This is a genomic window from Streptomyces sp. NPDC049627, from assembly GCF_044465645.1.
Classification (GTDB): Bacteria; Actinomycetota; Actinomycetes; order Streptomycetales; family Streptomycetaceae; genus Streptomyces.
In genome coordinates this window covers 200441-256308 of sequence record NZ_JBITLW010000012.1, presented here as the reverse complement: position 1 = coordinate 256308, position 55868 = coordinate 200441, and the positions used below count along the sequence as shown (strand labels likewise).

52 protein-coding genes and 1 pseudogene (1 of these 53 cut by a window edge) are annotated in these 55868 nt (G+C 71.1%); 39 read left to right on the top strand and 14 right to left on the bottom strand.

Translation table 11 applies throughout. The features are described from left to right. The 4 genes and pseudogenes from ACIBU0_RS31075 to ACIBU0_RS31060 form a co-directional block, all read left to right on the top strand. A protein-coding gene (locus ACIBU0_RS31075; RefSeq protein ID WP_398825035.1) for a DUF742 domain-containing protein crosses the window boundary here: on the top strand, positions 1-269 show its 3' portion. The gene continues 91 nt to the left of window position 1, outside the view; only the last 269 of its 360 coding nucleotides appear in the window; the start codon falls outside the window, past its left edge; it ends in the stop codon at positions 267-269. Continuing rightward, a complete protein-coding gene (locus tag ACIBU0_RS31070; protein WP_398825033.1) occupies positions 247-885 on the top strand; it encodes a GTP-binding protein in 639 nt (212 codons plus the stop codon). The genes ACIBU0_RS31075 and ACIBU0_RS31070 overlap by 23 nt, the downstream gene beginning before the upstream one ends. After that, entirely contained in the window at positions 882-2243 is a 1362-nt protein-coding gene (locus ACIBU0_RS31065) for a cytochrome P450 (protein ID WP_398825031.1), read from the top strand. The genes ACIBU0_RS31070 and ACIBU0_RS31065 overlap by 4 nt, the downstream gene beginning before the upstream one ends. A gap of 251 nt (positions 2244-2494) precedes the next feature. After that, a pseudogene (locus ACIBU0_RS31060) lies at positions 2495-2740 on the top strand (hypothetical protein); the annotation flags it as partial. Here ACIBU0_RS31060 and ACIBU0_RS31055 read toward each other — a convergent pair. Beyond that, on the bottom strand, positions 2697-3938 hold the full coding sequence (locus ACIBU0_RS31055; protein ID WP_398825029.1) for a cytochrome P450: 1242 nt from the start codon (positions 3936-3938) through the stop codon (positions 2697-2699). The pseudogene ACIBU0_RS31060 and the gene ACIBU0_RS31055 overlap by 44 nt on opposite strands. Positions 3939-4146: 208 nt before the next feature. Between ACIBU0_RS31055 and ACIBU0_RS31050 the strand changes: the two genes are divergently transcribed. Beyond that, entirely contained in the window at positions 4147-4518 is a 372-nt protein-coding gene (locus ACIBU0_RS31050; RefSeq protein ID WP_398825027.1) for a hypothetical protein, read from the top strand. A gap of 121 nt (positions 4519-4639) precedes the next feature. On the opposite strand, the gene ACIBU0_RS31045 is transcribed toward ACIBU0_RS31050, so the two are convergent. After that, positions 4640-4918 carry an AAA family ATPase gene (locus ACIBU0_RS31045; RefSeq protein ID WP_398825025.1) on the bottom strand — a complete coding sequence of 93 codons (279 nt, stop codon included), beginning with the start codon at positions 4916-4918 and terminating at the stop codon, positions 4640-4642. Between the two features lie 796 nt (positions 4919-5714). Here ACIBU0_RS31045 and ACIBU0_RS31040 point away from each other — a divergent pair. The 5 genes from ACIBU0_RS31040 to ACIBU0_RS31020 are packed head-to-tail and all read left to right on the top strand — an operon-like array spanning position 5715 to position 10658. Next, positions 5715-6611 (top strand): TauD/TfdA dioxygenase family protein, encoded by an 897-nt coding sequence (locus ACIBU0_RS31040; protein WP_398825023.1) that lies wholly within the window; start codon positions 5715-5717, stop codon positions 6609-6611. Beyond that, positions 6608-7501, top strand: coding sequence for an ABC transporter permease (locus ACIBU0_RS31035; protein WP_398825021.1), 894 nt, complete (start codon positions 6608-6610; stop codon positions 7499-7501). The genes ACIBU0_RS31040 and ACIBU0_RS31035 overlap by 4 nt, the downstream gene beginning before the upstream one ends. Next, on the top strand, positions 7498-8229 hold the full coding sequence (locus ACIBU0_RS31030; protein ID WP_398825019.1) for an ABC transporter ATP-binding protein: 732 nt from the start codon (positions 7498-7500) through the stop codon (positions 8227-8229). Before ACIBU0_RS31035 ends, ACIBU0_RS31030 begins: the two co-directional genes overlap by 4 nt. 45 nt (positions 8230-8274) lie before the next feature. Continuing rightward, positions 8275-9333: an aliphatic sulfonate ABC transporter substrate-binding protein gene (locus tag ACIBU0_RS31025; RefSeq protein WP_398825017.1), complete on the top strand. Its 1059-nt coding sequence runs from the start codon at positions 8275-8277 to the stop codon at positions 9331-9333. Next, positions 9330-10658: an LLM class flavin-dependent oxidoreductase gene (locus ACIBU0_RS31020; RefSeq protein WP_398825015.1), complete on the top strand. Its 1329-nt coding sequence runs from the start codon at positions 9330-9332 to the stop codon at positions 10656-10658. Before ACIBU0_RS31025 ends, ACIBU0_RS31020 begins: the two co-directional genes overlap by 4 nt. Before the next feature lie 104 nt (positions 10659-10762). Here ACIBU0_RS31020 and ACIBU0_RS31015 read toward each other — a convergent pair whose 3' ends face one another. Continuing rightward, entirely contained in the window at positions 10763-12343 is a 1581-nt protein-coding gene (locus ACIBU0_RS31015; protein ID WP_398825013.1) for a PucR family transcriptional regulator, read from the bottom strand. A gap of 183 nt (positions 12344-12526) precedes the next feature. Here ACIBU0_RS31015 and ACIBU0_RS31010 point away from each other — a divergent pair, with 183 nt between their 5' ends. The 4 genes from ACIBU0_RS31010 (at position 12527) to ACIBU0_RS30995 (ending at position 17066) form a co-directional block, all read left to right on the top strand. Beyond that, positions 12527-13405, top strand: coding sequence for a chorismate synthase (locus ACIBU0_RS31010; protein WP_398825011.1), 879 nt, complete (start codon positions 12527-12529; stop codon positions 13403-13405). Continuing rightward, positions 13402-14508 carry an o-succinylbenzoate synthase gene (gene menC / locus ACIBU0_RS31005; protein WP_398825009.1) on the top strand — a complete coding sequence of 369 codons (1107 nt, stop codon included), beginning with the start codon at positions 13402-13404 and terminating at the stop codon, positions 14506-14508. Before ACIBU0_RS31010 ends, menC begins: the two co-directional genes overlap by 4 nt. A gap of 102 nt (positions 14509-14610) precedes the next feature. Beyond that, entirely contained in the window at positions 14611-16359 is a 1749-nt protein-coding gene (locus tag ACIBU0_RS31000) for a sensor histidine kinase (RefSeq protein WP_398825007.1), read from the top strand. Then, positions 16356-17066, top strand: a complete 711-nt coding sequence (locus tag ACIBU0_RS30995) for a response regulator transcription factor (RefSeq protein ID WP_398825005.1) — start codon at positions 16356-16358, stop codon at positions 17064-17066. The genes ACIBU0_RS31000 and ACIBU0_RS30995 overlap by 4 nt, the downstream gene beginning before the upstream one ends. An 8-nt stretch (positions 17067-17074) precedes the next feature. Here the strand turns inward: ACIBU0_RS30995 and ACIBU0_RS30990 are convergent, their stop codons facing one another. Then, entirely contained in the window at positions 17075-17452 is a 378-nt protein-coding gene (locus ACIBU0_RS30990) for a response regulator (protein WP_398825003.1), read from the bottom strand. Positions 17453-17616: 164 nt separating this feature from the next. On the opposite strand from ACIBU0_RS30990, the gene ACIBU0_RS30985 reads away from it, so the two are divergent. The 11 genes from ACIBU0_RS30985 (at position 17617) to ACIBU0_RS30935 (ending at position 32141) form a co-directional block, all read left to right on the top strand. Next, the gene (locus tag ACIBU0_RS30985; protein WP_398825000.1) at positions 17617-18813 is read left to right on the top strand and encodes a DUF6777 domain-containing protein; all 1197 of its coding nucleotides are present in this window, start codon (positions 17617-17619) and stop codon (positions 18811-18813) included. A 207-nt stretch (positions 18814-19020) separates the two neighbouring features. Further along, entirely contained in the window at positions 19021-19320 is a 300-nt protein-coding gene (locus tag ACIBU0_RS30980; RefSeq protein ID WP_398824999.1) for a hypothetical protein, read from the top strand. Between the two features lie 349 nt (positions 19321-19669). Then, a complete protein-coding gene (locus tag ACIBU0_RS30975; protein ID WP_398824997.1) occupies positions 19670-22120 on the top strand; it encodes a hypothetical protein in 2451 nt (816 codons plus the stop codon). Positions 22121-22252: 132 nt separating this feature from the next. Further along, positions 22253-22606 (top strand): hypothetical protein, encoded by a 354-nt coding sequence (locus ACIBU0_RS30970; protein WP_398824995.1) that lies wholly within the window; start codon positions 22253-22255, stop codon positions 22604-22606. 74 nt (positions 22607-22680) lie between these two features. Next, positions 22681-23412 carry an HAD family hydrolase gene (locus ACIBU0_RS30965; RefSeq protein WP_398824993.1) on the top strand — a complete coding sequence of 244 codons (732 nt, stop codon included), beginning with the start codon at positions 22681-22683 and terminating at the stop codon, positions 23410-23412. Positions 23413-23485: 73 nt separating this feature from the next. Continuing rightward, on the top strand, positions 23486-23854 hold the full coding sequence (locus ACIBU0_RS30960; RefSeq protein ID WP_398824991.1) for a bleomycin resistance protein: 369 nt from the start codon (positions 23486-23488) through the stop codon (positions 23852-23854). Positions 23855-24263: 409 nt separating this feature from the next. Beyond that, on the top strand, positions 24264-25271 hold the full coding sequence (locus ACIBU0_RS30955) for an NADP-dependent oxidoreductase (RefSeq protein WP_398824989.1): 1008 nt from the start codon (positions 24264-24266) through the stop codon (positions 25269-25271). Further along, the gene (locus ACIBU0_RS30950; protein ID WP_398824987.1) at positions 25268-26062 is read left to right on the top strand and encodes an SDR family NAD(P)-dependent oxidoreductase; all 795 of its coding nucleotides are present in this window, start codon (positions 25268-25270) and stop codon (positions 26060-26062) included. The genes ACIBU0_RS30955 and ACIBU0_RS30950 overlap by 4 nt, the downstream gene beginning before the upstream one ends. 133 nt (positions 26063-26195) lie before the next feature. After that, positions 26196-27188: a hypothetical protein gene (locus ACIBU0_RS30945; protein WP_398824985.1), complete on the top strand. Its 993-nt coding sequence runs from the start codon at positions 26196-26198 to the stop codon at positions 27186-27188. A gap of 88 nt (positions 27189-27276) precedes the next feature. Continuing rightward, complete coding sequence (locus ACIBU0_RS30940; RefSeq protein WP_398824983.1) at positions 27277-29142, top strand: HSP90 family protein; 1866 nt, start codon at positions 27277-27279, stop codon at positions 29140-29142. A gap of 2 nt (positions 29143-29144) precedes the next feature. Beyond that, positions 29145-32141 (top strand): hypothetical protein, encoded by a 2997-nt coding sequence (locus tag ACIBU0_RS30935; RefSeq protein ID WP_398824981.1) that lies wholly within the window; start codon positions 29145-29147, stop codon positions 32139-32141. Positions 32142-32185: 44 nt separating this feature from the next. Here the strand turns inward: ACIBU0_RS30935 and ACIBU0_RS30930 are convergent, their stop codons facing one another. Both ACIBU0_RS30930 and ACIBU0_RS30925 read right to left on the bottom strand, forming a co-directional pair. Next, on the bottom strand, positions 32186-32332 hold the full coding sequence (locus ACIBU0_RS30930; protein WP_398824979.1) for a hypothetical protein: 147 nt from the start codon (positions 32330-32332) through the stop codon (positions 32186-32188). A 101-nt stretch (positions 32333-32433) separates the two neighbouring features. Further along, positions 32434-34605: an RICIN domain-containing protein gene (locus tag ACIBU0_RS30925; RefSeq protein WP_398825245.1), complete on the bottom strand. Its 2172-nt coding sequence runs from the start codon at positions 34603-34605 to the stop codon at positions 32434-32436. Between the two features lie 462 nt (positions 34606-35067). On the opposite strand from ACIBU0_RS30925, the gene ACIBU0_RS30920 reads away from it, so the two are divergent. Continuing rightward, on the top strand, positions 35068-35460 hold the full coding sequence (locus ACIBU0_RS30920; protein ID WP_398824977.1) for a VOC family protein: 393 nt from the start codon (positions 35068-35070) through the stop codon (positions 35458-35460). 145 nt (positions 35461-35605) lie between these two features. Here the strand turns inward: ACIBU0_RS30920 and katG are convergent, their stop codons facing one another. Further along, positions 35606-37795 carry a catalase/peroxidase HPI gene (gene katG, locus ACIBU0_RS30915; RefSeq protein ID WP_398824975.1) on the bottom strand — a complete coding sequence of 730 codons (2190 nt, stop codon included), beginning with the start codon at positions 37793-37795 and terminating at the stop codon, positions 35606-35608. 271 nt (positions 37796-38066) lie between these two features. Between katG and ACIBU0_RS30910 the strand changes: the two genes are divergently transcribed. Continuing rightward, entirely contained in the window at positions 38067-38636 is a 570-nt protein-coding gene (locus tag ACIBU0_RS30910; protein WP_398824973.1) for a DUF488 family protein, read from the top strand. Positions 38637-38935: 299 nt separating this feature from the next. Here the strand turns inward: ACIBU0_RS30910 and ACIBU0_RS30905 are convergent, their stop codons facing one another. Then, on the bottom strand, positions 38936-39361 hold the full coding sequence (locus tag ACIBU0_RS30905; RefSeq protein WP_398824971.1) for a DUF4267 domain-containing protein: 426 nt from the start codon (positions 39359-39361) through the stop codon (positions 38936-38938). A gap of 191 nt (positions 39362-39552) precedes the next feature. Beyond that, entirely contained in the window at positions 39553-39999 is a 447-nt protein-coding gene (locus ACIBU0_RS30900; protein WP_398824969.1) for an anthrone oxygenase family protein, read from the bottom strand. Positions 40000-40089: 90 nt separating this feature from the next. On the opposite strand from ACIBU0_RS30900, the gene ACIBU0_RS30895 reads away from it, so the two are divergent. After that, the gene (locus tag ACIBU0_RS30895) at positions 40090-40668 is read left to right on the top strand and encodes a TetR/AcrR family transcriptional regulator (protein ID WP_398824967.1); all 579 of its coding nucleotides are present in this window, start codon (positions 40090-40092) and stop codon (positions 40666-40668) included. Positions 40669-40947: 279 nt separating this feature from the next. On the opposite strand, the gene ACIBU0_RS30890 is transcribed toward ACIBU0_RS30895, so the two are convergent. Beyond that, positions 40948-41769 (bottom strand): hypothetical protein, encoded by an 822-nt coding sequence (locus tag ACIBU0_RS30890; RefSeq protein ID WP_398824965.1) that lies wholly within the window; start codon positions 41767-41769, stop codon positions 40948-40950. 48 nt (positions 41770-41817) lie between these two features. After that, positions 41818-42657 (bottom strand): alpha/beta fold hydrolase, encoded by an 840-nt coding sequence (locus ACIBU0_RS30885; RefSeq protein WP_398824963.1) that lies wholly within the window; start codon positions 42655-42657, stop codon positions 41818-41820. Between the two features lie 193 nt (positions 42658-42850). Between ACIBU0_RS30885 and ACIBU0_RS30880 the strand changes: the two genes are divergently transcribed. The 6 genes from ACIBU0_RS30880 to ACIBU0_RS30855 all read left to right on the top strand — a co-directional run bounded on the left by ACIBU0_RS30880 (position 42851) and on the right by ACIBU0_RS30855 (position 48557). Then, positions 42851-44050, top strand: a complete 1200-nt coding sequence (locus ACIBU0_RS30880; protein ID WP_398824961.1) for an acetyl-CoA C-acyltransferase — start codon at positions 42851-42853, stop codon at positions 44048-44050. Then, on the top strand, positions 44050-44724 hold the full coding sequence (locus tag ACIBU0_RS30875; RefSeq protein ID WP_398824959.1) for an HAD family hydrolase: 675 nt from the start codon (positions 44050-44052) through the stop codon (positions 44722-44724). The genes ACIBU0_RS30880 and ACIBU0_RS30875 overlap by 1 nt, the downstream gene beginning before the upstream one ends. Positions 44725-44793: 69 nt before the next feature. Further along, positions 44794-45486 (top strand): TetR/AcrR family transcriptional regulator, encoded by a 693-nt coding sequence (locus ACIBU0_RS30870; protein ID WP_398824957.1) that lies wholly within the window; start codon positions 44794-44796, stop codon positions 45484-45486. Between the two features lie 175 nt (positions 45487-45661). Beyond that, on the top strand, positions 45662-46480 hold the full coding sequence (locus ACIBU0_RS30865; RefSeq protein ID WP_398824955.1) for an SDR family oxidoreductase: 819 nt from the start codon (positions 45662-45664) through the stop codon (positions 46478-46480). A 63-nt stretch (positions 46481-46543) separates the two neighbouring features. Next, entirely contained in the window at positions 46544-47773 is a 1230-nt protein-coding gene (locus tag ACIBU0_RS30860; protein ID WP_398824953.1) for an acyl-CoA dehydrogenase family protein, read from the top strand. 1 nt (position 47774) lies between these two features. Then, complete coding sequence (locus ACIBU0_RS30855) at positions 47775-48557, top strand: SDR family oxidoreductase (RefSeq protein ID WP_398824951.1); 783 nt, start codon at positions 47775-47777, stop codon at positions 48555-48557. Here ACIBU0_RS30855 and ACIBU0_RS30850 read toward each other — a convergent pair. After that, positions 48503-49798, bottom strand: a complete 1296-nt coding sequence (locus tag ACIBU0_RS30850) for an MFS transporter (protein WP_398824949.1) — start codon at positions 49796-49798, stop codon at positions 48503-48505. The genes ACIBU0_RS30855 and ACIBU0_RS30850 overlap by 55 nt on opposite strands. 55 nt (positions 49799-49853) lie before the next feature. On the opposite strand from ACIBU0_RS30850, the gene ACIBU0_RS30845 reads away from it, so the two are divergent. Beyond that, on the top strand, positions 49854-50216 hold the full coding sequence (locus ACIBU0_RS30845) for a winged helix-turn-helix transcriptional regulator (protein ID WP_398824947.1): 363 nt from the start codon (positions 49854-49856) through the stop codon (positions 50214-50216). Between the two features lie 31 nt (positions 50217-50247). On the opposite strand, the gene ACIBU0_RS30840 is transcribed toward ACIBU0_RS30845, so the two are convergent. Next, positions 50248-50913 carry a TetR/AcrR family transcriptional regulator gene (locus ACIBU0_RS30840; protein WP_398824945.1) on the bottom strand — a complete coding sequence of 222 codons (666 nt, stop codon included), beginning with the start codon at positions 50911-50913 and terminating at the stop codon, positions 50248-50250. Then, positions 50910-52205 (bottom strand): PucR family transcriptional regulator, encoded by a 1296-nt coding sequence (locus ACIBU0_RS30835; protein ID WP_398824943.1) that lies wholly within the window; start codon positions 52203-52205, stop codon positions 50910-50912. Before ACIBU0_RS30835 ends, ACIBU0_RS30840 begins: the two co-directional genes overlap by 4 nt. Positions 52206-52393: 188 nt before the next feature. On the opposite strand from ACIBU0_RS30835, the gene ACIBU0_RS30830 reads away from it, so the two are divergent. The 4 genes from ACIBU0_RS30830 to ACIBU0_RS30815 form a co-directional block, all read left to right on the top strand. After that, positions 52394-53152 carry an ABC transporter ATP-binding protein gene (locus ACIBU0_RS30830; RefSeq protein WP_398824941.1) on the top strand — a complete coding sequence of 253 codons (759 nt, stop codon included), beginning with the start codon at positions 52394-52396 and terminating at the stop codon, positions 53150-53152. After that, positions 53149-53943, top strand: coding sequence for an ABC transporter ATP-binding protein (locus ACIBU0_RS30825; protein ID WP_398824939.1), 795 nt, complete (start codon positions 53149-53151; stop codon positions 53941-53943). Before ACIBU0_RS30830 ends, ACIBU0_RS30825 begins: the two co-directional genes overlap by 4 nt. Positions 53944-53948: 5 nt before the next feature. Further along, entirely contained in the window at positions 53949-54830 is an 882-nt protein-coding gene (locus ACIBU0_RS30820) for a branched-chain amino acid ABC transporter permease (RefSeq protein WP_398824937.1), read from the top strand. Beyond that, positions 54827-55868 (top strand): branched-chain amino acid ABC transporter permease (locus tag ACIBU0_RS30815; protein ID WP_398824935.1); only part of this gene is annotated, 1042 nt, incomplete at its 3' end. The genes ACIBU0_RS30820 and ACIBU0_RS30815, both read left to right, overlap by 4 nt.

Sequence of the window (55868 nt, the reverse complement as noted above, 5' to 3'; positions counted from 1 at the left end):
TGGTCACCCTGCTGATCGCGGCCGGCGATCTGCCGCTGACCGGTCTCAACCCGGAAAAGCGCAGGCTCATGGAGCTGTGCCGGCCCGGAGCCCTGTCCGTCGCCGAGGTGGCCGGACATCTGTCGCTGCCGGTGGGCGTGGCCAAAGTGCTGATCGCCGACCTCATGGACAGCGGCCACATCGTCACCCGCGCGCCGATCCCCGCCGCCGGGCCCACCGACCCGCGCATCCTCCAGGAGGTGCTCGATGGACTCCGCGCCCGCCTCTGACGACGTCTACCTGCGGCCCAGTGTGCAGACGGCGGTCAAGCTGCTCATCGTGGGCCACTTCGCGGTCGGCAAGACCACGTTCGTCGGCACGCTCTCCGAGATCCGTCCCCTGCGCACCGAGGAGGTCATGACCGAGGCCGGCGCCCTCGTCGACGACCTGGCGGGCACGCGGGACAAGACGACCACCACGGTCGCCCTCGACTTCGGCCGGCTCACCCTCAACGACCGCCTGGTGCTCTACCTCTTCGGCACCCCGGGCCAGCAGCGCTTCACCCGGCTGTGGCAGGACATGACGCAGGGCGCGCTCGGCGCGCTCGTCCTCGCCGACACCCGTCGCCTCAGCCAGTCGTTCGAGGTCATGGGCCTGCTGGAGGAGTACGGACTGCCGTACGCGGTCGCCCTCAACCAGTTCCACGACGCTCCCGCGTACGAGCTCGACGAGGTGCGCGAGGCCCTCGATCTGCTGCCGGAAACCCCCCTCGTGCGCTGCGACGCCCGCGACCGGGTCTCGTCCACGCGCGCCCTCATCCATCTCGCCGAGTACCTCCTGACCCTCTCCCACTCTCGGCCCGGCCCGAGCGAGGGGACCCCCAACGGCCACCTGGAGCACGCGTGACCTCCGCATCCCCCGTACCGCCCGTCCCGCCGCCGGGCTGCCCCGCCCACGAGTCCCTGTACGGGCCCGAGTTCGCCGCCGACCCGGCCGCCGTCTACCGGCGGCTGCGCGAGGCCGGACCGATCGCGCCGGTCGAACTGGCGCCGGGTGTGCGGGCTTCGCTCGTCGTCGGATACGACGCCGCCCTGCACGTGCTGCGCAGTACCGAGACGTTCTCGAAGGACCCGCGCCGCTGGCAGGACCTGGCGGACGGCACGGTGCCCCTGGACAGCCCGGTCGTGCCGATGATGATGTACCGGCCGAACGCGCTGTGGTCCGACGGCGCGGAACAGCGCAGACTGCGCGGCGCGATCACGGACAGTCTGGCCCGGGTCGACCCCGCCACCCTGCGCGGCCACGTCGAGGCGAGCGCGGACACGCTCATCGACCGCATCGCCCCGGCCGGGCAGGCCGATCTGCTCGGCGAGTACGCCCAGGTGCTTCCCTTGCTCGTGTTCAACCGCCTGTTCGGCTGCCCGGCCGACTACGGAGAGCGGCTGGTGCGCGGCATGTCCGGGATCTTCGACGGGGTGGACGCCGAGAAGGCGAACGAACTGCTCGCGACGACGCTGCTGGACCTCGTCACGCTGAAACGCCGGCGGCCCGGGCCGGATGTGACGTCCTGGCTCATGGACCATCCCGCCGGGCTCACCGACGAGGAGATGGTGCACACCCTCGTCCTGCTGATGGGCGCGGGCACCGAGCCGCAGCAGAACCTGATCGCCAACAGCCTGCGGCTGCTGCTGTCCGACGACCGGTTCGAGGGCAGTCTCTCGGGCGGCAGCCTGCCGGTCGAGGACGCCCTCGACGAGGTGCTGTGGACCGACCCGCCCATGGCGAACTACGCCGTGCACTACCCGATCCACGACGTCGTGTACGAAGGGATGGTGCTGCGGGCGGGGCGTCCGCTCGTGGTCAGCCTCGCCGCGGCGAACACCGACCCTTCCCTGACGGTGGATCAGCGTGCGGGCAACCGCGCCCACTTGGCGTGGAGCGCCGGCCCGCACAACTGTCCGGCACAGAGTCCGGCCCGGCTGATCGCGGCGGTGGCCGTGGAGAAGCTGCTCGACCGGCTTCCCGACGTCGAACTCGCCGTACCGGTCGAGGAGTTGACATGGCGGCCCGGCCCCTTCCACCGCGCGCTGACCGCCCTGCCGGTGACGTTCCCGCCGACCGCCTCCCTCCCCCCGTCCACCGCCGGCGACGAGCCGCCCGCCGAGCGCATCGCGCCGATGCCGGGCCCGTCCGCGGTGCCCGGGGCCGAGCGCGTGCGGCCCGGGTGGGCGGCCCGGCTGCTGGGGTGGTGGCGGGGGGAGTGATCAGGACAGGTGTAGCGGAGGGGAGCGGTGGCCGTGGAGAAGCTGCTCGACCGGCTTTACGACGTCGAACTCGCCGTACCGGTCAAGGAGTTGGCCTGGCGGCCGGGCCCCTTCCACCGCGCGGAGCGCATCGCGCCGATGCCGGGCTCGTCCACGGTGGCCGGGGCCGAGCGTGTGCGGCCCGGGTGGGGGTGGTCCGGCTGCTGGGGTGGTGGCGGGGGGAGTGATCAGGAGAGGTGTAGCGGAGGGGAGCGGTGGCCGTGGAGAAGCTGCTCGACCGGCTTGCCGACGTCGAACTCGCCGTACCGGTCGAGGAGTTGGCCTGGCGGCCGGGCCCCTTCCACCGCGCGGAGCGCATCGCGCCGATGCCGGGCTCGTCCACGGTGGCCGGGGCCGAGCGCGCGCGGCACGGGTGGGTGGTCCGGCTGCTGGGGTGGTGGCGGGGGCGAGTGATCAGGACAGGTGTACCGGAAGGGAGCGGTGGCCGTTGGAGATGAAGGAGTCGACCGGCTCCAACTCGTCCTGGGGCACGGCGAGCCGGAGGCCCGGGAAGCGGTCGAAGAGGGCCCGGAGCGCGATGCGGGCCTCGAGCCGCCCCAGCGGAGCACCCAGGCAGAAGTGCACGCCGTGCCCGAAGGCCAGGTGCTCCTTGTCGGCGCGGGTGACGTCGAAGCGGTCGGCGTCCTCGCCGTACTTCCCGGGGTGACGCCCGGCGGCCGCGTACGCGGCGAGGATGGCCTCGCCCTTGCCGATCACCACCCCGTCCGGGCCGCCGAACTCGCTCATCACGAGGTCGTCGACGGCGTACCGCAGCGGCAGACTGGCGACGGGCGCCTCCACGCGCAGCGCCTCCTCGACCACGTCGTCCCAGGAGACCCGGCCGGAGCGGACGTGGGCGAGCTGGTCCGGATGGGTCAGCAGGAGGTGGATGGCGTTGTCGATCAGGTTGACCGTGGTCTCATGGCCGGCGCTGACCATGAGCACCAGGGTGTCGAGCAGCTCCTGCTCGCTCAGCCGGGTGTCGCCGTCGTCGCGGGCGGCGATGAGCGCCGAGGCCAGGTCGTCGCCGGGCGACCGCCGTTTGAGGGCGACGAGTTCGCCCATGGCCGCGTAGAACCGGGCGTAGATGTCGGTGACTTCCTCCGGGGTGGCGGAGGTGTGGAAGACGCCGTCCACGACAGCCCGGAGCTCCGCGCCCTGTTCCTCGGGCAGGCCGAAGAGCTCGCTGATCACCTGAATCGGCAGCGAATAGCAGAACTCCTCGCGTATGTCGACGACTTGGCCGTCCCGTCCGGCCTCCTCGATGCGGTCCAGCAGCGTCGCGGCGATCTCCTCGATACGCGGCCGGAGCGCCGCGGCGCGGCGTGCGGTGAAAGCCTTGGAGACCAGGGCACGCAGCCGTTTGTGCTCGCCTCCGTAGGCGGTGAACATGTTCTGCACCGCGACCCAGGTGAACAGCGACCATTCCGGGGCGACCTCGCCGTTGATCCACCGAGTCCAGTGCCGGCGCGGGTCCTTGGACACGCGTGCGTCGGTGAGCAGGCGCTTGAGGAGGTCGGGACTGCTGACGGCCCAGGCCTGGACACCGTCGGGCAGTTCCACGAGGGTCACCGGTCCGCGCTCGCGGATCCGGGCGGCCTCGCCGTGGATGTCGCGGCCGGTCGGGTCGATCACTAACGGACGGGTGTGTCCCATGGAAGTCTCCCTGGCGCTCGCTCACCAATACGACCGGTAAAGCTACTTGGACGTAGCGTGCCCGGGCCAGGCCGGCCGGCGCGCGCTGCGCCCAGGGACAACTTCTCTGCGCCCGCACGCAAGTCGGCGGTGCGCTCGCGCCCTACGGTCGGGCTGTCCGATCGGAAAGCCGGTGAGTGTGATGACAGTCGGCAGGTCCCCGTGGTGGATGCAACCCGGCAGTGTCGAGGTGCGGATGGTGCCCGCGGGCGGCTGGTGGGACGCCGTACGCGTGCCGCTCGGCCCCGGCAACGACGTACTCCGGCACCTCGGCGACGAGACGGGAGCCGTGATCAGGGACGGCTTCGGCGGGCGCCTGTACTGGCTGGTTCCTCCCGGCTCCGCAGCCGACTGGAACCTCCCGCAGGTGCGTGTCCTCGGCCGGGGCAGCCACGTCGCGATCCCGCCGCTCCACCGCGTCTCGACCCCAGGGCTGTGCTGGCAGATCCCTCCGTCGCGCGACCACGAGTGGACGAACACGCCCCGCCTGCACGCCGCCCTCCGCACGGCCCTCCTCCCCGAGAAGTCCCCCACCCTCTGAACACCCGCCCCGGCCGATCCTGAGCCCGGCCGGGGTGGGGCTCGCGGGTGACATCGCCGGGTGGACAGCAGGCCCGGTCGAACCGGCCGAGACCGCGCGTCCCCTCGCGGCCAGGTACCCGTCAGCCCGACCGGAGGCGAGCGAGCAGCGTGGTCAGTGACTCGCACGGTTCCCGCCCGACGACCTGCTGCCGGCCCGGCGACGGCAGGCCCTGGATGTCGACGGAACGCGAGGACACGCGGCGCCGGTGTTCCGCTGGGCCGGAGCGGACCACCTCCACCTGGACGATCGCCTGTTCGATGGTGTCCGCCCGCAGGTGAACGGCACCGATCCGGGCCGCCGGCAGACGGGCGAGAGTGGTCTTGCCGGTGCAGGGCAGTCCGCCCATGACGATGAGCACGTGACAGGAGGCTCCCCGGTGTCTGTCCGTTGAACGCGGTCAGGCCCAACACCCGGCCGTCGGTCCGGAACCGGATCCGGCGACGGCGTCGCCCGGTTGCGGCGGGCTGCCCGGGCCTGCGGCGACGACCTCGCCGACGGCGGGGCCGAGGAGTGCGTCACCGGCGCGGGGGGCGGCAGCGGCACTCTCTCGGGCGCGCCCTCCGATCAGGGTCCGCAGCCCGGGGAACGCGAGGAAGTACCGGTTGCGGACGAGGACGTGTCCGGGGGCGGGCTCGGGCGGCGGCTGTACGACGACCGCGAAGTGGTCAAGACCGGTCGGCGCGGCCCGCAGACGGTACTTCCTGACGTGCGCGTCAAGGGCAAGGACGGCTGCCGGTGCACTCCGTGTCCGCCATGCAAGACCTGTCCGGAATTTCTTGACCAACGCGGTGGACGTCTGCTGAACTCCCGTTCCATGAACCCGCGCGTGGACCTGACCCGGCGCCGCCACATCGACCTGGCGCACGTCTCCAGCGCGTTTTGTTGTCGCTGAGCCGGGAAGTGCTCCCCGGCGGCGGCCGGTGTGCGCCCATGGCGCCCCACGCAGCGGCGGTGTGAAGCCGCCCGCACCGCGACGCCTCCCCGCGGGACCGTCGTACCCACCTCCTGAGGGCTCCACGTCTCCTCTCCTTCCCGGATGAGCCGGGAGCCTCTTCGCGCGCGCCGACGCGGTCGCTGAACGCGCGGCCCTTCACCTCGACTCCTCGCTCTCCGGCACGCCTTGGTGTGCCCATCCGTCCCCGGAGGGACCCCTCATGCCTCCGTCCATCCGTAAGCTCACCGGTCGCATCGGCGCGGTCGTCGAGGGTGTCGACCTCACGGCGCCGCCCGACCTCTCGACGGTCACGGCGCTCCGTGACGCGCTCAACGAGCACAAAGCGATCGTCTTCGACGACGTCCATCTCGACGATGCCGGTCAGGAACGTGTGGCCGGGTGGTTCGGCGACCTCACCGCCGCCCATCCGAACGTGCCGGCCGCCGACGGCACGACGAACGTGCTCGCCGTCGACAGCGAGACGTCCAAGGCCAACGAGTGGCACACGGACGTCACCTTCGTGGTCAACCCGCCGCAGCTCACCACGCTCCGGTCCATCGTGACCACGCCCTACGGCGGCGAGACACTCATCGCCAACGCGGCCGCGGCGTACCGCGACCTGCCCGCACCCCTGCGCGCCCTCGCGGATTCGCTGCGTGTCGTGCACACCAACCAGTACGACTACGCCCGCCCTTCGGCCACGACCGAGCAGCGGCAGGAGTACGACCGGATCTTCGTCTCGACGCCCTACGAGGCCGAGCACCCTCTCGTGCGGGTGCATCCGCTGACAGGTGAACGCGGGCTGTTCATCGGCGGGTTCGCCAAGCGGATCGTCGGTCTGTCGAACGGCGAATCGGCGGAACTGCTGCGCATCTTCCAGTCGTACGTCACCCGTCCGGAGAACGTCCTGCGCTGGACCTGGTCCCCGAACCAGCTGCTGATCTTCGACAACCGGATCACCCAGCACTACGGGGTGGACAACTACGACGACCACCCGCGCCGCCTCAACCGGGTCACGGTCGCGGGCGAGGTACCGACCGGTGTCGACGGCCGCCGCAGCGAGCAACTCGTCGGCGACGCCTCCCACTACAGCAGGGTCCTGGCGGTGGCGGCATGACCGACGTCCGCATCCCGGCGCCGGCCGTCACCACGGGCCCGGACGCCGAGACGACCGGCGCGCGGGGCCGCGAGGTGTTCCTGCCGCGCGACGCCCGCCGCCGCACGCCGCTCAGCACACTGCGCGAGCGCCTGCGCTGGCCGCTGGGCATCTACACGACTCCGGTCGCGATCCTGATCGCCTGGGAGATCCTCGCCCGGGTGGGAGTGGTGTCCAAGACCTACGCTCCGGCGCCGACCTCGATCGTGCAGTCCGCCGCGGATCTGTGGCAACAGGGCGTCCTCGGACCGGACTTGGCCATCTCCCTGCAGCGGGCCGGCATCGGGCTCGCGATCGGTCTGACGGTGGGCGTCGTCGCCGGGGTGCTCGGCGGGCTGCTGCGCAGCGGGGAGTACCTGTTCAACGGCGTCGTGCAGGTGCTCAACACGATCCCGCTCCTCGCCGTGCTGCCGCTGATGATCGTGTGGTTCGGCATCGACGAGCTCACGAAGGTGCTCCTGATCTCCTTCGGAGCGGGCGTGCCGATGTACCTCAACCTGTTCGCCGCGATCCGGGGCGTCGACCAGCGGCTCATCGAGATGGCGCGCACGACGGGCGCCGGCACGTGGCGCCTGGTGACGCGCGTGCTGGTGCCCGGAGCCCTGCCGGGGTTCCTGGTCGGCCTCCGGTTCTCCCTGGCGTACAGCGTCCTGGGTCTCGTCGCCGCCGAAACGGTCAACGCCGACAAGGGACTTGGCTTCCTCATCACTCAGGGGCAGACCTATCTCCAGACCAACCAGGTCTTCGTGGGGCTGGTGATCTACTCGCTGCTCGGTCTGCTCGCCGACCAGTTCGTCCGGGTTCTCGAGCGGGTGCTGCTGCGGTGGCGACCCAGTTATGAGGCGTCATGAGCAGCACCATCGAGGCACAGCCGTGCCGTCGGACCGGGGCCGTCGTCGAGCAGGTGGTCCGTAGGTTCGGTGACCGGGTGGTGCTCGACCATCTCGACCTCACCATCGACGACGAGGAGTTGGTGATCCTGCTCGGTCCCTCGGGCTGCGGCAAGAGCACCCTCCTGCGGCTGCTCGCCGGACTGGACCGGCCCGACGGCGGGCGCGTGGAGGTTCCGGCACGGCGTGCGATCGTCTTCCAGGCCGACCGGCTCCTGCCATGGCAGCGGGTCCTGCGCAACGTCACGCTCGGCCTGCACGGACCCGACGCGGACCGGCGGGCCCGTGACGTACTCGCCGAGGTCGGACTCGCGGGCCGCGAGAAGGCCTGGCCCAAGGAACTCTCCGGCGGCGAGGCCCAGCGGGTGTCGCTCGCCCGGGCCCTGGTCTCCGAGCCCGAACTCGTGCTGCTCGACGAGCCGTTCGCGGCCCTCGACGCGATCACCCGGCTGCGCATGCACGACCTCGTACGCGCGCTGCGCACCAGGCACCACGCCGCCATGCTGCTCGTCACCCACGACGTCGACGAGGCCATCGCCCTCGCGGACCGCATCGTCGTCATGAGCAACGGCCGCATCGGCACCTCGCACGAGGTGCGCCTCTCCGCCACGGACCGCGAAGCGAGCGTCGCACGCGAGGAACTCCGCGCCCGGCTCCTGGCAGACCTCGGCCTCGCAGGCCGGCACTGACCTCCCCGAAAAGACCCTCACCCAGCACAGAAAGCACGACAACTCATGCGCATCACAACCACCAGAGTCATCGGCGCCGTCGGCTCGCTCGCCCTGGCGAGCACCCTCGTCGCCTGCGGATCCTCGTCCTCCGACACCGCCGCGCCGCTGAGCAACGCGGCCGACGCGAGCGACGCCAAGCACCCCCAGTGGAGCACGTACACGTTCACCATCGGCGACAACGGCGGTGACGGCAGCCAGGAGCTGGCCAAGATCACCGGTGTGTTCGACAACGCGCCCTACAAGGTGAAGTTCGCCCGCTTCACCTACGGCCCACCCCTCGTGCAGGCCGCCGCGTCCGGCGACATCGACCTCGGCAGCGTCGGCGACGTACCGCCGATCACCGGGGCGGCGAAGGAGTACGGCTTCAAGGTCGTCGCCGTCAACCGCTCGCTCACGCCCGACCAGGCGGTGGAGAACATCATCGTGCCGAAGGGCTCGAAGCTGAGGACGGCCGCCGACCTCAAGGGCAAGAGAATCGCCGTCCCGCAGGGCAGCTCGGCCCACGGCCTGGCCCTGAACGCGCTGAAGAGCGTCGGCCTCACCCCCAAGGACGCGAAGCTGGTCTTCCTCGACCCGGCGGCCGGCGCGACGGCGTTCAACACCGGGAAGGTGGACGCCTGGGCGATCTGGAACCCGCAGTCGGCCATCGCCGTCAAGAACGGCGCGCGGATCCTGGTGAAGGGGCTCCCGCCCATCGACCAGACGAGCAGCTACTACGTCGCCGGCGACAAGTCGCTCCAGGACAAGACCAAGCGTGCGGCTCTCACGGACGTCCTGAAGAGGCTCTCACGCGAGTTCGCCTGGGCGGTCGAGCACCCCGACCAGTACGCGCAGGCGCTGTCGAAGGAGCAGGGCATCCCCCTGGCAGACGCCAAGGCGTCCCTGGCCGCCTACTCGAACCGGGTGACTCCGGTGGAGCAGTCGGACATCGATCTGGAGCAGAAGCTCGCCGACGCCTTCCTGGAGGCCGGACAGATCACCAAGGAGGTCGACGTCAAGTCGATCACCGACAATCTCCTCCCGGCCGGCTACGACAGCTCCAAGCTGAAGGTCACCTCATGAGCGACAGACGGCGACGGCTCCACCTCAACGCCTTCCTCATGGAAGCGGGCCACCACGAAGCGGCCTGGCGGCTCCCCGACAGCAACCCTCGTGCGGACTTCGACCTGCGGCACTGGATCGAGCTGGCGCAGCTGGCCGAGAGCGCCAAGTTCGACTCGCTGTTCCTCGCGGACGGCCCGGCCCTCATCGGCACCGGCGAGTTCCGTCCGCCGGGCCAGCTCGAACCGCTGACCCTGCTGACCGCACTGTCCCAGGCGACCAGCCGGATCGGCCTCATCGCGACCGTGTCGTCGACCTACAACGAGCCGTACAACCTGGCCCGCCGGCTCGCCTCCGTCGACCACGTCAGCGGCGGTCGCGCCGGCTGGAACATCGTCACCTCGGCAGGCGCCGACGAGGCCGCCAACTTCGGACTCGACGACCGCCCCGGCCACGCCGAGCGCTACGCCCGCGCCGACGAGTTCCTGAAGGTCGCCAAGGCGCTGTGGGACAGCTGGGAGGCCGAGGCCGTCGTGGCGGACAGGGCCACGGGACGCTACGCGGACCCCGGGCGGCTGCACCGGCTCGGCCACCAGGGCCGGTACTTCAAGGTGTCCGGCCCGCTCAACGTCGAGCGTCCGCCGCAGGGTTACCCGCTGCTCGTCCAGGCCGGCTCCTCCGAGGACGGCAAGGACTTCGCGGCCCGCCACGCCGAGGCGATCTTCACCGCGCACACGACCTACGAGCGCGCGGCCGCCTTCTACACCGACATCAAGGCACGGGCCAGGGCCGCGGGTCGCGACCCGGAAGGCGTGATCGTCCTGCCGGGCATCGTCCCGTACATCGGCTCCACGGAGGAGGAGGCCCGGGCCCTGGCGAAGCAGTTCGACGAGCTGCGCGTCCCGGACTACGGGCTGCGCCAACTGGCCGCCGTGTTCGAGACCGAGCCGTCGGTCTTCCAACTCGACGAACCGCTCCCGGACTTCATCCTCGCCAGGCCGAAGCTGGAAGGCTCGCAGAGCCGTTCCGACCTGATCATCGACCTCGCGGTGCGCGAGCAGCTGACGGTCCGGCAGGTCATCTCCCGGCTCGGGGGCGGGCGCGGTCACTTCGAGTTCATCGGCACGCCCGAGCAGGTCGCGGACACGATCATCGCCTGGTTCGAGGGCGGTGCCGCGGACGGCTTCAACATCATGGCGCCCGCCCTGCCGTCGGGGCTGGCGGCCTTCGCCGAGCACGTGCTGCCGATCCTGCGGGGCAAGGGGCTGTTCCGCGAGGAGTACGAGGGCACAACCCTGCGCGAGCACTACGGACTCCCGGTCCCGGCGAACCAGTTCCGGGCCTGACCGATCAGGACTCCCGCCGCTTCCCGGAGCGGCGGGAGCCCGCCCGAGAGGGACACCCCACCTCCGGCATCCCCACGCGACACACGGCGCGCCGCCGCGGTGGTTCACCGCCCGGCGCCCCGCAGCCCCCCGAGCGTGCGCAGCTGCAGCCACAGCACCAACCGCACGTCCGGGTCGTCCAGATCGATGCCGAGGTGCTGCCGCGCCTGCCGGAGGCGGTACCGGCAGGTGTTGGGGTGCACGGCGAGCAGCTTCGCCGCCCGCGCCATGTCGCATCCGGCGTCCAGCCAGCACACCAGCGTCCTGGCGTACTCGGTGCCCTGCTCGGCGTCGTACGCCAGCACCTCCCGCCACGCTCCTTCCGTCAACTCCCGCTGCCCGCACATGACTTCACGCAGCCCGAGCAGGGTGACACGGGCACGTACCTCGGTCACGGCAGCCACGTCCTCGTCCGGCCCGAGCACCCGCAGCACGAGATCGGCGTCGTCCCGTGAACCACGCACGGCCGCCAGGCCCGCGACCAGGTCACCCAGCCCCGCCCGCACCGGCACCCGCAGTGCCCGGCCCGCGCGCCGCACGATGTCCTCGACGAGCCGCTTGTGCCGCTCCCCACCACCCTCACCGGCCACCGGCAACAGCGCGTACACCCTGCCGTCCGCCAGCACGCACGCGTGCCGCCCGTAGCGCGCCTCGCACTGGAGCCGGACCAGGTCCAGCAGCCGCAGCGCGGTCTGTTCCCCGTCCGGCGCGGACACCGTGCCGTCGAGTGCGAAGGCCGCGACACGGACCGGGGCGTCCGGGGCGAGGCCGAGGCGGTGCGCGGCGCCGGCGGGATCGGTGGTGCCGTCGAGGAGGCGGCGCAGCAGGTCGCTCGTCACATGCCGGGACAGTTCCTCGCTCGCCCGGGCCCGCAGCAGGAGCAGGGCGGCCGTGGACGCGCCCCGGGCGAGCGCCTCCTCGGCGTCGGGGCCGAGGTGACCGTCGTCGACGGCCCACACCGACCCCAGCGTCTCGCCGCCCGCGCGGATCGCGACGGCGAGCCGCGGCAGCTCGTCCCCGTCGAGTGCGGCGAGACGTACGGGACCGGGGGCGGCGAACAGGACGCGGTACTGCTCGCTGTTCTCCGGGCTGCTCGGCACCTGGCGGCCCAGGATGCCCTGCCGCCGGACCTCGTCGACGGCCTGCCCGGGAACGGTGGAGTAGGCCAGGATCCGCTGGCGGGCGTCCTCGACGACGATCGCGCCGCCCACGGCGGCGGCCACCGCGTTGGCGAGCGTGAACAGGTCCCCGAAAGCGGCCCCGCCGCCCGCCGGACCGGGCCGGGAACCGACCGCGGACGCCAGCAGCAGATGGACGTGGTGCCAGGCGGCCGCCTCGTCGATGGCGAGCAGGGCCAGACCGTGGGCCTTCGCCGCCGTCACCGCCTCGGGCTGCCCGTCCCTGCCCCGCACCACGAGCCCGGCCATCCCGGCCGCCGCGGCATCGCAGGCCAGCGGCCCGACCTCGCCCGCTCGCACGCCGACCGCCAGCAGCAGGGCGCCGGACGCGCTGCGCGGAAACGGGGCCCCGGCGTCGTACAAAAGGATCTCCGAGACGGGTGCGGTGAGGCCGGCCGGGGCGGTGAGCACGCGGAACATGGGCTCGCCGAAGGTGTCGAGAAGTTCCTCGAGGGTGCAGGCGTCCATGGATGGGGCGGTCTCTTCGGTAGGGGACAGTCACACGGGGGAGGGATTGGCGCTTTGAGGTTTCTTGAGGTGTTTCCATCGAGGGATGGCCCCTGCGGGCCTTGGCCGATCGCACCACAAGCATGGGACCTCATTGTCCCCGACGCCAATGGCCGGCAGATCGTTGCCTTGGACACTCGAGGCATGACACCTGTGACGAACTCCGCCACCGGGTCCGGTACGGCGGACGGCACGCCGAACGCGGGCGCCCTCGCCAAGGGCTCGGCGCGTACCGCCGGGGTCACGGTCCGTACGGTGCACGACGTGGCCGGTATCCGTGCCGTGGCCGACTTCTTCGCCGATGTGTGGCAGACGCCGCGCGCCACCCCGCCCTACCCTTCGGAGTTGCTGCACAGTCTGGTGCACGCCGGTGGCGCGGTGCACGCGGCGTACTCCGCCGGGCCGTCGGGCGAACGGCCGGCCGGGGCGGCCGTGGCGGTGTTCGGGCCGCCCGCCGAGCGGGACGTGTACTCGTTCGTGGCCGCGGCGACCGCCTCCGGCCGCGGCGTCGGCTTCGCGGTCAAGCAGGCCCAGCGGCTGTGGGCGCTGGAGCGCGGCGCCACCACCATGCGCTGGACCTTCGACCCGCTGGTCGGCCGCAACGCCCGCTTCAACCTGGTCAAGCTGGGTGCTGTCGGCAGCGAGTACCTGGTCGACTTCTACGGCCCGATGACCGACGGCGTGAACAACGGCGACGAGAGCGACCGGCTGACCGTCGTATGGGACCTGGTGAGCGGGACCACGCGGGAGGACGACCCCGCCGAGGACCGCCCGGCCGCCGGCGTAGTGTGCCGGGCACCGGACGGCGGCCCCCTCGCCCTGCGCGCCGCGGACAGGCTGTGGTGCCGCGTGCCCGAGGACGTCGTCGCGCTGCGCACCGCCGACCCGGCCCTCGCGCTCGACTGGCGGCACGCCGTGCGCGAGGTCTTCACCGAGGCGTACGCCGAGGGACTGCGCGCGACGGCCATGTCCCGCGACGGCTGGTACCTGCTGACCCGCCCCTTCCCCGAGGAGAAGGAATGAAGCTCGAACGCGTCGAACTGCTCCATGTCGCCATCCCGCTCGTCACCCCGTTCCGCACCTCCTTCGGGACGATGACCACCAAGGACACCTTCCTGCTGCACGTGGTGACCGACGAGGCCGAGGGCTGGTCGGAGTTCGCCGCCGACCCGCAGCCGCTGTACTGCTCGGAGTTCGTCGCCGGCGCCGAGCTCGTCATCCGGGACTTCCTGCTGCCGCGCGTCGCGGCCCTGCCCGCGCCGACGACCGCGCTCGTCGCCCCCGCCATGGCCTCCGTCAAGGGCCACGAACTCGCCAAGGCCGCCCTGGAAACCGCCCTGCTGGACGCCGAACTGCGCGCCTACGGGATGTCGTTCGCGACCTTCCTCGGCTCGGTCCGCGAACGGGTGCCGGCCGGCGTCTCGGTCGGCATCAAGAACTCCGTGCCCGAACTGCTCGACGACGTCGAGCGGTACCTCGCCGAGGGCTACCTCCGTATCAAGCTGAAGATCGAGCCGGGCTGGGACGTCGAGCCGGTGCGTGCCGTACGCGAACGCTTCGGCAGCGCACTCCCGCTCCAGGTCGACGCCAACACCGCCTACACACTCGCCGACGCCGAACACCTGCGCAGGCTCGACGAGTTCGGGCTGCTGCTGATCGAGGAGCCGCTGGAGGAGAACAACCTCCACGCCCACGCCCAGCTGCAGAAGCGGCTGGCCACCCCGGTCTGCCTCGACGAGTCGATCCACTCCGCGCGCGACGCGGCGTCCGCGATCGCGATGGACGCCTGCCGGGTCGTCAACGTCAAACCGGCCCGCGTCGGCGGCTATCCGGAAGCCCGTCGCATCCACGACGTGGCCGCCGCCCACGGCGTGCCCGTGTGGTGCGGCGGAATGCTGGAGACCGGCATCGGCCGCGCCCCCAACCTGGCGCTCGCCGCCCTCCCGGGCTTCACCCTCCCCGGCGACACCTCCGCCTCCAGCCGGTACTTCGCCGAGGACATCACCGAACCCTTCGTCCTCCAGGACGGCCACCTGCCCGTACCGACCGCCCCCGGCATCGGCGTCGACCCCCTGCCGGACGTGCTGGCCCGGTTCACGACGGGCACTCGGGTGCTGTACGCGTGACCGGGCGGGGGAGTTTCCCCGGGACCGCGTACGGGAGTCGGCCGATCGCGTACCGTGAGGACACGCAAGACGCGGTGAACGGCCGTCACGGGGGAGGCGGTTATGGGGGGTGCCCCTCGGGGGATACGTACCGCCGTCGCCCTCGCCGTGGCCGGTACGGCGTTCGGCAGCTGGGTCCTGGTGGTCACCGCACCCGACCGGTACGCCGACTCGACCTCCACGCTCTTCTCGGCCTCGGTCGGCGGACTGTACCTCGGGGCCGGGCTGCTGGCGCGGTTGCGGCGGCCGGGCAACGTGGTCGGGCTGCTGATGCAGCTCGTCGGCATCGGCTGGTTCGCGGAGGACCTCCAGATCTCCACCGATCCGCTGGTGCACACCGTCGGCCTCTTCCTGCGCTCCGCGTCCACCGGGTTCCTGATCCCGCTGCTGCTGGTCTTCCCCTACGGCCGCCTGCGCTCCCGCGAGGACGACGGCGCGGTCGCGGCCGTCGCCGACCGGGTGCTGGTGGCCGTCGGCTGCACGGTGGCCTTCGTGCTCCAGCCGGTCGCGGTGTTCTTCCACGACTCGATCACCGAGAACCTGCTGCTCGTCCACTATGTGCCCTGGCTCCGGCAGGTGACCGACGCGCTGCAGCTCGTGGTCAGCGTGGCCGTGGTCGCCGTACTGCTGTGGCGCTGGGCCAGGGCGTCGCGGCCGTACCGCCGTGAACTGGCCCCGCTGCTCGCGGTCGGTCTGGTGGGCGGGCTCGCCTCCGGACTCGACGCGGCGCTCGGCGCCGACCGGGAGTGGTCGCACACCCCGCTCCTCACGGCCGTACATCTGTCGGTCCTGTGTCTGCCGCTCGCGTTCCTCGCCGGGGTGTGGCGGATCCGGCTGGGCCGCACCGCCGTGGCCGAACTGCTGCGCAGGCTGCCGCTCGACTCCCGCCGCGCACTGCGTGACGAACTCGCCCGGACGCTGGACGACGGGTCGCTTCAGCTGGGCTTCCCCGCATCCGGCGGGGACGGTTACGTCGACATCGACGGCAGGCCGTTGACCGCCCGGCCCGGCCAGTGGACGAGCGTCCTGGAGCGCGGCGGGCGGCGGGTCGGCGTCCTCGTCCACGACCCGGCGCTGCGGGAGGACCGGTACGTCCTGGAGGCGGTCGTCTCCGCCGCCGCACTCGAGCTCGACAACCAGGCCCTGGTCGCCGAACTGCGCGCGTCCCGCCGACGCGTCATCGAGGCCGGCGACGAGCAACGGCGCGAAGTGGAACGGCACTTGCACGACGGGGCCCAGCAGAAGTTCATCAACCTGGGTCTCCAATTGCGCATCGCCCGCCGCCGTCTGGACCGCGCGGCGAGCGGTGCCGAACTGGCCGGGCTGCTGGACGACGCGCTCGCCATCCTGGAGCAGGGGCACGCCGAACTCCGCGTGGCGGCCCGTGGCATCCACCCCGTGGTGCTGAGCGAGGCCGGGCTGGCGCAGGCCCTGCGGTCGCTGACCGCCGGTCTGCCCCTGCCCGTCGACCTGCACGCCGACGAACTGCCCCAGCTGCCCGAGCCGGTCGAACTCACCGCCTACTACGTCGTGAAGGAGGCGGTCAGCAACGTGCTCAAGCACGCCGACGCCCGCACCGTCCGCGTCGACCTCCACCACACCGACGGAGTACTGAGCCTGAGCGTCACCGACGACGGCGTCGGCGGCGCGGACCCGGCGGGCGGTGGCACCGGTCTGCTCGGGCTGCGCCACCGGGTCTCCGCGTACGACGGCCGGCTGACCGTCCGCAGTCGTCCCGGCGAGGGCACGGTCGTCTCGGTGACGCTGCCCACGCGGGAGCGGGCCCCGAGCAAGGAGGATGAGCCGGTATGACGGCCGGCGTGGAGGACCGGGCGGCCCGTGGGCGGGCACTGCGCATCGTGCTCGCCGACGACGACCCGGTGTACCTGCGGGGACTTGCGGACATCCTGGAGGACGAGGGCCACGAGATCACCGCGCGGGCCGGGGAGGCGCACGCTCTTCGGGCCGCGGTGGCCGGCACCCTGCCCGACGTCGCCCTGATCGACATCAGGATGCCGCCCACGCAGACCCTGGAAGGTCTCCGTGCGGCGGTGGAGATCCGCCGCGCGCATCCCGGGGTGGGCATCCTGCTGTTGTCCAAGGACCTGGAGCTCACCCATCTGCGGCAGCTGCTGGAGGCCGGGCCCGCGGCCGCCGCCGGAGGCATCGGCTACCAGCTCAAGTCGCGGGTGACCGGCGCGGACTTCGTCACGGACGTCGTGGCCCAGGTCGGGGCCGGAAGATACGCCATCGACGGGGACATCCAGCGCGCCCTCTACCGCACCCCACGCCGCCGCGACCGGCTGGCCGCCCTGACGGACCAGCAGCTGAAGGTGCTGGAACTCATGGCGTGCGGGCTGTCCAACTCGGCCGTCGCGGCGAAGCTGTCCATCAGCAAGAGGACGGTGGAGGACCACGTCAACACCGTCTTCGACAAGCTGGACCTGCGGCCGGAGGCCAAGGAGATGTACGACCGCCGGGTACGCGCGGTGCTGATGTACCTCGCCGCCGACGACTGATCGCCCGCTCACCGTCCCCCCAGGGCGACCAGCCGCGTCAGCGCCGCCGCCGACAACTGCTCCTTCGCGAGGAACCCCACCGCCGGGGACCGGGCGATCCGCTCCCCGTACAGCTCGGCCTCCCGCGCCGAACAGAGCACCACCGCCGTCGTCGGAGCAACCCCGTGCAGGGCCCGGCACACGGCGAAGCCGTCCTCGAACCCGTCCCTGCCGGACAGCCCGATGTCCAGCAGAACGGCATCCGGCTGCTCCCGGACGACGGCGACGACAGCCTCCGCCGCCGAGCCCGCCTCCGTCGCGGCGAAGTCGCCGTCCGTCTCCAGCAACGCCCGTGCCACGGTTCTGAATCCCGGGTCGTCGTCGACGATCAGCACGGTGCGCGGCATGGGCCCATGGTCACCGCCGACGGCGGGCGTCGTCATCCGTGCCGGCACGGATCCGTGTCCCCGGCGATCCCGTGCCGACCACGATGTGCCCGCCCCCGCCGGCCGCCCACACTGGCGTGACCGTTCGCCGGCCCGGCGAACCGGAAGGAGCCAGAAAGAAGATCATGAAACGTATACGGGGGAGCGGGCGCAAGGCAGTCGCGCTCGCGGTCGTCCTGGGCGTCCTCGGCTTCCTGACCACGGGATGCGCCGTATTCGCCAGAAAGGCCGCCGTACGGGCCGTCGCGCGCGGAGTGCCGAGCGCGGCGCCCTTCTTCAAGAAGCTCGGCACCGACATCGCCATCGGGGAGGCCCTCTCCTACATCGCCGGGGAGGTCGGGGGAGGCGACCCGGGTCTGTACGGGGGGACCCGGGACGCCGGCCACTGTGACAAGGCCAGGCTCGTCGACTTCCTCCAGCAGCCGGAGAACCGGCGCAAGGCCGAGGAGTGGGCCGACGTCGAAGGGCTCGCCGGAGTCGACGACATCAAAGGCTTCGTGAAGAAGCTGACGCCGGTCCTGCTGCGCGCCGACACCCTGGTCAAGGACCATGACTTCGACGCGAAGAAGGGCAGGAGGAAGGCCTTCGACGCGCTGCTGGAAGCGGGAATCGCCGTCCTGGTCGACCAGTTCGGGCGCCCGGCGGTCCAGTGCAGCTGTGGCAACCCGCTGTCTGCGTTCGAGCACGACGTCGACAAGGCCGATGTGCACTTCGACGCCCGCAACAAGAAATGGCCGAGGTACGACGCGAAGAAGGTGGCCAAGGTCAAGCCGACGCCCAAGGACGAGCCGGTCGAGGTCTACCAGCTCGTCGACGTCGAGGAACCGGACACCGGACTGGCCCGCGAGACCGGCTCCGACGGCACCGGCGACGAGGTCCTGCCTCAGGCGCCGGACCCGGACGAAGGCTCCGTCTCGCCTTCCGCATCGGAGACGGCGGACACGGTCACGGTCCCCGATGTACGGGGCCAACTGCTCGAGGACGCGCAGGCAGCCCTGGAGGCCCAGGGATTCCAGGTCGACACGACCGAGGAGACCACCGACACGGCCGCGCCCGGCACGGTCACCGGCCAGAGCCCGGAGGCAGGGGGCGCCACCCCGAGCGGCTCCCTGGTGACACTGACGGTGGCGAGCGCCGCCGGCACCGGGACCGGGGAGCCCGTCACCGCGGAACCCACGGTGGACGATCAGGGCGGCAACGGCGGCGGAGACATCGGCGGCAGCGCCGAGAACGGGGGATCCGAACAGGACGGCACGGCCGCCGATACGTCCGGCTCGGACGGCCTCTACGGCGGTACGGCCGGCGGTGACTCCGGCGGCTGACGCGGGGAGCGGGGCGCCGGTGCCACCATGCGGGGGCACCGGCGCATCGACATGCCCCCTGAGGAGCGCAGCTCCAGCCCGCCGTGCCCGAGGGCGGTGACGCAGCCTGGGCCGGGCGGTCGGCGTCGGAAGGCCGTGCGGGGCCGGCCGCCGTATCGTCAGGGCGTCAGAAGCCTGTCGGGGGGCCGACGAAGCGAGGCGGATGCCATGGGCGTGCTGCGGATCGCACTGCAGGACGACTTCCAGGGCGAGCATGTCGTGGTCGCCGTGGACGGAACCGTCGTCCTGGACGACCCCTCGGTGCACACCAGGCGGGAGATCAGCCTGGCCCGCGCCCTCGACGTTCCCGTACGCGACGGCACGGTCACGGTGGAGGTCTCGGTCCAGGGAGGGCCACGCGAGAGCGTGGAGATCGACACCACCGTCAGCAAGGCCGTGCTGGTCGACCTCGATGCCGACGACGGCCTCACCCTCCGCGCGAGCGGAGCTCTCCCCGGTTACTTGTGACCGGCCTGTCTGCCGGGCGAGGCGCTGCAGGGCGGGCTTGATCGGCCGCGTTCGAATTGCGAACCGGGCTGATCGGGCTTCCACTTGAAGGGTCCGGCCCGCCAACGGCAGGGGTGTGCGCTCGGCGGCGCAACCGGACGGGGCGCACGCTCCGGGCCGGTTCGGCAGCCGTCCGTATCGCGCTCAGGCATCCCGACCGTTGCAGCGCCCTGCCCTGATGCGGCACGCCATGCCGACAGGCCGGACGCCCGCAGACCGCGCACCACGCGCGCCGCAGCGGCCGGACATCCACCCCTTCCGCTGTACCACCACGCCCGGCCGACGGAGCCCGGGCTGAGGAGAGGCCGGCATGACCACACAGCAGCACCGCCCGCGCGGGCTCGACGAGCTCGTCCGCGCCGTCGTCGAGGAGATCTCCCGCCTTGCCGGTGACGGCAGGGAACGGGCCGGGTACGGCTCGGGCCCGTACGCCGAGGGCGTCCAGGACCGCTGGGACACGGTGGCCGGCGTTCAGCCAGGAGCGCCGGCCGCGGCCCTCCTGGTCCAGCGCAGCGGCGTGTACGTACGCACCGACCTGCCCGTCGTCCCCACCCCCGACCACGACGGCATGCAGATCGTGCAGGACGTGACCACGACGCCCGGCACGGCAGCGCCGGAGGTCCGGCCGGCCGGGGCGGCAATGCCGGCGGGCGCCCTTGTCGACGAGAACGCGATGGCGGTCGAACAGCCCCGGACCGGTCAGCCGCAGGCCGAGACGATCCCGCCCGGCGCCGCCCTCGACCTGTTCGAGGAACTGCGGGTGGACGTGGACGGGCAGGCCCCCACGATGACCGTCTCGGGCCGCATATGGCGGCTCATCACCGGCGGTCTCACCTGGATGGCCAAGGTGACCAAGCAGCCGGACGGCACGTACACCGGGCCCGTCAGCTACCGCGACGGCAACACCTCCCTGCGCCCCGCCACCTCGATCCGCGTGCAGCTCACCGGCAGCCCGCCGCTGCAGCCGCTCGCCGCACGGGTGACCTTCCGCCGCCCGGGCGCGGCCGACCTGGTCCTCGGCTACACCTTCGCGCGGTCGGCGTTCCGCGAGGTCGGGATCGAGTTCGACCGCGTAGAGGGGGCCGAGCAGACCGTCTCGTATGCGTTGCACGACCACCCCGTGCGGCCCGACGGCCTGCCCGACATCACCCTCACGATCGAGGATGCCTTCACCCGGCAGGGAATCAAGGTCACCCGCACCGGCGGCAGCAACATGATCCCGCGCTCGGCTTCCGTCGACGACAAGTGGTCCGACATCGAGATGCACGACGCGATGCAGCAGCACTGGTCCAAGTGGAAGCCCGGGCCCGGCGGGCAGGGCGTCGCCCAGTGGCAGGTGTGGACGCTGTTCGCGGGCCTGCACGAGCCGGGCCCGGATTTCACTCCCCACGAGCTCGGCGGCATCATGTTCGACAGCATCGGCACCGCCCAGCGGCAGGGCTGCGCGATCTTCTCCGACTCGTTCATCTCCGACCTGCCGCCGGACGACCCCGCACCCGAGGCGTTCGCCCGCCGGATGCGCTTCTGGACGGCAGTGCACGAGATCGGGCACTGCTTCAACCTCGCGCACGCCTGGCAGAAGTCGCGAGGGACGGCATGGATTCCGCTCCTCGACGAGCCCGAGTCCCGCAGTTTCATGAACTACCCGTTCCTGGTGTCCGGCGGTCCGCAGGCGTTCTTCTCCGACTTCCGGTACTTCTTCTCGGAAAGCGAGCTGCGCTTTCTGCGGCACGCACCCGAGCGGTTCGTGGAGATGGGCAACATCCCCTGGTTCGACCACCACGCCTTCGAGCAGGTCCGCCAGTACTCCGCCCCCAGCCCTCTGACGCTCTCGCTCCGCGTCAGCCGCGGTCCCGACCACGAGGGCGCGTACCGCTACGGCATGCTCGAACCGGTCATCGGGGAGCTGAAGCTGGCCAACACCTCCACCGACCCGGTGATGGTCGACCGCAACAAGCTGATGAGCGACGACCTCGGCATCGTCATCCAGCGTGAGGGGGAGACCGAGGCCCGGATGCACCGGCCGTACCTGAAGTACTGCATGCGCCCGGCACCCGTGGTGCTGCAGCCCGGCGAGGCACTCTACGGGCAGATTGTGCTCAGCTCCGGCCTCGGCGGCTGGCAGATCGCCGAACCCGGCGCGTACCGCGTGTACGCCGCGCTGCGGACGGCCGCCGCCGGTGCCACGGCGTCCGCCGCCGGCTCCTCGGCCGGACAGGTCATGGCCGCGCCGCTCACGCTCCGGGTGGAGCGCCCGGCCAGCCGTGAGCAGGAGCGGCTGGCGGACGACGTTTACACGGACACCGTGGGACGCGTGCTGGCGCTGGGCGGAAGCCGGGTGCTGCAGGGGGCCAACGACGTGTTGCGCGAGGTCGTGGAGCGGATTCCCGGCGAGGCCGTCGCCAAGCACGCCGCCGCCTGCCTGGCACTGGCGGAAACCATCCCTGGCAAGGTCATGCAGGGTGGTGGCGACGGGGCGGCTCCGCGCCTGGAGCTCACGACGGTCGACACCGAGTCCGGTTGGCAGCGTGCCGAGCAGGCGTACGGAGACCTGAACGCCGCCGCCGAGACGTTCGGCCACATCCGTCTGACCCGCAACATCGAGCACATCGCCCGGTCGTTCGACCAGCAGGGCAAGGGCGAGCCCGCCACGCAGCTGGTGGGCGGTCTCGCCCGGACCCTGGAGAGCCGCCGGGTCAAGCCGGATGTGGTCCAGCGCGTCCGCGAGCTCGGGCAGCAGCTGGGCGGCGGCGGCCAGTAGGCGACCGCCCACGCCGGAATGTTCCACCCGCCCCCTTCCGGAGCCGTCCGGGAGGGGGCGGTCTCGGGCGGTCCCGTCCCGCCCGGAGGTGACTGCCCTCAGTGCGACCGGGAGTTCGGCGTCGGCTCCGCAATGGTGGATCAGGAACAGGCAGTCCGCGTCGGTGCCGCTGCGGCGAACGGCTTCGATGCCGCCGGGTGCGGTGGCGAGGACGGGACGGACGCCGGCCTCGTCGCGGATACGGTCCAACAGTGCGGCCGGCGTGTCGAATTCGACGTCGCCCATGCGCCCGAAGAAGTCGGCGAGCGCTACCCGGGTGCCGATCAAGACCTGTTGGGTGTGTGCCGGATCCTCGTGCCGGCGATGATCACAACCTGGCGCTGGGATCGGGGCGACCAACTCCCCGACGGGCGCCGCTGGGGCGTGGAATGGCTCAGCCAGATCCGAGCAGCACTCGATCGCAACGGCCTGGACAGCCGTGGCTGATCGCGGAGCTTCACGCAAAGGTCGCGATGTCCGTCTTCTGGTGTTCGGGACGGGCACCACGAGATGATCACCCTATGGCAGAGGTGATCTTCTTCGATCTGGACGGCACCCTGGTCGATCACCGGAGCGCGGTCTTCGAAACGATCGGACAGATCGTCCGGGCCGCGCCGAACGCGACCGCTCCACCGGAAGAACTGGTGTCGCTGTGGTGGACGCTGGAGGCGCGCCACATGCGGGAGTACCTGGCCGGTCAGTGCTCCTTCGCCGAGCACCACCGACGCAGGGCCCGTTCCTTCCTGCCGATGCTCGGCGAGCCGGTTCCCGACAGTCCCGGCCTGCTGGACGCCTGGATCGCCGAGCGCTACCTCACCGTGTTCGAGGAGTCCTGGCGGTGCTATCCCGATGTCCAGCCATGCCTGGAGACCCTGAAACGGCTTCCCCGAGGACCGCGTCTGGCCGTTCTCACCAACGGGGACCCCGAACAACAGCGCGCCAAGCTCGCCCGCTTCGGCCTCCTCGAATACTTCGAAGCCGTCCTGACGCCGACCGAGCTCGGTGCGGCCAAGCCCGTCGCCTACGCCGCTGCCTGCCGGTGGATGCGTACGGGCCCGGCGCAGGCGGTCAACGTGGGCGACATGCTGGAAAGCGACGCGAACGCAGCCGGTCTCGCCGGTCTCACCGGCATCTGGCTGGACCGCGGCATCGACTTCGTCACCGGTGGACCGTCGCCGACGGCGGACGAGACGGTGCTCCGTATCGAACGGCTCACCGACCTCCCCGACCACTTGTCACGCACGAACGCCTGACTGGCACGCCGCGCGCTGGAAGGCTGAAGGCGTACCACCGCGCTCGCGGTCACCTGCATGCGAGACTGACCAGATGTCAGAAGTCGTGTTCACGAACGTCGCGCCCGTCGTCCCCGTCCGGAACCTGGACGCCGCTCTGGACCGCTACCGCCGTCTCGGCTTCACGGCGCATGCCTACGAAGGTCCGGATCGTTACGGCTTCGCCGAGCGGGGCTCGGTGTCGGTTCACCTCAGTGAGTGGGCCGAGCACGATCCCTCCCGCACCGGCGCCGTCATCTACCTCTATGTCAGCGACGCGGACGCCGTCTACGCCGAGTGGAAGGCTTCCGGCATCGAGGGCCGCTTCGTGGAGCCGGCGGACACCCCCTACCAGCTCCGGGAGTTCACGTACGTCGATGCCGACGGCACGGCTCACCGTGTGGGATCACCGCTGGCGACCTGAGGGGTCCGAGCAACTTCGGAGAGGGAAGCAGTGGTCCGACGCGCACCGGCGGGGCGGTCGGCGATCCGATCGAGGAGGTGGCGGGCGGCGTTGTCGCCGATCTCGCGGCCGGTCCGGTCGACGCTGACACGGGCGACCGTGCCACCTGGCGCGTCGGCTCGGGGACGCACACATTGACCAGCCGCGGCTGACCGTCGAACACCGCACTGATGCCCTTGGCGTGGACGCCGGCAGGCCATGCGGACGGTCTTCGCTCGAGCACAACGACCTCCTCATCGGCGCCGGCCTCTCCGGACACCGGGCCAGTCGCTGTCGGCTCCGACAGGGCGTGTGGCGCACGTCACTACTCACGGCATACCTACCGGTCGGTACCCTCACCCGTGGACCGTCGTGAACGACAGGAGACGTGATGTCTGCGACCAACCGCCAGATCCGCCTGGCAGCCCGCCCCGTCGGCGAAGTGAAGCCCGAGGACTGGGAGCACCACTCCGCGCCCGTCGAGGAGCCGGGTCCCGGCCAGTTCGCGGGCCGGACGCGTGTCATCTCCCTGGACCCGGCCATGCGCGGCTGGCTGGACGATCGCCCCTCCTACCTCCCGCCGGTCGGCATCGGCGAGGTGATGCGTGCAGGGTCGGTCATCGAGGTCACCGCCTCGAACCACCCCGACTACCGGCCGGGCGACCACGTGGTCGGCACGTTCGGCGTCCAGGAGCACGTGGTCTCCGACGGCAAGGGGGCGATGAAGGTCGACACCTCACTCGCCCCGCCCTCCACGTATCTCGGCGCGCTGGGCATGCCCGGCATGACCGCCTACTTCGGTCTCCTGGACGTCGGGGCGCTGAAGGACGGCGAGACGGTGGTGGTGTCCGGGGCGGCCGGCGCGGTCGGCACCATGGTGGGGCAGATCGCGAAAGCGAAGGGCTGCCGGGTCGTGGGCATCGCCGGCGGACCGGAGAAGTGCGCGCTGCTCACCGGCGAACTCGGCTTCGACGCGGCGATCGACTACCGTGCCGAGGACGTGCGCAAGGCACTGCGCCGGGAGGCCCCCGACGGTATCGACGTCTACTTCGACAACGTCGGAGGGGACATCCTCGACGCCGCCCTGACCCGGCTGGCGATGCACGCGCGCGTCGTGGTCTGCGGCGCGATCAGCCAGTACAACAACGCCACGCCGGTCAAGGGCCCCTCCAACTACCTGACGCTGCTGGTGCGTCGGGCCCGCATGGAGGGCTTCGTCGTCTTCGACTACGCCAAGCAGTACGCCAAGGCCGCGCAGGAGATCTCCGGCTGGATCGCGGACGGCCGTATCAAGGTCAAGGAACACGTGGTGAGGGGGACCGTGGACGACTTCCCCGAGACGTTGCAGATGCTCTTCCGCGGTGAGAACGTCGGCAAGCTCGTGCTGGAGCTGGCGTGAGCGCCGCCGAGGCCCTTCGGGAAGGGCAAACGGACGGCGCCGCGCTCGCGGGCAAGGTGGCGATCGTCACCGGCGGTGCCAGCGGACTCGGCCGGGCCATGGCACTCGCGCTGGCGGATGCCGGGGCACGGGTGGTCGTCGCGGACCTCGACGCGCGGGCCGGCCGCGAGGTGGCCGACCAGGTCGACGGCGCCTTCCGCGCCTGCGACGTCTCCGACCTCGACGCCAACCGCGCGCTGGTGGACTTCACCGTAGAGCAGTACGGCGGTGTCGACATCGCCCTGCTCAACGCGGGCGTGGCGACCGGGTGCGGCGTCGGCGACGACTTCGACCCGGCGCGCTACCGCCGGGCGATGGGCGCCAACCTCGACGGCGTGGTCTACGGCACCCACGCGGTGCTGCCGGCGCTGCGGGCCCGCGGCGGAGGGGCGATCGTGGCGACCGCCTCCCTCGCGGGACTGGCGGCGGTACCGCTCGACGCCCTGTACGCGGCCAACAAGCACGCGGTCGTCGGACTCGCGCGTTCCCTCGGACCGGCTCTCGCGCCGGACAACGTGCGCTTCAACGCGATCTGCCCGGGGTTCGCCGAATCACGGATCATCGACCCGCTGCGCGACATGCTCTCCGAGCAGGGCCTGCCCGTCATCCCGGCCGAGGTCGTGGCCGACACGGTGCTGCGGATCCTCACCGGCGCCGGCACGGGCGAGTGCTGGTTCGTCCAGGCGGGCCGCGAACCGGAACCGTTCCGCTTCCGCACCGTCCCCGGCCCGGGGAAGCCGGTCGCTGTGTGAGGGGCATGCCCGCCGGGATCGCCCCCTGCCTCGCACGCCCGTGAAGTGCCGGTGAAAACCCTGTGGAAGCGGTGTCGGTGAGGCCGTTTATGCTGCACCGGACGATCACGCGGGACCCAGGGGAGGGCGCGGCATGTTGGGCAGGCTGTTCGGTGGAGGAGGGGAGAGAACGGCGGCGGACCCGCACGTCCTCCCCGTCCCGCGCAAGAAGAAGCACGGGGTTTACACCCTGCGGGCGTTGGGGGATGCGCGCGTGCTCGCGCTGGTCGAGGCGGCCGGCGCGGGGGACTGGGAGGCGGTCAAGGCGGCGCTGGCCCCCTTCGATCTCGGCCGCGAGCAGGCGGTTCTCGGGCAGCTGGCCGTTGTGGACGGTGTGCAGGAGTGGGCCGTCCGGGCCGCCGAGGAGGACAAGGGCGACGCGGAGCTCCGGGCGACGGCCCTGCTGATATCGGGTGCGCGCCATGTCCACTGGGGCTGGGAAGCGCGCACGTCCGCCCGTGCCGTGGACGTCGGCCGCGAGCAGTGGCAGACCTTCTACGAGCGGCTGCGCATCGCCGAGGAGCACCTGCTCGAGGCCGCCGAGCTGCGGCCCGACTGGATCACGCCGTGGCGCCATCTGCTCACCTCGGGACGCGGCATGTCCCTCGACGACAGCGTCCAGGAGGCCCGGCTCGCGGCCGGTCTGCGCCGTGATCCGCTGAACCTGGACATTCACCTGGAGTGGGTGTCGCACCTCCAGCCCCGCTGGGGCGGAGAGCCGGGCCAGGCCCTGGAGTTCGCTCAGAAGGCGTTCGCCGGGGCGCCCGACGGGCACCGGCTCGGCTGTGTCGTCGCCATGGCGCGTATCGAGGAGTGGGTGGAGTCCGACGACCGCGACTGTCTGCAGCAGCCCCGGATCCGGACTGAGTTGAGGGAGGCCGCGGAGCGCAGCATCCTGCACCACGCGTACGAGCGCCGCCTCGGCTGGCAGGGCGACTACAACATGTTCGCCATGGCCCTCTCGCTGGCGGGCAGCAGCACGGCCTCCAATGTCTTCCGCGAGTTGGAAGGCGTGTTCACCGAGTGGCCGTGGACCTTCATGGCGGACCCGCAGAAAGCGTACGCGCGCTTCCGCAAGGCCTTCTGAGCCACCGGCCACACCGTCACCGCCCGTCTTCGGCCGGTCCCGCGGACCACCGCTGACCTCCGCCGTTCCCTTCACCCCGGACTGCCCCATGCCCCTGCGTGACACCTCCGCCCACCACGCCGCCACCGACCGCACCTTCCAGGTCGACCTCCGCGGCCTGGTGGACCTCCTCTCCCACCACCTCTACTCCAGCCCCCGCGTCTACCTGCGCGAACTCCTGCAGAACGCGGTCGACGCCCTCACTGCACGGCACGCCGTCGAGCCCCACGGCGACTTCGGCATCCGCCTGTACGCCGACGGCTCCGTCGTACGCGTCGAGGACGACGGCGTCGGTCTCACCGAGGCCGACGTGCACACCTTCCTCGCCACGATCGGCCGCAGCAGCAAGCGCGCCGAGAAGATCGAGGAGCAACGCGGCGACTTCATCGGCCAGTTCGGCATCGGCCTGCTCTCCTGCTTCCTGGTCGCGGACGAGATCCACGTCCTCAGCCGCTCCGCCCGCACCCCCGACGCACCCGCCGTCGAGTGGCGCGGACGCGGCGACGGCAGCTACACCGTCCGCACCCTGCCCGCCTCATCCCGCCCCCGGCCCGGCACCACCGTCACCCTGACACCGCGCGCCGACGCGGCCGAGTGGACCCGCCCGGCCCAGGTGCACGCGCTGGCCCGCCACTTCGGCTCCCTGCTGCGCCACCCGGTGACCTTCGACGACGGCACACGCGGCACAGGCGGCCCGGGTGACACCGGCGGTGCGGGCGTGTCCGTCAACCCCGAGCCCGCACCCTGGGCGCGTACGTACCCCACCCCGGGAGCCCGCGCCCGCGCGCTGGCCGCGTACGGCGAGGAGGTCTTCGGGTTCACACCCCTGGACACCATCGAGCTGGACCTGCCCGCCGTAGGCCTCAAGGGCATCGCGTGCGTGCTGCCCGAGGCGGTGCCGGCCGGCCGTCGCCACGGCCACCGCGTGCACGTCAAGGGCATGCTGCTGTCCGAGCAGGCCGAGGAGATCCTCCCCGACTGGGCGTTCTTCGTCCGCTGCGTCGTCGACGCCGAGAGCCTGCGCCCGACGGCGTCCCGCGAGTCCCTGTACGAGGACGACACCCTCGCCGCCGTCCGCGACGCCCTCGCCGAGCGGCTGCGCGCCTGGATCGCCCGGGCCGCCGCCAGCGACCCCGACCTGCTGAACCGCTTCCTCCAGGCCCACCACCTGGCCGTGAAGTCGCTCGCGGTGCACGACGACGAGATCCTGCGGATGCTGCTGCCCTGGCTGCCGTTCGAGACCACCGACGGGCACACCACCCTCGACGAGTTCGCGCGCACCCACCGCACCGTGCTCGTGACGTCGAGCGTGGAGGAGTTCCGGCAGGTCGCGGCGATCGCCTCGGCCGCCGGGCTCGGTGTCGTCAACGGCGGCTACACCTACGACCGTGAACTGGTCCACCGGCTGCCCGAGATCAGGCCCGAGGCCAGTGTCGCCGACCTCGACCCGGCGACCCTCACCGCCCACCTCGACCCCGTCGACCGGGAGACGGAACTGGCCGCCGCGGCCTACCTCGCCCAGGCCCGCGACGCCCTCGCCGTCTTCGACTGCGACGTCGCGCTGCGCACCTTCCAGCCGGCTTCCGCCCCCGCCCTCCTCGTCGACAGCCGCGAGGCCCGGCACGAGCGCACCCGCTCCCAGCTCGCCCGCGAGCAGGAGGGCGGCCTGTGGGGCGACATCCTCGGCGCGCTGCGCCAAGAGGCCCCGCGCGCCCAGCTGATCCTCAACCAGCTCAACCCGCTGGTCCGCACCGCGGTCACCATCGACGAGCCCGAACTGGCCCGCACCAGCGCCGAAGCCCTCTACGGGCAGGCCGCGATGCTGTCCCGGCGCCCGCTCAGGCCCGCCGAGTCGAGCCTGATCAACCGCTCCTTCCTCGACCTTCTCGCCCACGCCCTCCGCAAGGACAGCTGACGATGCCCACCGCACCCCATCCCCAGAGCACAGCCGAGCTGTACCAGGCGCTCCAGGAGAACGACCGGCGCCCCTACGGCCGCACCCGCACCGTCACCGCCGAGGAACTCGTCGATGCCGCCGAGCAGTTCGCCGAGCCCGTACCGCTCATCCACGCCCTCCTCGAACTGCAGGAGGCGTACACCTACGGCTCCGAACCCCGGAAGTCGCCCGTCGTCTTCGCCCGTCTGCTGAACCTCTTCGACGAGCAGCCCGACGTCTTCGACGACCGCCTGCGCCACATGCTGTTCTGGCGGTTCAAGTGGGTGGCCCACGCCCTGCGCCAGCTGCCCGAGGTACCGCTGGCGAGCCTGCGCCAGTGGCTGACGGAGATGCGCGACCGCTACGAGAAGGCGGCCCTCGGCCTGCAGCCGTACTACGGACAGGCCTACCAGCTCGCCGCCCACGTCGGCGAGGACACCGCCCTCGCCTACGAGCTGTGGGCGGGCCGCACCCGCACCCGGCTCAGCGACTGCGAGGCCTGCGAGATATGCCAGCGTGCCCGCCACCACCTCAGGGCGGGCGACGACGAGTGGGCCCTGCGCACCTGGGGGCCCGTCCTGGCCGGCAAGGAGTCCTGCCAGGAGGAGCCCGCCCGCTCCTTCTCGTACGCGCTGCTGCCCCTGCTGCGCACCGGCCGCACCGACCGGGCCCGTGAACTGCACCTGGCCGGCTACCGCGGCTGCCGCCGCAACCCCTCGATGTCCGGCGAGGTCGGCCGGCACCTGGAGTTCTGCGCGTTGACCGGCAACGAGGCACGCGGTCTGGAACTGCTCGCCGAGAACCGCAACCTGTTCGAGGAGGTCGACTCGCCGCTGGACCAGCTCGACTTCCTCACCGGCGTGGAGGTCCTCCTTCAGCGCGTCGAGCTCCTCGGCCACGGCGACCTGCCCGCCGCCGGATACGCGGGCCGCACCTGGACGGTGTCCGGCCTGCGCGCCGAGGTGCGCGGCCGCGCCGACGACCTCGCCGCCCGCTTCGACGCCCGCAACGGCACCACGACCCACAGCGACCGCCGCAAGGCCCGCCTCGACCGTGCTCCACTCCTGGAGGAGCTGGAGCTGACCCTGCGTGTCCGCAGCCTCGACGACGTGGCCCCGGCCGCCCCGGTTGCCGCGCCCGCCGCCCGCACGTCCGCCGCCGTCCCCGACTCGCTGCCCGAACTCATCCTCAGGGCAAGGGAGTTGGAGGAGGCGGGCCACCCGGAGGCACAGGCCTGCTGGGCGCGGTTGCGTACGCTCGTCGCCGCCCGCGACTACGCCCACCCCGACGACCCGGCTGTGGGCCCGCTCGTCCAACTGCGCGCGGACCTGCTGGCCGACGAGGCGGGCCGGGCGGGCGAGAGGGACGAGCACGCCGACGCGGTAGCCCTCCACGAGGAGGCGGCGGCCCTGTACGACGACGCCGGCCTACCTGGTCAGGCGGCGCTCGCCCGCGCCTGCGCGCTGCTCTCCGCCGTCAAGGTCTCAGCAGAGGGCACCGCGGACGGCACGGAGCCCGCGGAGGGCGCGGAGGATGCCGAGGGTGCGAAGGCGGCGGGCGGAGCCGAGGCGAAGGCCGCCGCGCTGACCGCCGCCCACGCCTCCGTCGTCCGCCTGCAGGAGGAGACCCCGGGCCTCGCCCCGTATCTGGAGGGCCGCCTGCTGCGGCTGCGCGTGACCGCGCTCGCCCTGCGCCTGCAGACCTCGGGCAGCGAGGAGCACGTCGCGCCGGTCTTCGCCGAGGCGGACCTGCTGCACGCGTTCGCCTCCCGGCACGACCTCGCCGGGCAGATCTCCGGCGCCCTGCTGCTGCGGGCCACCGCGTACGCCATCTCCGGCGACCTGCCCGCCGCGGTCACCGAGATCGACGCGCTCCTCGACCGGCTGAAGGCGCACGGCCCCGCCTGGCACCTGCCCCGCACCCTCGGAATGCGCGGTCGGCTCCAGCTCGGTCTGCGGGACGCGCAGGCCGCGTACGCGGACCTCACCGAAGGCCTGCGTCGGGCCGCCGACTGGCCGGCCGACGCGGTCGAGACCAGCCGCCTGTACGCCGATCTGGCCCAGGCCTGCATGCGCCTGGGCCGCTCCGACGAGGCGCTGCGGCACCTGACGCGCTCGGCGGAGGTGGACCTTCGCCGCGGCAGCCGGATCGACGCGTTCTGCACCTACAGCAACGCGGCCCAGCTCAGCCTCGACCTGGGTCGCGTCGAGGACTGCATCGCGCTGCTCGACTCCCTGCTGGCCGAACGGGACGTCGCCGCGGGAGAGGTGGACGACCGGCTCGTCGCCCAGCTGCGCCTGATCCGCGCCCGCGCGCTGCACGAGGGGGAGGACCTCAAGGCCGCCACGGCGGAGTTCGTCGCCCTCGCGGCCGAGTCGGCCGGCTGGGACGACGACCCGGGCAGCCACGCCATGATCGCCGCGGAGACGGCCGTACTCCTCGGTGAGTCCGGCGAGTTCGACCGGGCCCGCGAGGTGGCGGACCAGGCGATCGCCGCCCACGCCCGTGACTCCCGCTACGAGCAGCTCAGCAACTGCCTGCGCGAACTCGCCCGGCTCCAGACGCACCAGCAGGGCCCCGACGGCCTGGACGGCGCCCGTGCCTTCCTCGCCGACGCCGGCCGGATCGCCGACGAGGCGCGCGCCGCCGGGTACGAGGCCCACGGCCGCTCCCTGGACACGGCCCTGGCCTACGAACACGGGCGGGTCAACGCCTACGCGGGGGAGTACGAGGACGCACTGGCCGCCCTGGAGAAGGCCCTCGCCCTGCTCGGCGAGCCGGGACCGGGGGACGACCGCGCGGGCGAGTGGGCCGAGTGCGTCCGCCTCGCGGGTGTCGTGGAGGGCGTCTACCTGGAGCGCCCCGCTCCCGCCCTCACCCGTGTCGACGCGGCGGTCTCCCGTCTGACCGCCCTGGGCCACACCGAGGAGACCGAATCGCTGGTCTCCCTGGCGGCCCGGCTGCGCGACGAGGAGTGACACGGCGGACGTGGTGCCGGGGCGACAGCCCGCCCCGGCACCGCTCAGGGTGTCCTGCTGTGGGGCACGCAGTTCTTCGGCTGTTCCCGGCCGGTGGGCCAGCCCAGGCCGACGAACTTCAGCTTGCCGTGGCCTTCCGGCCCCGGATCCGGTTCGACGGCGGCGGCCGGTCGCGTGGCCGCCCTCGCCACGCAGCCGCTCCCAGTCCGGAGGTTGAGGGAATGGGCCGGCCGTCCCTCGGACGGGAGGGACGGCCGACGGTGGAACTCGGTGCGTTGTGCTCGGTGGCGCTCTACGGGTAGTTCGTCAGATTCGCCACGTTGGTCGTGGAGTTGGACGGGCCACCGGTGTTGTTGACGACGTGCCGGATGGTGCCCGTGCCGCCGAGGGAGACGGTCACCATGCCGGCGAACCGCACGCCGGCGTTGTTCGGGGCCTCGATGGCTCGCTCGGCGGCGACGCTCGGGTTGACGTTGAAGTAGCAGTAGCTGCCGAGGCCGTAGGCCTGGTGGCTGGTGACGGAGCCGGCCACCTTGTAGGCGGCGTAGCCCTGCGTGGAGCCGTTCGTCCAGGCCGCCTGGTTGGGCGGGTCGTAGGGCATCTCGTTCTGGTAGAAGTACGTGCGGCCGCCGTTGCCGTTCCAGATGGTCTGGTACTTCTGGTAGTGCTCGACGAACAGGCCGTACGCGGTGACGCCGTCACCGTTGACGATGAGGCCGGTGTCCGCGGTGTTGCTGTTCCAGCCGACGCCGCTGCCGTGGTCGGCGCGCCAGATCCACATGTGGTCGCCGATGACGTTGTCACTGTTGACGACCAGGCTGGTGGTCGCCTTTCCGACGCCCGCGCCGCCGACGCGGAAGTACACGTCGTGCAGGGAGGTCGGGTCGGCGGCGTGCGAGGCGGACGAGCCCGTCGGCCCGACCTCCATCAGGGTGGGCGAGTTGGTGGTGCCCGCGTCGAAGAGGATGCCCGCCACCTTCACGCCGTCGACGTCGGCCACCTTCATCGCGGTGGCGCCGTTGTCGGGGACGAACGTGGCGAGGCCCAGACCGAGGACGACCGTGTCGGCGCGGTTCACGTGGAGGGTCTGGTCGAGGTGGTAGACCCCCGGGGTGACCAGGAGGTTCTTGCCCGCCGCCAGTGCCGCGTCGATGTCCGCGGCGGTCGCGCCAGGCTTCACGACGTAGAAGGTGTCCAGGGACAGCGAGGTGCCGGACGGCGAGCCGCTCGCCCAGCTGGTCGCCGTGGAGTTGGAGCGCAGGGAGGGCACGAACACCTTGTAGGTGCCGTCGCCGTCGACGTACAGGAACGGTTTCTCCCGGCTGACCGGCGTCTGGGCGACCGTGGTGTACGGCGGGTCGGGGAAGCTGGTGCCCGGGACGCCCTGGCTGCCGACGAAGACCATGTTCCAGTTGGAGCCGGTCCAGCTGCCGAGCTGGGAGTTGCGGGTCAGCCACTGCTGCTGGCTGCCGGAGTTGACCTGGCCGTCGATCCTGCTGTCGGCGAGCAGGCCGCCGCTGGACCAGCCGTTGTCGTCCAGGGCGAGGTTGCCGCGCAGGTGCATCCGGCGGTACGCCGCCGCCTGGGAGACCGCCCAACGGTCGTTGCCGCCGGTCGGGTTGACGGACAGGTTCTCGGCCCCGCGCCAGAAGTTCTGCGTCGCGTTGCCCTGGAACCAGTCGGCCTCGGCGTGCACCGCGCCGTTGATCGTGACCGCGTCCGGGGTCAGCCCGAGCCCGGCGACCTGGGTGTAGAAGCCGACGTTGACGTCCGCGTTGTAGGCGCCCGGCTTGAACAGGACGGCGTAGCGCTGGGAGCCGAACTGGTTGGTCTCCTGCTGCTGGAAGATCGAGTTCAGCCTGGACTGGATGGTCGGGCCCGACATGGACGGGTCGAAGACGACCACGTTCGGGCCGAGGTCGGGACCGGCCGTCGACTGGTTCACGGGGACGATCTGGAAGCGCTGGGCGGCGCTGCCGTTGCAGGTGTACTGCACGAACTGCACGCTGTCGGCGGTCGAGGCGCCGGGGTCGTCCAGGCATTTGCCGCTGTTGCGGTTGACGAAGTGGTAGGCGCCGCCGCCTTCGTCGACCGGCAGCCACTGCTGGTTGGCGCCGCCGCCGTAACTCCACAGGTGGACGGGCGCGTTGTCGGCCGTGGACACGTCGGCGACGTCCGCGACCTGAGTCGTGTTGTTGGCGTTGTTGACGCGGACGTAGCCGTCGCTGGTGGCGGTGAAGCTCCATTGCTGGGCAGTGGTGCCGTTGCAGGAGTACTGCTGGACGACGGTCCCGTTGGCGGTACCGGCCGACCGGGCGTCCAGGCACCGACCGCTCGCGGCGTTCATGACGGTGGCGAAGCCGGTGGGCAGGGCCGAGGCCTGGGCGGCCGAGGCGGAGAAGGGGGCGGGGGCGGCGGCCGTCAGGAGGGATGCGGCTGCCGCGGTGACCAGCGCGGTGGTGATGGGTCTGCGGGGGTCCCCGGGGGAGGGGCGCGAGAGTCGGAACACGGAGTCTCCTTGCCCGGGCAGTGTTCACCTTGCGAACGGCTGAGGGCACCTAGGGGGGTGGGGTCGCCTGGTGAAGCTAAAGGTACGGACCACTTCCGTCAAGGCGTGAAGTAAGACGTGGCGCAAGGAACTTGCTGCTTGCGGGCGCTCCGGTTCCTCGGACCTGCCGTGCGGCTTCGGGGGCGATGTCCAGGCGCGCGGTGTCCACGCCGTCCTGTGTGTTCACTGCGTGCACGGCGGGGGCTGGGTGCGGCCTGCCCAAGCGGTTGCCGCGCATCGCTTCGTGAGGGTGAAGCGCGCACGACCATCCGGGCGTGGCCCGCGTGGCGCGCGTTGGACCGTGGTGCGTGTGGTGTGCCCTGAGATCCCGGGACGGCTCACCCGTGGAACGGCTCACCCGTGAAGGAGACACACGGCATGTTCGGACAAGCGCAGGCGTTCAGCGGCTTCGCGGTCGACGACCTCGGCAAGGCCCGCCGGTTCTACGGTGAAACGCTCGGTCTCCAGGCGGAGGAGGCCGGGCAGGGGGACATGCGGATGCTGATCCTCACACTCGGCAGCGGCGCGCGGGTCTTCGTGTACCCGAAGGAGACGCACACCCCGGCCACGTTCACGATTCTCAACTTCCCCGTGGACGACATCGAGGCGGCCGTCGAGGAACTGGAGCGGCGCGGCGTGAGCCTCGAGCGCTATCCCGGATTCGACCATGACGAGAAGGGCATCGTCCGCGTCGGTGACGGCGGTCCCGCGGCGATCGCGTGGTTCACCGACCCCGCCGGGAACGTTCTCTCCGTGCTGCAGGAGAACTGACGACGGGGCCGAGCTCGGATGCCCGGATGGCGCCCCTGAGCGGTGGGCACGCGCACCGAGGGTGGCGCGTGCGCGTGCCCACCGTGGGAGCGCCGCGGGAAGCGCGGAGCGATCCGCGTCACCACTCCACCCCGGGACAGCGGGTTCAGGAGAGGTCGAACCGATCGAGGTTCATCACCTTGTCCCACGCGGCCACGAAGTCGCGCACGAACTTCCCTCCCGCGTCCTGGGACGCGTAGACCTCCGAGACGGCTCGGAGCTGGGAGTGCGAACCGAAGATGAGGTCGACCGCGGTGGCGGTCCACTTGACCTCGCCCGTGGCGCGATCCCGGCCTTCGAACACGTTCTCCTCCGAAGCCGACGCCTTCCACTCCGTGCCCATGTCGAGCAGGTTGACGAAGAAGTCGTTCGTCAAGGTCTCGGGCCGGTGAGTGAAGACGCCGTGCGGGGATCGCTTGAAGCCGGTGTTCAGGACCCGCATGCCGCCGATGAGCACCGTCATCTCGGGAGCGGTCAGCGTCAGCAGGTTGGCCCGGTCCAGCAGGAGGGTCTCCGGCGAGAGCTTCTCTCCCGCCCGGAGGTAGTTGCGGAACCCGTCGGCCCTGGGTTCGAGCACGGCGAACGAGTCCACGTCGGTCCGTTCCTGCGAGGCGTCCGTGCGCCCCGGCGCGAACGGGACCGTGATGTCGTGTCCCGCGTTCTTCGCGGCCTGCTCGACGGCCGCGCACCCACCGAGGACGATCAGGTCGGCGAGCGAGACCTTCGTTCCGCCGGCATGCGAGTGGTTGAAGTCCTGCTGGATCTGCTCCAGCTTCTGCAACGCCTCGGCCACCTCGGGCAGGCGGTTGACCTCCCAGTCCTTCTGCGGCGCGAGCCGGATCCGGGCCCCGTTGGCCCCGCCGCGCTTGTCGGTGCCGCGGAAGCTCGCCGCCGACGCCCAGGCGGTGGTGACCAGCTGGGAGACGGACAGTCCGGAGGCGACGATCCTGCTCTTGAGGGCGGCGATGTCCTCGTCCGCGACGAGGTCGTGATCGACCTCGGGGACGGGATCCTGCCACAGCTGCGGCTCGGGAACCCACGGGCCGAGGTAGCGCGTGACGGGTCCCATGTCGCGGTGCAACAGCTTGTACCACGCCTTGGCGAACGCGTCCGCGAGCCGGTCCGGGTTCTCGTGGAAGCTCTTGGTGATCGGGCCGTAGACCGGATCCAGCTTCAGTGCGAGGTCCGTCGTCAGCATCATGGGGGCGTGCCGCTTCGACGGATCATGAGCGTCGGGCACGGTGTCCTTGGCCGAGGGATCCGTGGGCGTCCACTGCTTGGCGCCGGCGGGGCTCGTCGTCAGCTCCCAGTCGTACCGGTACAGGTTGTCCAGGTACCCGTTGTCCCACCTGGTCGGTTCGGAGGTCCACGCGCCTTCCAAGCCACTGGTGAGGGTGTCGGCACCCTTGCCGCTGCCGTGGGTGTTCCGCCAGCCGATGCCTTGCTGCTCGATGGGGGCGGCCTCGGGTTCCGGACCGATGTACGCGGGATCGACGGCGCCGTGACACTTGCCGAAGGTGTGGCCGCCGACGATGAGCGCGACCGTCTCCTCGTCGTTCATCGCCATGCGCCCGAATGTCTCGCGAATGTCCCGCGCGGCGGCCATCGGATCCGGGTTGCCGTTGGGCCCCTCCGGATTGACGTAGATCAGTCCCATCTGCACGGCACCGAAGGGAGTGGCGAGTTCCCTGTCACCGCTGTAGCGCTCATCTCCGAGCCAGGTGTCCTCGGGTCCCCAGAAGATTTCCTCGGGTTCCCAGATGTCCTCTCGCCCGAAGCCGAACCCGAACGTCTTGAATCCCATTGATTCCATGGCGCAGTTGCCGGCGAAGACCAGAAGGTCGGCCCAGGAGATTTTCTGGCCGTACTTCTGCTTGACCGGCCAGAGCAAACGGCGCGCCTTGTCGAGGCTGGCGTTGTCCGGCCAACTGTTGAGGGGGGCGAAGCGCTGAGAGCCGGCACCGCCCCCGCCCCGGCCGTCGGCGACACGGTACGTGCCCGCGGCGTGCCAGCTCATCCGGATGAAGAGCGGCCCGTAGTGGCCGTAGTCGGCAGGCCACCAGTCCTGCGACGTCGTCATCACCTCGAAGACGTCCTGCTTCAGCGCGTCGAGGTCGAGGGTCGCGAACTCCCGCGCGTAGTCGAAGTCCTCGTCCATCGGATTGGAGCGGGACGAGTGCTGGTGGAGAATCTGAAGGTCCAGCTGATTCGGCCACCAGTCCCGGTTTGTCTTGGGCCGAGTCGCCGTGGGGGTCGGGGATGCGATTGCCGGGTTTTCGCTTTCGCTGCCGGACACGTCCGTCCTTCTTTCTGTCTCGGTGTTTCCGCGCACAATGCCGATGATCGTGATGTGTCGGCGTCCGTATGGTCGCGCACCGCAGACGGCACCGCTACGAAACACGCAGAGCATCCCCGCATAACAGACGTGCGAGGAGCGGCTGCTTTTCTGGTCCCTCTCGACTTCCCGCCCACGGCGAATCCGCGTCACTGGATCTCCGGTGTCGTCTCCGTCACGGACCCGCCACCTTGTGACCCTGTTTTCCGCGGGTACCCACTCATGGAGGAATATGGAACCGCTGCTGATCACTTTCGGACACGGCACCGCGGACCGTGAGCGGCTTGCCCGGCTGCTGCGCGGTGCGGGAGTCAGCGCTGTGGTGGACGTGCGCATTGCCCCGGGCAGCCGCCGGAATCCGGATCTGGCCCGGCAGCAACTCGGGGCATGGATGCCGGCACTGGGCATCGCCTACCGGTGGGAGCCCGACCTGGGCGGCCACCGCAGACCGCCTCCGGACAGCCCGGACGTCGTCTGGCGCAACACGGCGTTTCGCGGCTACGCCGCACATACGAGAACGCCCGGCTTCGTTGCCGCCATGCAACGGCTGCTGCGCGAGTGCGCCGAGGCTCGCCCGGCGGTGATGTGCAGCGAATCGGTCTGGTGGCGCTGCCACCGCCGTCTGATCGCCGACTTCGCTGTCCTCGCCGGAGGGGTACAGGTCCACCACCTCATGCATGACGGGCGGTGGTACCTCCACGCCCCGACGCCAGGCGTGCGCCTGCGCGAGGACGGGCTACTCGTGTACGACGACCTGGCCGCAGCGCATGCGACGGGCCGGCCGTCGGCTAGTGCGCGGTAGATGCTCACGACCGGCTCGCCGTTCGCGCGGCGCCGCAGCACGGTGTGCAGCATGCCGTCGGTGATGACGGGTGGCCGGCTGCCGTGCTCGCCCTTGCGGGCCGCCGCGTCGAGTCCTCCGAGGCCCGACTCCCGGATGCCCTCCCGCTCGGTCTCCGCCATCGCCGCGAAGAACGCGAGCAGCGGTCGGCTTGGCCCGCTGGGGTCGTGCATCCCTGGCGGGGGAAGGGGCGAGCATCTCCAGGACCGGGCCATGGGAGTGAGGTGGTCGGCGAGCGCGGGGAGTTCGGCCAAGGGGTGTCAGGCGGGCTGCGGGGCGGGCGTTGCCGTAGCGGTCGCGACCTTGCGGGTCTCGCGCATCATCAGCAGGCCGTTGACCACCATCAGTGTCGCGGTCAGGCCGTGGACGCCGAGCGCGGTGGCCACGGAGCCGTGGTGGGCCAGCACGGTGGCCATGTCGCCGTACGCGGCGAAGGCCTCCACCAGCAGCGCCCAGCCCAGCGCCCTGCGGTGGCCCGTCACCAGCAGGATGCCCAGGACCAGGGCCAGGACGACGTCGCGGATTCCCTTGATGATCAGGAAGCCGCCGCCGTCGCCGGACGGCCAGCTCGGCAGTCCGAAGGTCGGCGCCGTCGTCTCCGGGCTCAGGATGAACTCCGTCCCGAACCAGAGGATGAAGAGGACGAAGGCGGCGGCCACGACGGTGTTGATCTTCTTCAGCAGCATGGTTCTTCTCCTTGCGAGTCTTCGTCGGCTTGGTGAGCTTCGTGGAAGCTGTTCGTTGGAGCGCCTGGCAGTCGAGACTCTGCAGCTTGGCCATTCTCGGCAGGTCCCGACCGGAGGCGGCGGTGGCTGTGCGCGCTTCGGGCGCACGGCCGAGCGGTTGCGGCTGACTTCCGGGTGGTGAGCCAGTGGGCTCAGGTGAGGGCGGCGACCAGCAGGGCGAAGGCGGCGAGGATGACGGCGACGCGGACGTAGTGCCAGCGGTTCCAGCGGTTCAACTGCTCCTTCCAGTCGGCGGGCCGGTTGTCAGGGGTCCACGTCTTGCCCCGGTTGTTGATCGGGACGAGCAGCAGGATCGACATGATGATGCTGAGGGCCAGCAACCCAGCGGCGGTGACGACGAGGCCGGTGCCGTGGTGGTGCCATCCGGCGACAGCCCAGATGCCGACGAGGACGAGTGAGCCGATGTACCAGACCGGCATCACGGCGCCGAGCATCCGGCCCCCGTGGGCGTGGCCGAGTTGGCCGCTGTCCTCCGGGAGGGCGTTGAGGATCGGGTTGATGACGGCGAGGACGGAGAACTCCACCCCCACCATCACGCCGACGACCACGGTGGTGAACACCTCAAGTGCGCTGAGCATGATGACCTCTCCTGGATCTAGCACTGCTAGCGGATGAGGCAACGCTAGTACTGCTGCCGCTCGATTGTCTAGCGATGCTAGAATCGAGTCATGTCGGTACAGGAACGCAAGCAGCGCGAACGGGCCGAGCGTGAGCGCCTCATCGTGGCGACAGCCCGCGAACTCGCCGAGCAGCAGGGCTGGGACGCGGTCACCACCCGCCGGCTGGCCGAGCGCATCGAGTACAGCCAGCCCGTCCTCTACAGCCACTTCCGCGGCAAGCGCGAGATCATCGGCGCCGTCGCCCTCGAGGGCGCCGCCGAGATGGCCGTGGTGGTGCGGGCCGCGACCTCCAGCGCGAACAGCCCGCGTGAGCGGGTCGCCGCCCTCGCGCACGCCTACCTCGACTTCGCCGCGCGCAACCCGGCGGTCTACGACGCCTTGTTCCAGCTCGACGGCGGTCTGGCGTACGCGCAGGAGGACACCCCGGCGCCTCTGAAGGACGCCTTCGCCGCGCTGCTGGAGACCCTGGGCGAGGTCGCCGGGGACGGCGTCGACCCGGGGCTGTTCACCGAGTTGTTCTGGGCGTCCCTGCACGGACTCGCGACCCTGACCCGGGCGGGACGGCTGCCGCCGGAGGACACCGAGCGGCGAGTGGAAGTGCTGGTGGACCGGCTCGCTGTGCTCTGACACACCATCCGGGGCGCGCGGCCAGAGCCGTCGGAACCTGCCGCTGCCTGCCTACGGCAAACGCGTCCAGCCACCCGCGGCCGCAGGGCGCAGCCGCAGATCGCCGGGCCCGTACCCCGGACGCGCAGAGGGCGCAGGCCCTCGCGTGGCGGGCGGGCTGCTGTGCCTCGTCCTGGGCCATGCGCTGCTCACGACTGCGTCGGCGGAATCCGAGCCGTCACGTCGGCCGTGGCCTAAGCGGCGGCCGGATCCCGGGCAGCGGAGCGAAAAGGGGTCGGGTCAGCCCAGCTTGAGGAGGCCGGCTTCCACGACGGCGCGGCCGAAGGGACCGGCGAGTTCGGCGAGGCGTTCGCAGTCGCTGTCACCCAGGGCGGCGTACGCGGGAAGGGACAGCAGGTCGGTGCGGTCCTCGATGTGCCGGCGCAGGCGTACGCCTTCCGCGCTGAGGGAGTCACCGTCGAGCAGGCCTCGCGTGCGCAAGTGCTCCTCGGTGGCGGCCCACTCCTCCTCGGGCCATGCGCGGCTCGCCTTGAGGAAGTCGACCGGGACGTCACCGGTGGCGGCGTGCAGGATCAGGGCCTCCAAGCCGCCGACGCCCTCGCTCAGCAGGCACGCCACATGGCCGTCTCCCCGGAACTCCCGGAGCAGCGTCTGGGCGTGCCACAGCTGCAGCACCGGTTCCTCCGGCCAGGGCAGGGCGGCATGCGCGGCGAACAGCGGGCGGCCCTGCGCATGGTCGCAGGCGGCCTCGGCTGCCCTGCGGGTCAGCGCCAGGACGTCCTCCAGCGCGGGCAGCTCGTGGATTCCCGCCCGCCGCAGGGCCTCGCCTGCTGCGGCGTAGCGCGCGTCCAGCACCTGCTGCGGCGTCGTCGCGTCCCAGGCCCCGTCGACCGCCTGTCGTACGAGATCGGGGTTGAAGTTGTAGAAGGTCGAGATGACCAGCTCGGCGGACGCCCGGCCGAAAGCGGCGCTCCGGGAGGTGAAGTACCCGGCACGGCCGCTCAGTCCGAGGTCCGCGTACCGTCGCCTGGCCTCGGGGACGAAGTAGATCATGCCGTGCACGGGCTCCAGGCGGCGCCAGGCCGCACGCACTGACTTCATGAGGTCACCTCTCCGGGGACTTGACGAACGGCGGGTGTTCGCTGCGGTTCAGTCGGCGCCGTGCGCGCGCAGATGGTCGAGCAGCAGGCGGTTCAGCGTGTCGGGCGCCTCCTCGGGGACCCAGTGGCCGACGTCCTGCAGGGTCTCGAACCGGTACGGCCCCTTCACCCATCGCCCGGTCTCCTGTGCCGCCGCCGCGCCGAACGCCCTGTCCTGCGTGCTCCAGACATACAGCGTGGGTATGTCGACGAGGCCGATCGGTCCGTCGGGGCGGCCGGCCCGGTACCAGTTCAGCGCCGCGGTCAGAGCGCCCGGCTGGGTCAGGTGCCGCACGTAGGCCTCGGCACTGTCCTGCGGGACCTTGCCGGCGTAGAAGGCGCGCAGCTCCTGCGCGTCGTGGGCGAGCATGCGCTCTTCCGTCGCGGGTGTTTCGCGCCAGTCGATCATGTAGCGCGAGCGTTCCCGCTGATCCTCGTCGGTGCGCAACGCGGTGGCCAGAGCGCCGGGGTGCGGGGTCGAGACGACCGTCAGGGTGCGCACCCGGCCGGGGTGGGCGTCAGCCGTCCACCAGGCCACCGCGCCACCCCAGTCGTGGCCGACCAGATCGAACGCCGCCCAGCCCAGCTCCTCGGTGAGCGCGACGACGTCGTCGACGAGGAGGTCCATGCGATAGTCCTCGGGCCGCTCGGGACGGGCGCCGGGGGAGTACCCGCGCTGGTCCGGTGCCACCACCCGGTAGCCGTGCGCGGCCAGCGCCGCGATCTGCCGTTGCCACACCAGCCCCGTCTGCGGGAAGCCGTGCAGCAGCAGGACCGGGCGGCCTTCCGGCGGACCCGCCACGATCGCGTCGAACACGCCCGCACCCGTGGAGATGCTCAGCTCGGTCATGGCCCTCCCCTTCATACCGACTGGTCGGTAGCCTTCAGCAGCGGGGACGGGCTGTCAAGCCGCGAGCGGAGCTCCGTCGTGATTGAACATGACGTCGAATTCAACTATAACCAAGGCGCAGTCCCGAAGCCCCCGGATGAGCCGGACCGACTGGAACCGGATGAGCCGGATCCACAGAAAGCAGTGAGGTGACATGAGGGAAGCAGTCATCGTTTCGACGGCACGCACCCCGATCGGAAAGGCGTACCGCGGCGCGTTCAACGACACCCAGGCGCAGGAACTCGCCGCCCACGCCCTCTCGCACGCCGTGCGGCGCGCCGGAATCGAGGGAGGAGAGGTCGAGGACGTCGTCTTCGGCTGCGCCGTGCAGCAGGGCTCCTCCGGTTTCAACGTCGCACGTCAGGCCGCGCTGCGGGCCGGACTCCCGGACGCCGTGTCAGGAATGACGATCGACCGGCAGTGCTCGTCGGGCCTGATGGCCATCGCGACGGCCGCCAAGCAGATCGTCACGGACGGCATGCAGGTCGCCGTCGGCGGCGGTGTCGAGTCGATCTCCCTGGTGCAGAACGACCACATGAACACCCACCGCATGACGGATCCCTGGCTGGTCGAGCACAAGCCGGGCATCTACCTGCCCATGCTGCAGACGGCTGAGATCGTCGCCGAACGCTACGGCGTGAGCCGGGAAAGCCAGGACGAGTTCGCGCTGCTGTCACAGCAGCGCACCGCTGCGGCGCAGGAAGCCGGCCGGTTCGACCAGGAGATCGTCCCGCTCGACAGCGTCAAGAAGGTGCTCGACAAGCAGTCCGGTGAAGTGCGGGACGAGAAGGTCACCCTGACCCGGGACGAGGGCAACCGCGCGTCGACGACGCTCGAAGGCCTGTCCGGCTTGACGCCGGTACTGCCCGACGGTCAGGTGAGCGCGCACTCCAGCGTGACGGCGGGCAACTCCTCGCAGCTGTCGGACGGGGCCTCGGCGTCGGTGCTGATGGAGGCGAAGGAGGCCGAGCGTCGCGGCCTGGAACCGCTGGGCGTCTACCGGGGTATGACCGTCGCCGGCTGTGCGCCGGACGAGATGGGCATCGGCCCGGTGTTCGCCATTCCGAAACTGCTGAAGCAGCACAACCTCACCATCGACGACATCGGCCTGTGGGAACTGAACGAGGCGTTCGCCTCCCAGGCGCTGTACTGCCGCGATGAACTGCACATCGATCCGGAGCGGTTCAACGTCAACGGCGGCGCGATCTCGGTCGGCCACCCGTACGGCATGACGGGCGCCCGCCTGGTGGGACACGCCCTCATCGAGGGCAAGCGCCGAGGTGTCCGGTACGTGGTGATCTCGATGTGCGTCGGCGGCGGAATGGGCGCGGCCGGACTGTTCGAGGTCGTCTGATGGAGGCGGGGACGGAGACGAAGACGGGGGCGGAGACGGGCGCGGGGACGGGAAAGGAGCGAACCGCGGTCCTGGTGGACTTCGGCGGGGTCATCACCTCCAGTGTGCTGCGGGCCTTCACCGACTTCGGCGCGTCCCTCGGCGGCGATCCGCGCCTGCCGCTGAACCTCCTCGCCCGGGACCAGCCCTCGCGTACCCTTCTCGCCGACCACGAGTGCGGCCGTATCGACGCCGAGGCGTTCGAGCGGGGATTCGCCGAGCGGCTGCGCGCCCACGGTGCCGACGTGCCGGCCGAGGGGCTCACGGCCAGGATGCAGGCCGGAATGTCGATCGACCAGGACATGCTCGCGCTGCTCGGTGAGCTTCGAGCTGCCGGCCATCCCGTCGCGCTGGTGTCGAACTCGTTCGGTACCGGGACCTACGACGGCGTCGACCTCGCAGCCGTGGCCGACGTCGTCGTCATCTCCTCGTACGTCGGGATCCGCAAGCCCTCCCGGCGAATCTACGCGATCGCATGTGAACGCCTCGGCATCGACCCCCAGGAAGCCGTCATGATCGACGATCTGCAGCAGAACCTCGACGGAGCGGCACGGATCGGAATCGCCGGCGTGCTGCACACCAGCGCCGCCGACACCCGCCGCCAACTCGCCGAACGCTTCCGTATCGGCACCTGACCGACCGACCGATCGATCACCCCTTTGGGGCTTATGACTATGGCGTCGGATTCAAGTAAAGTCCCGGGGATGGACACCAGCGCGCCCGAGGAGACCGACAGCGAGCAGGCACCCCCTGTGGCGCCCTTCTCGCAGCTTCGTGAGCCGCCCACGACGCAGCGCGGAGCGCGGACGCGGGCCGCTCTGGTGAAGGCCGCACGGAAGGTGTTCGAACGGGACGGCTACCTCGACGCCCGCCTGACCGACATCACCAAAGAGGCTCGCTGCGCGGCCGGATCGTTCTACACCTACTTCTCCAACAAGGAAGAAGTGCTGGCGGCCGTCCTCCTGGAGGCGCAGGAGGACATGCTGCACCCCGGCATGACCCGGGTGCAGGACGCCGACGATCCCCATGCGGTCCTGGAGGCGAGCAATCGCGCCTATCTCGCGGCATACAAGCGGAACGCGAAGCTGATGGCGCTGCTCGAGCAGGTCGCACAAGTGGAGCCGGAGTTCCGCGAGTTCCGAAGGCGGCGCGGAGATGCCTTTATCCGCCGCAATGCCCGGGGCATCGCCGATCTGCAGGCGCGGGGGGTCGCGGACCGTGAGGTCGATCCGATGATGGCGTCCCGTGCGCTGTCGGGCATGGTCAGCGTCATGGCTTACAACGCCTTCGTGCTCGGCGACGGGCAAGAGGACGGTACGCCGGTGGACTTCGAGGAGCTCGTGACCACGGTCACCCGGCTCTGGGCGAACGCCCTGCGGTTCCCCGGCCACCGCTGATCCGCCTGCCTCGTAGCCGCTCATACCCCTTGGGGTTGGGCGGCTTTCTTCATGGGGTCCGCATGGTGCCCGGGAGGGGTTCCATTGGTTCCGCAACGGCTGCTCTTGAACTTGACGTCGGATTCAATTATACAGGTCGGACACATCGCACGCCCGTCAACGGAAAGGGTCCGCCGTGAACGTTGCACAAAGGGTCGCCATCGTCACCGGTGGGGGTGGCGGCATCGGCAGCGCGCTGGTCGCGCGACTCGCTCGCGAGGGTGCCCGCGTCGTCGTCGCGGACCTCGACGCCGAGGCCGCGCGTGCGGTGTCGGAGCGGGTCGACGCCGACCATCCGGGCAGCACCGTCAGCGTCGGTGCGGACGTGTCGGACACCGCCCAGATCCAGCAGCTGATCACCCTCGCGGAGAGCACGTTCGGTCCCGTCGACCTCTACTTCGCCAACGCGGGCATCGCGGGTGCGGCCGGCATCGAGGCGAGCGAGCGGGACTGGGACCTGTCGATCGACGTCAACCTGCGCGCTCACATCCGTGCGGCGAGACTGCTCCTGCCGCGCTGGCTCAAGCGCGGTGAGGGCTACTTCGTCGGTACCGCTTCGGCGGCCGGTCTCCTCACCCAGATCGGGTCCGCCACGTACGCCGTGACCAAGCACGCGGCCGTCGGCTTCGCCGAATGGCTCAGTGTCACCTACGGCGATCGCGGCGTCCGGGTCAGCTGTCTGTGCCCGATGGGGGTCAACACCAGGATGCTCTCTGCCGGGGAGGACTCCGGCGACCTACTGGGACGAGCGGCGACGCGGGCCGTCACCTCCGCGGGTGCCGTCCTGGAGCCGGCCGAAGTCGCCGACGCCGTCCTGGCCGCGATCGAGGACGAGCGCTTCCTGATCCTGCCGCACGAAGAGGTCCTCGAGATGTACCGGCAGAAGGGCGCGGACTACGACCGCTGGCTGCGCGGGATGCGCCGCTACCAGAACTCCCTGCTGGATCAGTCATGACCGGCTTTCCCGCTTGCCTCCCTGTTTCCCTCCCGCTTTCCCTCCCGACCGTCAGGAGTTCGGATGTCCCTGTTTGAGACGTCGGACCGTGCCAAGAAGTACCAGGCCGATCTGCTCGAGTTCATGGACGAGCACGTCTACCCCGCCGAGGCGGTGTACCACGAGCAGATGCGCGCATCGGGCGACCCGCACTTCCACCCGCCGATCATCGAGGAACTCAAGGCGGAGGCGCGCAAGCGCGGACTGTGGAACCTCTTCCACCCGCACCCGGAATGGGGCCCGGGTCTGACGAACCTCGAGTACGCGCCGCTGGCCGAGATCATGGGACGCAGCCACATCGCCTCCGAGGCGTGCAACTGCAACGCGCCCGACACCGGCAACATGGAGGTGCTCACGCTCTTCGGCAGCGACGAGCACAAGGAGAAGTACCTCAAGCCCCTCCTCGACGGAACGATGGCCTCGGCGTTCGCGATGACCGAGCCGCGTGTCGCCAGCTCCGACGCCACCAACATCGAGCTGCGGATGGAGCGCGACGGCGACGAGTACGTCCTCAACGGCCGCAAGTGGTTCGCCTCCAACGCCCTGCACCGCAACTGCAAGGTGCTCATCGTCATGGGCAAGACGGACCCCACCGCCGCCCCGCACCGGCAGCAGTCCATGATGGTCGTCCCGATCGACGCCCCCGGGATCACGGTCATGCGCGGCCTGCCGGTGTTCGGCTACCAGGACCGTGAGGGACACGCCGAAATCGACTTCCGCGACGTGCGGGTGCCGGCCAAGGACGTCCTCAAGGGCGAGGGCGAAGGCTTCGCGATCAGCCAGGCCCGGCTCGGCCCCGGCCGTATCCATCACTGCATGCGGGCCATCGGCGCGGCCGAGCGGGCGCTGGAGCTGATGTGCCGGCGCGCGCAGTCACGGGTGACCTTCGGCAGTCCGGTCGCCGAACGCTCCAACATCCAGGACTGGATCGCGGAGGCGCGGATCGACATCGAGATGATCCGCCTGCTCACGCTCAAGGCCGCGTACCTGATGGACACGGTCGGGAACAAGGAAGCGCGCACCGAGATCGCCGCCATCAAGGTGGCCGCCCCGAACATCGCGCTCAAGATCGTCGACCGCGCGATCCAGGTGCACGGGGGAGCGGGAGTGACCGACGACTTCCCGCTGGCGTTCATGTACGCGGGGCTGCGGACGCTGCGGCTGGCCGACGGCCCTGACGAGGTCCACAAGCGGGCCATCGCCAAGCAGGAACTGCGGCAGTACCGCGACGCGGCCACGGCGGCGGTGAACTGACATGGCGGGACTCGATCTCACCGGTCGCACCGCCGTCGTCACCGGTGCCTCGCGCGGTATCGGGCTGGCGATCGCCCAGGCCATCGCCGCCGCGGGCGGAAACGTCGTCCTCACCTCCCGCTCCCAGGAAGCGGCGGACGCCGCCGCGGCCCAGGTGGAGGGCACAGCGATCGGCGTCGGCGCGCACGCGGTCGACGAAGAGGCGGCCCAGCGCTGTGTGGACCTGACCCTCGAGCGTTTCGGCAGCCTGGACATCCTCGTCAACAACGCGGGGACCAACCCGGCCTTCGGACCGGTCATCGACCAGGACCACGGCCGGTTCGCCAAGACCTTCGACGTCAACCTCTGGGCCCCCGTGCTGTGGACGGGCCTGGCCACCCGTGCCTGGATGGGGGAGCACGGGGGCGCGGTCGTCAACACCGCGTCGGTCGGCGGCATGGCCTTCGAGGCGAACATCGGGCTGTACAACGCGTCCAAGGCCGCCCTGATCCACCTCACGAAGCAACTCGCCCTCGAACTCTCCCCGAAGGTCCGCGTCAACGCGGTGGCACCGGGCGTCGTGCGCACCAAGCTGGCCGAGGCGCTGTGGAAGGAGCACGAGCAGGCCGTGTCCGCCTCGACGGCGCTCGGGCGCATCGGGGAGCCCGCCGACATCGCCTCGGCGGTCGCCTTCCTCGTCTCGGACGCCGCGAGCTGGATCACAGGCGAGACGATGGTGATCGACGGCGGTCAACTACTCGGTGACGCGCGCTCGTTCAGGCAAGGCGCCGGCATCGGTCCCTGAGCGCACCTACGGCACTGGACCCCTCCGATGTGGCTCTGTGCCGCCGGTACCACTTTGCCGATCGTGGTGGCGAGCGTGGCCCCGAGGACGCTGACGCCGACCAGGGTCAGCCAGATCGCGGCTGCCCCCGTGGACAGCAACCCGGAGAGGGCGGCCGGAGCGACCGCTCCCGCGACACTCACGGCGAGCTGATTGAGGGCCAAGTAGCGGCCGCGGAGAGCGTCCGGGGCGCTCTCCGCGGCGACAGTCGACGTGAGGGGACCGCCGACGATCTCACCGAAGGTGTAGCTGATCGCGCCGAGCAGCACGACGCCGACCGCGAGGGCGAGCGCGGCCACGCGGTCGGCGGCGAGGAACAGGAGATAGCCGCTCGCAAAGCAGGCGTGTCCGGCGGCGAGGACGCGGCTGCGGATCCGCCCGCCGAGCCACCCGACGACGAGGCGTTGGGCGAAGCCGACCATCAGGGTGTTGGGCGTGAAGACGGCGCCGGCAGTCCAGCCGGGCAGTCCCAGCACGTCCACGGCGTAGACCGGTATCGCGATGTTGAGGGCGAACAAGGAGATCGCGAAGCACAGTTGATGCGCCACCACTGACAGGTACCGCACGTCCCGCAGTACGCGCCCCCAGCCTCCAGCGGCGTCCTGGCCCACCCCGGGACGGGTGTTCGGCACGGCCCGCATGAGAACGAAGGCGGTGAGATAGGACAGGGCGTTGACGACCACGATCGCGGCGTAGACGCCGTGCGTACCGAAGCTGACGGCGACGGCGGTGAGGAGGCCGCCGAGTGCGTAGCCGAGGTTGCGTACCGACCCCAGAAAACCGAACCAGTGCTCGCGTCGGCCGGGCGCGGCCAGTGCCGTGACGGTCGCGCCGTAGCAGCTGAAGAACACCGCCCGCCCGGCACTGTTCAACCAGGCGCAGACGGCGATCTGCCATGTCTGGCCCACGACGAGATACCCGGCGAAGCCGAGGGCCTGGGCCAGGTTTGCCGCCTGCAGTACCGGCTTGGCGCCGTACCTGTCGACCAGGCCTCCGACCAGAGGGCCCACCGGGAGCGCGAGCAGCCCGGCCGTCGTCAGTGCCGCGCCCACCTGCACCAGCGTCAGGGACGTCGTGGCCAGGAAGTACAGCATCGAAACGGGGACGAAGACACCGGTGCCGATCGAGTCGATGACGATCGCTGCGACGAAGCGGCGGTGCCGGGCCATCGAGGGACGGACCGTGCAATCGGGAATGGTCACCACGCGGACGGTATAGATTCGATACCGGTATCTACAACGCTACCGGGAGTCGTGCATGGGCAACGCCTACAACGTCATGGCCGCGACCTGCCCCAGTCGCACCGTTCTGCACCGGATCGGGGCGCGCTGGACGGTGTTCATCGTCAACGCGCTGGACGACAGGCCGATGCGATTCACCGAGCTCAAGGCGCACATCAGGGGGATCACGGCGAAGGCGCTCACCGAGACGCTCCGCGCGATGGAGTACGACGGCCTGATCTCTCGCACGGAGATTGCCGCACATCCCCCGCATGTCGAGTACGCCCTCACCGACCTCGGGCGGTCACTGCTGACGCCCCTGCGTGCCGTCCGGGAATGGGCCGAGAGCCACGTCCCGGACATTGAACGCGCCCGCGCACAAGCCGATGCGCAACGGTGACTCGCACCCTGTCGAGCCGTGCCGGGGCGGTTCAGCCGGGCGGTGCCGACAGATGGATCAGGATGCCGCACACCTCGTCCACGATCTCCCGGGCCTCCGTCTCGTCCTCGCAGTCGCCCAGTTCGCGCGCAGCCCCTCCGATGACGGTGGTCAGTACGCTCACCCGGACCCGGCCGGCGCGTTGTCGCTCGTCCACCTTCAGCAGCCGGGCGTTACGGCGTACCCACGCGCGGTCCCACTGGCGGCGCAGCCTGTCGAAGCCCGCCGGGCCGTCGTCCTCCGCTAGGAGCTTGGCGAGCCGACGGTTGTCCCAGGCACCGCCCAGGTATGCCCTGGCACCCGCCACGAACAGGGCGATGGGGTCGTCCACCCCACGGTCGCGCTCGGCGGCCAGCGTGGCCGCGGTCCTGCGCTCCTGCTCCTCCCGGAACTCCTCCCACAAGGCGAGGTAGAGACCGCGCTTCCCGCCGTAGTGCTGAAAGAGGCTGCCCAGCGGGATGTGGGAGCGTGTCGCGATCTCATTGAGACCGGCGTCGGTGTAACCGCGCTCGGTGAACACCTCCAGCGCGGCATCCAGCAGCGCACGCCGCATGGTTCCGCCCTGGCCGTCCCCACCCTCCGACGGGCCCGTACCGCCGTGCTCCTCCGGCAGTTGACGTGCCGCCTCGGTCTCAGCGGATTCGACGATCCCGCTCACTGGCCGTCCTCACTTTCCCCGGCCCCGTCGCGGATGGCGAGGGCGACCAGCAGTTCCAGGAGGTCGGCGATCCGGCGCGGGTTGCGGCCGGTGCGTTCCTCGATCCGGCGCAACCGGTAGTGCGCCGTGTTGTGATGGATCCGCAGCCGGTCGGCGGCCAGCCGCAGGTTGAGATCCGCCTCCGCGAAGGCCCGTATGGTGGCGGCCAGCGTGTCACCGCGTCCGCGGTCCTCCTCCAACAGCGCCCGCACCCGGCAGTCGACCAGCTGGCGGGCGACGTCGTCGGCACGCAGCGCCAGGTAGTCGAAGGGGGACAGCCGCGGCAGCGCCGCCACTCCGCCCCCGCTCGGCACCAGGTCGAGGGCGGCCCGCGCCTCCGCGTAGGCACGCGGCAACTCGGAAGCGCCCTGGGCGACGGTGCTGATGCCCATGGAGAGCATCGTCCCGGCCCGCGCGAGCCGCCGCTGCACGGCCTCGAAGTGGGCGCATATGTCGTCCGCGTCCATGCCGGCCCGCACCACCGGGACGGTCACCACCTCGCCGTGGCGTGCCACGACCAGGGTCCTGCCGGCCCAGGGCCCGGCCACACTGATCGACGCGCTGGCGGCGTACCCGTGCTCGGCCGAGGTGAGGTCCCCGGCACCGGTGTTGTCGACGCACACCGCCACCACCGCCATCATCGGCGAGCGCGGTCCGATGCCGTACGCCTGCGCCGCGGCGAACAGCGGACCGCGCGTCGGCGTGACGCCGGCCAGGAGCTGGTCCAGCAGATCCCGGCGCTCGCGGTCCGCGTCCGCCACCACGTGCTGCTGGTACTCGACGTAGGCCTGCGCGGCATGGGTGCTGGCGAAGTCGACGTACCGCATCAACGGGGTGACCAGGGACAGCGCGGCCTGCTGTGCCTCGGCTGACGTGCCCGCGCAGTCCAGCATCGCGTCCCACAGCACCTGCCGGCCGACCCGGAAGGCACTGATCCAGTCCTCCAGGGCGAACCCCGCCCGCGCTCGGCGCATCGCTGCCGCGCGGCTGAACACCAGGTCCTCGGGTGCGATGTCCCGGTCGCCGGCGAGCGCCGCCAACTGCATCCGGTAGTGCTCGAGCACCTGCTCCCGTACGTCGTCGAAGAACCGCTCGTCCTGCAGTGCGTACGACGGGATCTCCGTGCGCATGACCTCGACGGCGGTCTCCGCCACCTCCTCGATCCGCTCGTGGACGGTGTGCAGGATCCGCCGCCGCTCCCGGCGGAGCGGTTCGGAGAGTCGGGGGCCGCCCAGAGCGGGTCCGCGAGGCATGGCGCCGATCGTCGCCGCCCGGCTCGTGCTTCGTCAACAGCCTCGGGGTGAGACATCGGCGGGCACCTGTGCGCGGCGCACAGTCCGGTTACCGCGAAGTTGGGTGCTCACACCCAATGTGCGCCCCGAACACCCCCACCTACTGTGACGCTCGCCCACCCCCCAGCACGTCGGAAAGGGCGTCACTCATGCTCACGGTCGACGGGATCACCGTGCGCTTCGGCGGGATCACGGCCTTGGACGGTGTCGCATTCACCGTCGAGCCGGGCACCGCGGTAGGGCTCATCGGGCCCAACGGAGCCGGCAAGACCACCTTGTTCAACTGCCTCACCAGGCGCTGCACCCCCGATGCGGGAACCGTGCGGTTCGAGGGTGAGGACCTGCTCGCCCTTCCACCGCACGCCGTGGCCGGGCACGGCATCGCCCGCACGTTTCAGAACCTCGGCCTGTTCCCGCAGCTCACGGTCCGGGAGAACGTCATGGTCGGCGCCCACAGCCGGGGGCGCACCGGACACCTCGCCGCGGCGCTCCGGCTGCCCCGCGTCCGGCGGGAAGAAAGGGAGCTGCGTGAGCAGGCGGACGACCTGCTCCGGCGGCTCGGCCTGACGGACGTCGCCGACCACCCCGCCTCCGGGCTGCCGTTCGGCACGCTCAAACGCGTCGAACTCGCCCGGGCGCTCGCGGTACGGCCCCGGCTGCTGCTGCTCGACGAACCCGTCAACGGACTCAGCCACGGCGAGGTCGGCCACTTCGCGGATCTGGTGCGGTCGGTGCGCCAGGACTTCGACCTCACCCTCGTGGTGGTCGAACACCACATGGGCTTCGTGATGGGCCTGTGCGACAAGGTGGTCTGCCTCGACTTCGGCCGCAAGATCGCCGAGGGCTCGCCCGAGGAGATCCAGCGCGACGCGGCGGTCGTCGAGGCGTACCTGGGGGTGGCCGCATGAGCGAGCCCACCGAGGTCGAGGCGACAGAGGAGCCGGACTTCCTGAAGGTCTCCGGTCTGCACGCCGGATACGGCCAGGCCCGCGTCCTCCAAGGCCTCGACTTCTCCGTCGCCCGCGGCGAGGTGTGCGCGATCCTCGGCCCCAACGGCGCGGGAAAGACCACCACCCTGCGGGCCCTGTGCGGCATGGTCCGCGGCCGTGGCTCGATCACCCTCAATGGCACGCAGCTGCTGGGCCGTTCGCCGGAGCAGGCCGCCCGGCTGGGCGTGGCGCACGTACCCGAGGGCCGGGGCACCTTCAACGACCTGACCGTCGAGGAGAACCTGCGCATCGGGGCCCACCTGCGCACCGGTCTCGGGCGGCGGAGCCGTGCCCAGCGTGCGGCGGTGGCGGCGGACCTGGAGCGGATCTACGGCCACTTCCCCAAGCTGCGCCAACGCTCGCGGCAGGCCGCCGGCAGCCTCAGCGGCGGGGAGCAGCAGATGCTCGCCATCGGCCGGGCGCTGATGCTGCGGCCCTCCCTGCTGCTCCTGGACGAGCCGTCCCTGGGGCTCGCCCCGCTCGTCACCCGCGAACTGTTCGAGATCGTCCGTGCCGTCAACGAGGAGGAACGCACCACCGTGGTCGTCGTCGAGCAGAACGCCCAGCTCGCGCTGGACATCGCCCACCGGGCGCACGTACTGGAGGCGGGCCGCCTGGTGCTGTCCGGACCGGCCCGGCAGATCCGCGAGGACGGGCAGGTCGCCGAGGTCTACCTCGGTGTCTCCGTCAGCGCCCGCAAGGCCGGGTGAGCGCCGTGACCGAACTTCTGCAGCAACTGGTGGAAGGACTGGGCTCCGGTGCGGTGTACGCCAGCCTGGCGCTCGCCCTGGTGCTGATCCACCGGTTCACCGGGATCGTCAACTTCGCGCAGGGCGAGCTGGCCATGCTCTCCACCTACGTCGCCTGGCAGCTGGTGGCGTCCGGGATGCCGTTCTGGCTGGCGCTGCCGGTCACCCTCGCCGTGTCCTTCGCCGGCGGCATGCTGGTCGAGCGGATCGTCATCCGCCCCGTGCGGGGCGCGCCCGAGCTGACGGTCGTCATCGTCACCGTCGGCCTGTTCATCTTCGTCAACGCGCTGGCCGGCCTGATCTGGTCGTTCACCGTGAAGGACTTCCCGCAGCCGTTCCCCGACGGCGGGCTCGACCTGGCCGGTGTGCGGGTCGACTGGTCGACGCTCGGGATCATCGGCGTGGTGGCCGTCGTGATGGGCCTGCTGTATCTGCTGTTCCAGCACACCTCCATCGGCCTGGTGATGCGGGCGGTCGCCTGCAACCCCGCTTCCGCCCGGCTGTCGGGCATCCGGGTCAGCCGGGTGCTGATGCTCGGCTGGGGGCTGGCCGCCACGGTCGGCGCGCTGTCGGGCGTACTCGTCGCCCCGCTGCTGTTCCTGGAGCCCAACATGATGGGCGGAGTGCTGATCTACGCCTTCGCCGCGGCCACCCTCGGAGGCTTCGACAGCCCGGTCGGCGCGGTTGTCGGCGGCCTGTTCGTGGGTGTCGCCGAGACCCTGACCGGGGCGTACGTCGACGTCATCGGCGCCGATCTGAAGGTGGGCGTCCCCTTGGTGATCATCCTGGCGGTGCTGCTGGTACGGCCCCAGGGCCTCTTCGGACGGGCGGCGGTGGAGCGCGCATGAGCACCATCACCGCAACCCTCGGCACGGACCGCGCCCGGCGTCTGCGAGCCGCCCTCACCGTCCTGCTCGCGGCGGCCCTCGCCGTCGGAGCACCGTTCTACTTCGCCCCCTTCCAGGTATTCCAGTTGACCATGGTCCTGCTGTACGCCGTGGCGCTGGCGGGACTGAACCTGCTGGTCGGCTTCGGCGGGCAGATCTCGCTCGGGCACGGCGCGTTCTTCGCGGCGGGCGCCTACACGGCGGCGGTCATGCTCGACCGGTACGACACCGGCCACTGGGCCACGCTGCCGGTCGCGGCCGCCGGGTGCTTCCTGCTGGGCCTGGGCTTCGGAGTGCCCGCGCTGCGGCTGCGCGGCCTGTACCTGGCCCTGGTCACCCTCGCGTTCGCGGTGTTCCTGCCGCCCCTGCTCAAGCGGCTCGAACCGGTCACGGGCGGCTCCATGGGCCTGACCGTGGACAAGCCGCAGCCACCCGCGTGGAGCGGCCTGGCCGAGGACCAGTGGACGTACTTCGTCGTCCTCGCCGTCACCGCGCTGGCCCTGCTGCTCGCCCGCAACCTGCTGCGCTCCCGCGTCGGCCGGGCCCTGCTCGCCCTACGGGACAACGAGAGCGCCGCCGAGGTCATGGGCGTACGGCTGTCGCTGCACAAAACCCTCGCCTTCGCGTGGAGCGCGATGTTCGCCGGTGTCGCCGGGTGTCTGTACACCTGGGTGATCGGCTTCGTCTCGCCCGACTCCTTCAGCTTCGTCCTGTCCATCACGCTGCTGGCCGGACTGGTGGTCGGTGGGCTCGGCTCGTTGTACGGGCCCCTGCTGGGGGCGGCGTTCGTGATGTACGTCCCGAGCGTGTCCCAGGACCTCAGCGAGGCGGCACCGGGCGTGGTGTTCGGCCTGCTGATCATCACGGTGATGTTCGTGGCCCCGACGGGACTGGCCGGCCTGCCCGGCCGTGTCCGTGCCGTCGCCACCCGCCGTCTGCTGAGCCGGGCAGCCACTCCCGAGCGCACGCCCGAGGCCGATTCCGCGCCGGATACGGGGC

What these genes read in the sequence shown, in the direction of transcription:
- ACIBU0_RS31040 (WP_398825023.1), top strand. Translation starts at nt 5,715, where the DNA reads ATGCCTCCGTCCATCCGTAAGCTCACCGGTCGCATCGGCGCGGTCGTC.
- ACIBU0_RS30885 (WP_398824963.1), bottom strand. Translation starts at nt 42,657, where the DNA reads ATGACCGAGCTGAGCATCTCCACGGGTGCGGGCGTGTTCGACGCGATC.
- ACIBU0_RS30980 (WP_398824999.1), top strand. Translation starts at nt 19,021, where the DNA reads ATGGGCGTGCTGCGGATCGCACTGCAGGACGACTTCCAGGGCGAGCAT.
- ACIBU0_RS30845 (WP_398824947.1), top strand. Translation starts at nt 49,854, where the DNA reads ATGGGCAACGCCTACAACGTCATGGCCGCGACCTGCCCCAGTCGCACC.
- ACIBU0_RS30880 (WP_398824961.1), top strand. Translation starts at nt 42,851, where the DNA reads ATGAGGGAAGCAGTCATCGTTTCGACGGCACGCACCCCGATCGGAAAG.
- ACIBU0_RS30860 (WP_398824953.1), top strand. Translation starts at nt 46,544, where the DNA reads ATGTCCCTGTTTGAGACGTCGGACCGTGCCAAGAAGTACCAGGCCGAT.
- menC (WP_398825009.1), top strand. Translation starts at nt 13,402, where the DNA reads ATGAAGCTCGAACGCGTCGAACTGCTCCATGTCGCCATCCCGCTCGTC.
- ACIBU0_RS31015 (WP_398825013.1), bottom strand. Translation starts at nt 12,343, where the DNA reads ATGGACGCCTGCACCCTCGAGGAACTTCTCGACACCTTCGGCGAGCCC.
- ACIBU0_RS30875 (WP_398824959.1), top strand. Translation starts at nt 44,050, where the DNA reads ATGGAGGCGGGGACGGAGACGAAGACGGGGGCGGAGACGGGCGCGGGG.
- ACIBU0_RS30995 (WP_398825005.1), top strand. Translation starts at nt 16,356, where the DNA reads ATGACGGCCGGCGTGGAGGACCGGGCGGCCCGTGGGCGGGCACTGCGC.
- ACIBU0_RS30855 (WP_398824951.1), top strand. Translation starts at nt 47,775, where the DNA reads ATGGCGGGACTCGATCTCACCGGTCGCACCGCCGTCGTCACCGGTGCC.
- ACIBU0_RS30935 (WP_398824981.1), top strand. Translation starts at nt 29,145, where the DNA reads ATGCCCACCGCACCCCATCCCCAGAGCACAGCCGAGCTGTACCAGGCG.
- ACIBU0_RS30835 (WP_398824943.1), bottom strand. Translation starts at nt 52,205, where the DNA reads ATGCCTCGCGGACCCGCTCTGGGCGGCCCCCGACTCTCCGAACCGCTC.
- ACIBU0_RS30825 (WP_398824939.1), top strand. Translation starts at nt 53,149, where the DNA reads ATGAGCGAGCCCACCGAGGTCGAGGCGACAGAGGAGCCGGACTTCCTG.
- ACIBU0_RS30910 (WP_398824973.1), top strand. Translation starts at nt 38,067, where the DNA reads ATGGAACCGCTGCTGATCACTTTCGGACACGGCACCGCGGACCGTGAG.
- ACIBU0_RS31010 (WP_398825011.1), top strand. Translation starts at nt 12,527, where the DNA reads ATGACACCTGTGACGAACTCCGCCACCGGGTCCGGTACGGCGGACGGC.
- ACIBU0_RS30830 (WP_398824941.1), top strand. Translation starts at nt 52,394, where the DNA reads ATGCTCACGGTCGACGGGATCACCGTGCGCTTCGGCGGGATCACGGCC.
- ACIBU0_RS30940 (WP_398824983.1), top strand. Translation starts at nt 27,277, where the DNA reads ATGCCCCTGCGTGACACCTCCGCCCACCACGCCGCCACCGACCGCACC.
- ACIBU0_RS31050 (WP_398825027.1), top strand. Translation starts at nt 4,147, where the DNA reads ATGCAACCCGGCAGTGTCGAGGTGCGGATGGTGCCCGCGGGCGGCTGG.
- ACIBU0_RS30990 (WP_398825003.1), bottom strand. Translation starts at nt 17,452, where the DNA reads ATGCCGCGCACCGTGCTGATCGTCGACGACGACCCGGGATTCAGAACC.
- ACIBU0_RS30975 (WP_398824997.1), top strand. Translation starts at nt 19,670, where the DNA reads ATGACCACACAGCAGCACCGCCCGCGCGGGCTCGACGAGCTCGTCCGC.
- ACIBU0_RS30900 (WP_398824969.1), bottom strand. Translation starts at nt 39,999, where the DNA reads ATGCTCAGCGCACTTGAGGTGTTCACCACCGTGGTCGTCGGCGTGATG.
- ACIBU0_RS30965 (WP_398824993.1), top strand. Translation starts at nt 22,681, where the DNA reads ATGGCAGAGGTGATCTTCTTCGATCTGGACGGCACCCTGGTCGATCAC.
- ACIBU0_RS31055 (WP_398825029.1), bottom strand. Translation starts at nt 3,938, where the DNA reads ATGGGACACACCCGTCCGTTAGTGATCGACCCGACCGGCCGCGACATC.
- ACIBU0_RS30985 (WP_398825000.1), top strand. Translation starts at nt 17,617, where the DNA reads ATGAAACGTATACGGGGGAGCGGGCGCAAGGCAGTCGCGCTCGCGGTC.
- ACIBU0_RS31025 (WP_398825017.1), top strand. Translation starts at nt 8,275, where the DNA reads ATGCGCATCACAACCACCAGAGTCATCGGCGCCGTCGGCTCGCTCGCC.
- ACIBU0_RS31035 (WP_398825021.1), top strand. Translation starts at nt 6,608, where the DNA reads ATGACCGACGTCCGCATCCCGGCGCCGGCCGTCACCACGGGCCCGGAC.
- ACIBU0_RS30970 (WP_398824995.1), top strand. Translation starts at nt 22,253, where the DNA reads ATGGTGGATCAGGAACAGGCAGTCCGCGTCGGTGCCGCTGCGGCGAAC.
- ACIBU0_RS30920 (WP_398824977.1), top strand. Translation starts at nt 35,068, where the DNA reads ATGTTCGGACAAGCGCAGGCGTTCAGCGGCTTCGCGGTCGACGACCTC.
- ACIBU0_RS30945 (WP_398824985.1), top strand. Translation starts at nt 26,196, where the DNA reads ATGTTGGGCAGGCTGTTCGGTGGAGGAGGGGAGAGAACGGCGGCGGAC.
- ACIBU0_RS31020 (WP_398825015.1), top strand. Translation starts at nt 9,330, where the DNA reads ATGAGCGACAGACGGCGACGGCTCCACCTCAACGCCTTCCTCATGGAA.
- ACIBU0_RS31030 (WP_398825019.1), top strand. Translation starts at nt 7,498, where the DNA reads ATGAGCAGCACCATCGAGGCACAGCCGTGCCGTCGGACCGGGGCCGTC.
- ACIBU0_RS31070 (WP_398825033.1), top strand. Translation starts at nt 247, where the DNA reads ATGGACTCCGCGCCCGCCTCTGACGACGTCTACCTGCGGCCCAGTGTG.
- ACIBU0_RS30870 (WP_398824957.1), top strand. Translation starts at nt 44,794, where the DNA reads ATGGACACCAGCGCGCCCGAGGAGACCGACAGCGAGCAGGCACCCCCT.
- ACIBU0_RS30905 (WP_398824971.1), bottom strand. Translation starts at nt 39,361, where the DNA reads ATGCTGCTGAAGAAGATCAACACCGTCGTGGCCGCCGCCTTCGTCCTC.
- ACIBU0_RS30890 (WP_398824965.1), bottom strand. Translation starts at nt 41,769, where the DNA reads ATGAAGTCAGTGCGTGCGGCCTGGCGCCGCCTGGAGCCCGTGCACGGC.
- ACIBU0_RS30895 (WP_398824967.1), top strand. Translation starts at nt 40,090, where the DNA reads ATGTCGGTACAGGAACGCAAGCAGCGCGAACGGGCCGAGCGTGAGCGC.
- ACIBU0_RS30955 (WP_398824989.1), top strand. Translation starts at nt 24,264, where the DNA reads ATGTCTGCGACCAACCGCCAGATCCGCCTGGCAGCCCGCCCCGTCGGC.
- ACIBU0_RS31000 (WP_398825007.1), top strand. Translation starts at nt 14,611, where the DNA reads ATGGGGGGTGCCCCTCGGGGGATACGTACCGCCGTCGCCCTCGCCGTG.
- ACIBU0_RS30960 (WP_398824991.1), top strand. Translation starts at nt 23,486, where the DNA reads ATGTCAGAAGTCGTGTTCACGAACGTCGCGCCCGTCGTCCCCGTCCGG.